Raw genomic sequence first — 49,778 nt, forward strand, 5'->3', positions numbered from 1 at the left:
CGAACAGGACCGTGAAACGACTTCGCGCCGATGATAGTGCGGACTACCCGTGTGAAAGTAGGTCATCGCCAGGCTCTCCTTTGAAAACGCCCCAGATCCTCAAGGTCTGGGGCGTTTTGCTTTGCGGCGGGCTGGTATGGAGCGATATCGGCAGCACTTTCCCGCTCCCCGCAAGTGCCTCACAATGCCGGTTTCGCGACCGCGCGCTTCATTCCCTCCGAAAGTGACCACGCCATCCGACCATAGCTGGTACCTGTACCTGCTCGAATGCGCCGATGGCAGCCTCTATACCGGCATCACCACCGATGTCGGCCGCCGTTTCGCCCAGCACCAGGCTGGCACGGGTGCCCGCTATACGCGCTCGCGCAAGCCGATCGCGATCGCCGCGCAGTTGCGATGCGCCGACCGGGCGGAAGCCTCCCGGCTGGAAGCGCTGGTCAAGCGTCTGCACGTGACGCGAAAACGCGCGTTTTGCGCGATGCTGGAGCTGGACCACGCCGAGATGCCCGATTTGCTGGCGTGGCTTCGCGACGGCGGCCGTCCGTCCCTGCCCGCGGCATCGCCCGGAAAACTGTGATTTGGCGACGACCGGTCGTCGCTTTCCTTCCTTTCTTTCCTTAAGGCTCGTTTAAGTCTCGGCCCCTAGCATGTCCTCGTCGCGCCTCCCTGGGCGCCGAACCAACGAGGAGAACCAGATGATTCGCCGAACTGTTGCTCGTACCGCCATCGCCATTGCCGCCGTGGGCGTGCTGGCAGGCGGGTACAACTATCTCCAGAAGGAAGCGGTGTCATCGAGCTATGCCGCGCCGACTCCGGTGGTCGCGCAGGTCAGTGCCGCGCCGGGCCGCGCGATGGCAACGCCGACCGATTTCTCCGGCATCGTTGACCGTTACGGTCCGGCCGTCGTCAATATCAGCGTGACGGCACGCGCGCAGCGCACTGCGGCGCAGATGCCGCCGGGCATGGATCCGGACGATCCGATGTTCCAGTTCTTCAAGCGCTTCGGCATCCCGTTCCCTTACGGGCCGCAGCCGGACCAGCCGCAATTGGCGCGGGGCCTGGGCTCGGGCTTTATCGTCAGCCCGGACGGCATGATCCTGACCAATGCGCACGTCGTCGATGGGGCGCAGGAGGTCGTCGTCAAGCTGACCGATCGTCGCGAGTTCAAGGCCAAGGTGCTGGGCGTCGACAAGCAGACCGATATCGCGGTGATCAAGATCGACGCGAAGGACCTGCCGACGGTGCAGCTGGGCGACCCGTCGCAGGTTCGCGTTGGCGAGCCGGTCGTCGCCATCGGTTCGCCGTACGGCTTCGAGAACACCGTGACCGCCGGCATCGTCAGCGCGAAGTCGCGCGCGCTGCCCGACGACACCTATGTTCCGTTCATCCAGACGGACGTCGCGGTGAACCCCGGCAATTCCGGCGGCCCGCTGTTCAATCAGCGCGGCGAAGTGATCGGCATCAACTCGCAGATCTACAGCCGCACCGGCGGTTATCAGGGCCTGTCGTTCGCGATCCCGATCGACGTCGCCACCAAGGTTCAGCAGCAGCTGGTTGCGCATGGCAAGGTCACGCGCGGCCGCCTCGGTATCGGCGTGCAGGAGGTCAACCAGGCGTTGGCACAGTCGTTCGGCTTGCCGAAGCCGGCCGGCGCGCTGGTCAATACGGTCGAGCCGGACGGCCCGGCGGCGAAGGCGGGCCTGAAGCCGGGCGACGTCATCGTGCAGATCGGCGACGACACCGTCGATCGTTCGACCGACCTGCCGGAACACGTCGCGGATCTGAAGCCGGGCACCGAAACGACGCTGAAGGTTGTTCGAGAAGGCAAGCCCGTTACGCTGACCGTCAAGGTGGGCGCGGCCAACGAGCAGAGCGTCGCGCAAAAGAGCGAGGGCGCCGAGTCCGGCGGCAAGCTTGGCCTCGCGGTGCGGCCGCTGTCGCCGGCGGAACAGCGCGAGAGCGGCATCGCCGGCGGCCTGGTAGTCGAGGGCGCGTCGGGTCCCGCGGCTCGCGTCGGCATTCAACCCGGCGACGTGATCCTGGCCTTCAACGGCACGCCGATCAAGTCGGTCGAGCAATTGCGCACGATGGTGTCGAAGGCCGGCAAGGAGGTGGCGCTGCTGGTGCAGCGTGACGACACGCAGCTGTTCGTGCCGATCGAACTGGGCTGATCGAACTGCGCGGATAGCGGCCATGCAAGGGCGTCGCGAACGGGCATCGACAAGCCCGGGCGCGACGCCTTTTTTGTTCGCGGACTCTCGCCCCTTGGCGGTGCGCGGCGAGATGACTGCGAGGCAGGCGAGCAGAGATACGCGGCAGGTATACGCCCACGTATACGACCCCGTATACCTGCCGTATACGCGCCCATGTATACGGCAGGTATACGTATACGTACCCACCCCGAAATCCTTGCCCAGAGCGGTTTTCCGGGCTGCATAGCCACACAGGAACGCAATCACGGCGTATCATCTCGACTGCGATGCATGACGAGGCATCGGTGCCATCGTCTTGTGGACTCGATCGAAAAGGAAGTCTATGCAGTTGGATCTCACGCGTGCATCTACGGTGACGGCGACCGACCGGGCGCGGCGCATGCCGCGCGCGACGCCGTCGCCCCGTCGTCGCAAGAAGGTAGAGGTCACCTATTGGGAGCGCGGTTATCGCTCCCACTACTACCGCAACGAGCGCGGCGACAAGCTGGGCGAAGTACATCTGTCCGAGCGTGGCGAAGTGCCCGTGGTCTATCGCTGGGCGGCCGGCAACTATTCGGGTGCCGAAGGTTCGCTGGCGCATGCGCGCATGCGCGTCGAAGAGACCGTCGGGTTCGGTATGCGCCAGCTGCCGCTGTTCTGACGACGGCAACGCAGCCGGGCAACACCCTCACACCGACCGCAGCCTCTGCCGCGGTCCCGCGCGGCGCGCTCAATCGAGCCGACGCTGCCACAGCATCGCTGCCGCCGCACACAGCGCGAGCAGCGCGATCCAGCGATACAGATCCTCGCAGGCGATCAGCCTGGCCTGTTGGTCGACCAGCCGCGCCAGCCATGTCAGCGCGAACTGATGCGCATGGGCGGCATCGAGCCCCCGCGCAGCCAGCGTGGCCTCCATCGCGCGCATCCATTGCGCTGTCTGATCGGGCCGATTACCGAGCGAATCGACGATGCCATGGTGAACCGCAAACTGCCGGTTCTGCAGCAGGATCGCGCCGAGCGCCGAGGCGAACGAGCTGGCAATCTGCCGCATCAGATTCTTGCTGCGATAGCCGTGCGCGAAGTCCTCGTGCGATAACGGGCGAAACGTCAGCCCCGCGATCGGGATGATCACCATCACACCGAACAGGCCCTTGCCGACCAGGCCCCAGGCGAGCGCGCCGATGTCGGCGTCGGGCGGCAACCGCGAGAACCACCACGCCGCGCCGGCCATCACGAGCAGGCCCGCGGTCATCAGCGGCTTCTTGCGTGACAAGCGCGGCGCGGCCTTCAGGTAGATCGCAATACCGGCGAGGCTGACCGCGGCCGAGAACGTGTTGAGCCAGCCGGTCGTCTGCAGCGGCAGTCCCAGTGCCTGCTCGGCATAGATCGGAAACAGGTAGCCGCTCAGGTTGTTGATCAGGTAGTAGACGAAATACATCGCCAGGCCGGTCAGGTAAACCGGATGGCGCAGATTGCGCAGCGCCAGCAGGGGCTTGCCGTGATGCCACTGGTGCCACAGGAACAGCCCCAGCAGCGCGGCACCGCTGGCGGCCAGCGCCGCGAGCCGCAAGGGGTGCGACAGCACATCGAAGCGCGCTTCGCTCAATGCGGCCTGGAGCGCGACGATGGCGACGCCGAACAGCAGCAGCGGCCCGATGGCCGGTGCTTCCGCGGCGGCCGAGCGCTCGGCATCGGGCAACAGCCGCCACGCCGCGAACGCGGCCAGCGCGGCAAAGGGCACCACGCCGTAGAACACATCCTGCCAGACGCCATGCTCGATCAGCGCGGCCGCAAAGGCCGGGGCCAGCGCCGACGCGCCGAAGATCCCCAGCATGAAGATCCGCAAGGCCCGCGGCCGGTCTGCCGGCGAGAACATCAGGTTGACCAGGATGCGGCAGCTGGTAAACAGCGCGCCGCCGCCGAGCCCCTGCAGCAAGCGCGCCGCGGCAAGTTGCGTGACCGAATGGCTGGCCGCGGCGGCCAGCGCCCCGGCAATGAACAGCAGCAGCGCGCCGGTCAGATAGCGGCGATAGCCGAAGCGCTGTGCCAGCCAGGGCTGCTTCAGGATCGTCAGCATGCTGCCGAGCGCGTAGGCGGCCTGTACCAGCGCGAAGCTGCGCGGATCGCCATCGATGCCGCCGACAATATGGCTGGCGGCGAAGACGAACATGATGTTCTCGAGGAACTCGACGGAGGTGGACAGCGCCAGCAGCAGCATCAGCAGGGTCTGGCGTTGCCGATGGCCGAGCGGCCGCAGACGGCGCAGGCTGCGATGCAGCGTGGAGCTGTGCGGCGCAGCCTGCGGTTTCATGATTGCAGCGTGTCCAGATGCTGGTGCAGCTTCGCGAGCGCGCGAGTCGCACCCGCCAGCCCCGTTTCCCCCAACGGACCCCAGGCTTCGCCGTACGCTGCGTGCACGACTGGTGCGGCGCGCTCGACCATGCTGCGCCCCGCCGCGGTCAGCCGCAGTTCGAGGCTGCGCCTGTCCTGGGTCGAGGCGCGCCGGCGCAGCAGGCCGCGCGCTTCGAGCCCGTCGAGCAGCCGCGTCATCTGCGTGCGCGTCGCATCGAGCGTGTTGCCCAGTTCCGATGGCATGCTGGGCTGGCCTTCGTCGGCGGCCAGCATGCTCAGGCACAGGTATTGCGACATGTCGAGCTCGAACGGCGCGAGCGCCCGGTCGATATGCGCGCGCAGCAGCCGGGCGGTGCGCATCAGCAGCCGGGACGCGAGAATCAGGTCGCGCGGCGCTTCGGGATGGGCAGCGCAGAAGCGGTCGATACGGTCTTCAAAGGACATGGCGATGTTACCCAAATAATTACAAATGTAATTATATCGAATGGTATCAATCGCTGCTCGGTACGGGGGCGCGTCTCGCCAACGTCGTCGCGGCGTGCTGCTTGCGCACGCCGCGCCCGCTTCTGGCATCATCCCGAAATTGACGCGCGAAACCGCCCCCTTCGCGCCTGGCTGAACCCGCGGCAAAGCCCATCGCCTCGCCGCCTTGCCCGTCCCGCTGTCGCCATGACGACCCCTGCCGCTCCCCAGAAGCCCGATGCAAACGGCGATGCCGCCGCGCCGCCGGCCACCTCGTCCTTCGATGCACAAGAACTCGAGGCGCTCGCCGCGGCGTTTCACCGCGATGGATTCGTGGTGCTGCGCGGCCTGGCGGAGCCCGCATTGTGCGATGCGATGGAGCGCGTGGCACGAGCCCAGCTCGCCGAGGCGGTCGCGCCGGTCGAATACGAGGCCGAACTGGGCTATCCCGGCGCGCCGTCCAGCCGCGAGGCGGCCGGCGGGGCGACCGTACGGCGGCTGCGTCAGGCCTACGATCGCGATCCGGTATTCCAGCAATGGGCGACCGACCCGCGCGTGGCCACGCTGGTCACCGCGCTGCTGGGCGAACCGGCGCAGCTGACGCTGGCCCACCATAACTGCGTGATGACCAAGCATCCGACCTACGGCAGCCAGACCGGCTGGCATCGGGACACGCGCTATTGGTCGTTCGCCAGTCCGGAACTGGTGACGGTCTGGCTGGCGCTGGGCAACGAGGACGAGCGCAATGGCGCGTTGCGCGTGATACCCGGCTCGCACCGAGCCGCGCTCGAGGCGGGACAGCTCGATGCCGCGGAGTTTCTGGTGGACAGCCATCCGGCCAGCGCGGCGCTGCTGGCGGGAGCGACGCCGTTGTCATTGCAGCGCGGCGACGTGCTGTTCTTCGACAGCCGGCTGTTCCATAGCGCGGGGCAGAACCTGTCCGACGCGGTCAAGCTGTCGGTGGCCTTTGCCTATCTGGGGCTGAGCAACCGGCCGCTGCCCGGCACGCGCTCGGCGCAGCACGGCATGGTGCAACTGCCGGCGCCAATGGCGAGCTGAGCGAACACACGGCAACGACGTCGGACGCGCCCTTCAGGTGCGCAGGCTGACCAGGTTGGTGATCTTCTCGGACGCCTCCAGCAGCGGCGGCAGGAAACGGCGCACCATCTCCTCGGCGCTGGTGCGATTGGCCTGGCCGCTGATGTTCATCGCGGCGATGACCTGGCCGGCGCGGTTGCGGATCGGCGCCGACAGCGACACCAGCCCTTCCTCGAGTTCCTGATCGTTCTGCGCCCATCCCTGGGCGCGGATGCGCGCGATGATCGCCTTCAGTTCGTCGATATCGGTGACCGTCCGCTGCGTGCGCTTGCGCAGGTCGCTGGCGTGCAGCACGCGGTCGAGCTCCTGGTCGGACAGTCCGGCCAGCAGCACGCGGCCCATCGACGAGCAATAGGCGGGCAGCCGGCTGCCGATCGACAGATTGATCGTCATGATCTTGCGCGCGGGGACGCGCAGCACGTAGACGATTTCCGTCCCGTCCAGCACCGACACCGAGCAGCTTTCGTGCACCTGCTGCGACAGCGCCTCCATGATCGGCTCGGCCAGGTTCCAGAACGGCATCGAGGTCAGATAGGCGAAGCCGAGGTCGAGAATCTTCGGCGTCAGCCGGAACAGCCGGCCGTCGGCCTCGACATAGCCCAGGCCCACCAGCGTCAGCAGGATGCGGCGCGCGCCGGCCCGGGTCAGTCCGCTGGCCTGCGCGATTTCCGTCAGCGTCTGCGCCGGACGCTGGGCGTTGAAGGCACGGATCACCGACAGCCCGCGTGCGAAGGACTGGACGTAGCTGTCGCTGGGCTTCTCGGCTGCGGTGCCGGCGTTGGCGGCGCTGCCCGGGGTTTCGGCGGCGGACGGCGGGGAATCCTTGGAATCGTTCGGGGCGTGGCTGGCCATCGAGGTATACGGCTGGATGCCGAATGCGCACGGAAAGGCCGAAAGAGTAGTGGAAAAGGCCGCAAACCGCCAGAGGGGCATGCCGCAATGCCCCGTTGTGTCGCGTACCGCGGTGGGCAGCGCCCAGCAGTGCCCGAGACCCCTCTCGCCGCGGTGCGGCGCCTCAGCGGAAACTCTTTTGCACCAGCACGAAGACCGCGATCAGTACGCAGACCAGCGCGAAGCCGTGCAGCAGATCCATGCCGGCCAGCAGCGTGGCCTGGCGGTCCACCTCCTGAGACAGCCGCGCCAGATCGAAGCCAGAGAGCCCGCCGCCCTGCTGCAGCGCGGGCTCGAAGCGCGTCACGTGCTCGATCAGATGGGTGCGGTGCGTGGCCGCGCCTTCCTGCATCCACATGCTGGCCAGCCCGGTGCCCGTGGCCGAGGCGATCTGCTTGCAGACGTTCTTGAACTGGTAGGCGTGGGCGAAGTCCTCGACCGGCAGATCGAGGTAGGTCATCGAGGCGACCTGGATCATCAGCAGCACCGGCGTCAGTCCCTCGAGCAGCACCACCGGCACCAGCGCATAGTCGGGCGCGCCCGGCATCAGCCGCTGCGACAGCAGCATCGCGGCGCAGGCATAGACCACCAGGCCCGCCGCGATCACCCGCCGCTTGCGAAACACCATCGCCATGCACAGCGTCAGCACCACCGCGCCGATCGCCGACACGGTGCCGCTGACCGACAGCAGCATGCTGGTGGTGCGGAAGGTCAGGCCAAGGCCGCTCTGTGTCAGCGTCGGCAGCAGATAGGCCCAGATCGCCGACAGCAGGTAGTACAGCGTGTAGAAGCCGAGCCCGTACAGATAGCGCCGGCCGAGCAGCCGCGACGGATCGATCCACGGATCCTGGTGGCGATGCAGCCGCCAGGCGCAGAACAGCAACAGCGCCAAGCCGGCGGCGGCCATCAGCGGCATGTGCGGCGTGCTGAAGAAGCGCGTGTAGCGCATCTCCTGCAGCGTGTGCAGCAGCACCAGCGCGCCCGCGGCGGCGCTGAGCGCCGCGGGCCAGTCCAGCGTCGATACCGGCGGATGCGGGTCGCGCGGACCGCGGCGCGGGTAGGTCAGCGCCACCAGCGCCAGCACCGGCAGCGCGATCACGGCCTGGAACAGGAACACCGCGCGCCAGCCGATCTCGTCGAGGAAGATGCCGGTCAGCCATGGCGTCACCGCCAGCAGCCCGAACGATCCCAGGCCGAAGCGCAGCAGCAGCGCGGCGCGCTCGGCGGGCGCCGTCAGCAACTGCACCAGGATGCGCGAGGCCGCGAACAGGCCGCCGGCGCCCAGGCCCTCGACGGTCTTGCCGACGATCAGGCCGGTGGGCGAGCCCGCCTCCGCGCACAGGACCGCGCCGAGCACGAACACCGCCAGCGACGCCATCGTGAAGCGCTTGTAGGTGATGCGCCGCGCGATCTGGTCGAGCAGCATGTTCATCAGCACGGCGGCGGCGGCATAGGCGCTGACCGCGTACAGGTAGTCGCTCGGCGTCGCATTGACGCCGCCCTGGATGTGCTGGCTTGCCACCGCCATCATCAGCGTCGAGGAGAAGTCGAGCCCGGTGACGAGCCCCAGCGTCAGCCCGAACGCCGACAGCTGCAGCGGTCCCATCTCGGGGTGCGAGGCGAGGCGCAGCGAAGGGGGCGGGGAGGGATTTGGCGCGGGCAGGCCGGCCGGCACAGGTTGGTGGGGCATGGGCGCCAGCTTAGCGGCGCGCGCGTGCGCGAAAAACCGGCTGTGCTGGAAACTTCGTCCGGCTGCCGGAACAATCGGCGCCGGGCGCACCCATGAAAAAACCGGCCCGCAGGCCGGTCTTCATTGGCACGCCGCAGCGCGCGAGGACGTCAGGCGCCCTGGCCGAAGCGGTCGCGGTTGTCCGACACGTGGTCGGCGCGGGCGCCGTCCGTGTAGGCATCGACGCTGCGGGCGCCGTCGGTGTAGGCGTCCACCGTGCGCGCGCCGTCGGTGTACGGGTCGGCCTTGCCGACGTGCATCGACGCGCCTTCGAGACGCAGCACGTCGCGATCGAGCGTGGTGGCGTGCAGCGCGGTGGCGGACAGGGACAGGCCGGCGGCGCAGAGCAGCGCGAAGGCCAGGCGACGGGGTTGTGCAAGAGTCTTCATGGTTTTTTTCCTTTGATCAAAGCGGTGTGGCCGGCATCAGCCGACCACACCGCCCAAATCTACGCCCGTCGATGGCGTGGAAAAAGAGGCTCTGCAGCAACACACTGTTCAGGCATGCGGACAATGGCGGCCAACCCTCGTCCGGACAAGACCGCGCCGGCAGCAGCGGGACAGCGGGGCCTCAGAGCAGATGCCGCAGGCCGAACAGATTGACGCTCAGTCCCGCGATCACCATCAGCAGCACCTGGGCGAGGATGAACAGCACCAGCGGCGAGATATCGAAGCCGCCCAGGCGCGGGACCACGCGGCGGATCGGATCGAGCAGCGGATCGGTCAGTTGCTGGATCACCGGCGTGATCGGCGAATGCGGATTGACCCAGGACAGGATCGCCATCAGCAGCGTGACCCACATCACCAGGCTGATGCCCCACTTGAGCACATTGAGCACCGCGATGCCGAGCACGGCGGGCAGCAGGCCGAGGGGGTTGCCGGCAGTCAGTCCGATGACGGCCAGCAGGAACACCACGGCGGTCAGCCAGGCCGCGACGACGGTGGCCCAGTCGATGCCGCCGACGCCCGGAATGATCCGCCGCAGCGGCCGCACCAGCCAGTCGGTGACCTGGAACACCGCATGCGAGATCGGGTTGCGCGCGGGCAAGCGCGTCAGTTGCATCCACAGCCGCAGCAGCAGCGCCATGCCGAAGAGCGTGAAAACGGTGTCGAGCAGAAAGATGGCGATTTGCGAGAGCATCGGATTTCCGTGGTCGTGACGCAGGTGTCTGCGGACGCACAGATTCTGCCATAGCCCGCATGCCCCGCGTAGCGCAACGGTGGCCCGGGCCGCAGAGGCATGCCGGGGCGCCGCATCGTGCCTGACTGCCTTGCCGCGCACCTATAATGACGGCCGACTCCAGATTGCGGCCGCGCTGCCACGCCGGCCGCGCCAATCGCACGCCATGACCCAGCCCCGTTCCCCGAGCGCCGCCGAGCTTGCCAAGCAGGACTTCGAGGCGTTGTCCGACTTCCGCTACCAGCTGCGGCGCTTCATGCGTTTCTCCGAAGACGCCGTGCGCGAGGAGGGCCTGACCGTGCAGCAGTATCTGTTGCTGCTGCATATCCGCGGCTTTCCCGGGCGCGACTGGGCCTCGATCGGCGAGCTGGCGGAGCGGCTGCAGGCCAAGCAGCACGGTGTGGTCGCGCTGGTCAATCGCTGCGAGGCGGCCGGGCTGGTCAAGCGCAAGACCAACGCGGCCGACCGCCGCGTGGTCCAGGTCCATCTGCAGCCCAAGGGGGAGCGTTGCCTGAATCGGCTGGCGCTGCTGCATCGGACCGAACTCGAATCGCTGCGCCACACCTTCCGCATCTCGCGGCTGACCGCCTTCAACGACGACGGCGTGGCGCGCGGCTAAGGCCGGCGCTCAGGCCGGCTGGGCCAGCGCTTGCGCGAGGAAGGTCAGCGCGCGGCCGTGGGCCAGCACCGCCGACGGCTGGTGATAGGAGCCGCGGGCCCAGCAGTTGAAGCCGTGGTCGGCACCGGGGTAGACGTGGACCTCGGCGCGCGGATTGCCAGCCATCGCGGCGCGCACCTGTTCGACTGCCTCGGGCGGAATATTGGCATCGTGCTCCCCATAGTGAAACTGGATCGGCACGCGTACCGCCCCCGCCTGGTCCAGCCGGCGCTGGATCCCGCCGCCGTAGTAGGGCACCGCCGCGTCGACCAGGCCACGTGCCGCGCTCAGATACGCCAGCAGACCGCCGAAGCAGTAGCCCACCGCGGCGATCCTGCCGTCCGCTCCGATCTGCGCGCGCAGCGCCTGCGCCGTCAGCGCGATGTCGTCGACGATCGCATCGGGGTCGGTGGCCTTGTACAGCGCCATCGCGCGCTCCTTGTCGGCGCCCGTATAGCCGAGCTCGATGCGCGGCGCCTCGCGCCAGAAGATGTCCGGCGCCATCACGACGTAGCCGTCCAGCGCGTACTGGTCGGCCACCGCGCGGATATGTTGGTTGACGCCGAAGATCTCCTGGATCAGCACGATGCCCGGCGTGCCCGGGCGCGTGCCGCCGGGCGGCAGGCTCAGGTAGGCATCGAATGCATGCGAGTCGGTGCCGACGCGGATCCAGCGGCGCCGCGCATCGTTTGCGGACAGGGTTGCGGTCATCGTTTTCCTCCATCGATAGGGCGGACAGGGTAAGACAAGCGGCGCGCGCTTGCCAAGCGCGCGCGGGCGGTCCCAGCCCCATCGAGGACGCTGCCCACATCGCGTGTAGGCGGATTCCGACAAGCGCCGGGGCCGGCGGCGGACGGCGGTTCGGTGCAGGGGTTGCCATACTGCTGGCGGAGGTCCGCCGGACATCCTGGTCCCGCCGCGCCTCCTTTCGTTTCCGCAGGGATGTCGATGACCGCTGAAGACGCGCCTGAAGACCGGCATGGTGCAGCCGGCGTCGCGCGGACGGAGCGCCGCGATGGCGCGCCGCCCGCCGCCGGGCAACGTGCGCCGGCCGCCGCGGCCGAGCCGCTGCTGCAGCCCGGCCGCAATTGCTGGCGCATCGAACGCGCGTCGCGCTTCGCCATGCTGGTCGATGGCGAAGCGTACTTCCGCGCGCTGCGCTCGGCGCTGATCCAGGCGGAACACACGGTCTTCATCCTCGGCTGGGACATCGACAGCCGCTTCGAACTGGTGCCCGGCGGCGCCGACGACGGTTTTCCGCGCGGGCTGCGCGATTTCCTCGACGCGCTGGTGCGCCGCCGCCGCCGGCTGCGCATCTACGTGCTCAGCTGGGACTTCGCGATGGTCTACGCGATGGAGCGCGAATGGCTGCCGGCGGTCAAGCTGGACTGGCAGACCCATCGCCGGCTGTCGTTCCGCCTCGACGCCCGGCATCCGGTGGGCGCCTCGCATCATCAGAAGGTGGTCGTGATCGACCACAGCCTGGCCTTCGTCGGCGGGCTGGACCTGACGCGCTGCCGCTGGGATACGCCCTCGCATGCGCTGCAGGACCCGCGCCGCGTCGATCCGGACGGCAAGCCCTATGGCCCGTTCCACGACGTGCAGGCGGTCGTCGAGGGCGACGTGGCGCGTGCGCTCGGCGAGATGGCCGCGGAGCGATGGCGCCGCGGCACCCGGCGCGAGCCGCGCGCACCCGACCCCGCCGATGCGCGCGGCCGGCGCTTGTGGCCCGACGGCGTCGCCCCGCTGCTGACCGATGTGCCGGTGGCGATCGCACGCACCGCGCCGGCGTTCGCCGGCGATCCAGGCGTCGGCGAGATCCGCGCGCTGCATCTGGACGCGATCGCCGCCGCGCGCCGGACCCTGTATCTGGAGAACCAGTATTTCAGCTCCGGCGTGCTGGCCGACGCGCTGGCCGCGCGGCTGGCCGAGCCCGACGGACCCGAGGTGGTGCTGGTCTCGCGCCGCAGCGAAAGCGGCTGGCTGGAGGAGCACAGCATGGGCGTGCTGCGCGCCCGCGCGCATCGCAAGCTGCGCAGCGTCGATGGCGGCCATCGCTATCGGCTGTACTACCCGCATCTGCCCGGCGAGGGGGAACCCGGTCCCGACGGCGCCCCGCTGCCCGGCATCAACGTGCACAGCAAGGTCATGGTGGTCGACGACACCTTGCTGACGATCGGCTCGGCCAATCTGAACAATCGCTCGATGGGGCTCGACACCGAATGCAATCTGGTGATCGAGGCGCGCGGGGATGCCCGCGTCGCGGCCGCGATCCGGGCAATGCGCGCGCGGCTGGTGGCCGAGCATCTGGCCTGCGATGCCGACGAACTGGCTGCCGCCCATGCACGCGGCGAGCCGCTGCACGACACCATCGCCCGATGTTATCGGGCCGGCCAGCGGACCCTGCAGGCGTTCGATCCGCCGCTGGTTCCAGAGGTCGACGCGGTGGTGCCCGACGAGCGGCTGCTGGACCCGATCGAGCCGATCGATCCGGACGGGCTGGTCGACGAATTCCTGACGCACGAGGCCCGTCCGCGGGTCATCGGACGGCTGGGCATGGCGATCCTGCTGCTGGTCGTGCTGGCGGGCCTGGCATTTGCATGGCGCTATACGCCGCTGCGCGAATGGGCGGATTTCCGCCGCGTGCTCGATGTGGTCGAGCGGATCCGCGACATGCCGCTGGCGCCGCTGGCGATGCTCGGCGCCTATGTTGCCGCGGGCCTGGTGATGGTGCCGGTGACGCTGCTGATCGTGGTCACGGTGATCGTGTTCGGCCCGCTCAAGGGCGCGCTGTGCGCGCTCGGCGGCGTGGTGCTCAGCGCCGCCACCGGCTACGGCATCGGCCGTTTCGTCGGCCGCGATGCGGTACGGCGCTATGCCGGCAAGCGCCTGAACGCGTTGAGCCAGCAGCTCGGCCAGCACGGCCTGCTGGCGATGGTGGTGCTCCGGCTGGTGCCGGTGGCGCCGTTCACGCTGGTCAATCTGGTGGTGGGGGCCTCGCGCATCCGTTTTCGCGACTGCCTGCTCGGCACGCTGATCGGCATGACGCCGGGCATCGTGATCTCGGCCTCGCTGGTGGACCGCATTGCCGCGGTGGCGCGCAACCCGAATCCGCTGACGGTGGCGCTGCTGCTGCTGGTGCTGCTGATCCCGCTGAGCGTGTTGTGGCTGCTGCGCCGGCGCCGGCGTGCGGATGCCGCCCAGGCGGCGCAGGCGGCCGAGGCCGCGCAGGCCGCCAGGGAGGCCCAGGTCGCGCAGGCGATGCAGCCGGCGCAGACCGCCCAGGCGGTGCACCGCGCTGCCATCGGCGAACCCCGCCATGGAGGGCATGCATGAGTCGGATCTATCCATTCCGTGCCGGCGACGTCGCGGAACCGATGCCGCAGACACCGAGGGAGGCAGCCGCCGCCGCGGCGCCGGCGCAGTTCCTGGTGGCCAGCTACAACATCCACGGCGGCATCGGCGTCGACGGGCGTTTCCTGCCGAAGCGGATCGCCGGCGTGCTGTCGGAACTGCAGGCGGACATCGTCGCGCTGCAGGAGGTCGAATCGCGCAGCACCGGCTTCGACATGCTGGCCTATCTGCGCGACGAAACGGGCTATCACGCGATTCCCGGACCGACGCTGACCCGGCACGACGGCGAATATGGCAACGCGCTGCTGACGCGCTTTCCGCCGAGCCGGGTCCGGCAGATCGATCTGAGCGTGGGCCGGCACGAACCGCGCGGCGCGATCGACGCGACGCTCAGCTGTCCCGACGGCGTCCATGCCGCGCCGCTGCGCGTGATCGCCACCCATCTGGGGCTATGGCCGGGCGAGCGCCGCATGCAGGTGCGCCGGCTGCTGACGTCGCTCGCGGAGCAGCCGGGCGTGCCCACCGTGCTGCTGGGCGACGTCAACGAATGGTTCCTGTGGGGCCGGCCGCTGCGCTGGCTGCACGCGTACTTCGACGGTGCGCCGCATGTGGCCACGTTCCCGTCCCGGATGCCGGTGCTGGCGCTGGACCGGCTCTGGTGCTGTCCGCGCTCGGTGCTGGCCTCGGTGTCGAGCCACCGCAGTCCGCTGGCGCGGATCGCATCGGATCATCTGCCGCTGCTGGCGCGGCTGCACGCGCGGCCGGCCGTGACGGCGGCCCCGACTTCCGCCGCGGTGGCGGACGAGGAAGAGGACCTGGCCAGGCAGGCCGATCAGCCGTCGCGATAGGCGTCCAGGCGGTTGTACAGCGTCTTCAGGCTGATGCCGAGCGCCTGCGCCGCGCGGCGCTTGTCGCCGTCGAAGCGGGCCAGCGTGGCGAGAATCAGGCCGCGCTGCGCATCGGCCAGCGTGGTGCCGATGCGCACGTTCAGCACGCCGTCGGCCGCGGTGGGCAGCGGCGGCTGGGACGCGATGTTCGGGTTCGGCAGTTCGATCACGCGGTCGGCCAGGATGAAGGCGCGATAGACCGTGTTGCGCAGTTCGCGCACGTTGCCGGGCCAGCCGTACTGGCACAGCCGCTCCAGCGCGCTGGCCGAGAACACCTTGTCGGTGCCTTCGGCGGCGTTGAGCTCGGCCAGGAAGTGCCTGGCCAGCGGAACGATGTCCTCGCGCCGTTCGCGCAGCGGCGGGATATGCAGCGGCACCACGGCGAGCCGGTACAGCAGGTCTTCGCGCAGCACGCCGCTGCGCACGGCTTCGAGCGGATCGCGGTTGGTCGCCGAGACGATGCGCACGTCGCAGACCACCTGGGCGTCGCCGCCGACGCGATGGAAGGTGCGCGTCTCCAGCACCCGCAGCAGCTTGATCTGCATGTCGGGGGCCATCTCGGTGACCTCGTCCAGGAACAGCGTGCCGCCGTGCGCCTGTTCGAAATAGCCGGCCTTCTGCTGCATCGCGCCGGTGAAACCGCCCTTTTCGTGGCCGAACAGTTCCGATTCGATCAGCGTCGGCGCGATCGCGCCGCAATTGACGGCAACGAAGGGCTTGCCGCGCCGGTTGCTGCGCTCATGTATCGCGCGGGCCACCAGTTCCTTGCCGGTGCCGCTTTCGCCGACGGCCAGCATCGGCACATCGGTGGCGGCGACGCGCGGGATCTGCTCGAGCAGCCGGCGCATCGCCGGCGAGGTGCTGCGCCATAGCAGCGCAAAATCGTCGCGCGCGGGCCCGTGGCCGCCATCCTCGCGTGGGTGGTCCCGCGCGGATTCCCGATGACGGGAGCGCGTCGTGTCCGGCAGATCGTTCGAGGTGCTGGTCGACATGTAGCGAAAGGCGGAGCGGAAATAGAAACGACAGTAGAGCCGGGCGGCCGGCGTGCGGTGGACGGGGTGGTGGCAGGCGTCCACGCCTCGCGAGCGCCGCATCGTGGCTCGCGTAACGCCATGCTAGCCTGCGATCGGGCCCGCCACCATTGCCGTTTGTCCGACAAGCCGGTCCGGCGCGCGCGGCGGCCGATGTCAGACTAACACCGGTATGGCGGCGCTTGCCGCTTGCATAGAATGGGGTCTATTCAGGGCAGCAACGCCCGCCGCGGCGGCAACGGCTGCGGCGCCTGTCTCATTTCCACCATTCCGGTCAAGGGTTTCAGCGGCCGGCATCAGTCAAGCCTATGCCTCACATCCTGATCGTCGACGACGACGAGAACACCTGTGCAGCGCTGGCCGAGATCGCCGCGGCGGAGGGCTTCACCGCGGCCACCGCGGGGGACCTGCGCGAAGCGTGCCTGCAGATCGGCTGGCAGATGCCCGATGCGGTGCTGGCCGACCTGAAGCTGCCCGACGGCGACGGCAAGGATCTGTTCAACGAAGTCGGCTCGGCCGGCGTCGACATCATCCTGATGACCGGCTACGCCAGCGTCGAAAGCGCCGTCGAGGCGCTGCGTCTGGGCGCGACCGACTATCTGGTCAAGCCGATCAACGTGGCCCGCCTGCAGACGGTGCTCAAGCGCATCGCCACCACGGGCGACCTGAAGGCGGAAGTGCGCTCGCTGCGCGGCGAACTGCGCCGCTACGGCCGCTTCGGCCGGCTGCTGGGCAGTTCGGAGGCAATGCAGGCGGTCTATGACCAGATCAGCAAGGTCGCGCCGACCGAGGCCACGGTGCTGCTGGTCGGCGAGAGCGGTACCGGCAAGGAGCTGGCCGCGCAGACCGTGCACGAGCTGTCGCCGCGCCGGCGCCAGCCTTTCCTTGCCGTCAACTGCGGCGCGATTTCGCCGAACCTGATCGAGTCCGAGATGTTCGGCCACGAGCGCGGCAGCTTCACCGGCGCCGAGCGCCAGCACAAGGGCTATTTCGAGCGCGCGGCCGGGGGCACGCTGTTCCTGGACGAAATCACCGAGATGCCGATCGAGCTGCAGGTCAAGCTGCTGCGCGTGCTCGAGGCCGGCACCTTCATGCGTGTGGGGACCAATCGCGAGTTGCGCGCCGACGTGCGCGTGGTTGCGGCGACCAACCGCAACCCGGAGGAGGCGGTCGCCGAGGGCAAGCTGCGCGCGGACCTGTACCACCGGCTCAACGTGTTCCCGATCGAACTGCCGCCGCTGCGCACGCGCGGCGACGATGTGGCGCAGCTGGCCGGGGCCTTCCTCGATCAGCTCAACGCGGAACACGGCACGCAGCGGCGCTTCGGGCCCGACGTGCTGGCCAATCTGCGGCTCCATTCGTGGCCGGGCAATGTGCGCGAGCTGCGCAACTTCGTGCAGCGCGCCTTCATCATGGCCGAGGACGACGTCATCGCCGAATCGCCGGTGCCGCTGCAGGCCGCCGCGTCGCAGGTGCCCGCTACGGCGATCGTCACGGTGCCGGTCGGCATGTCGCTGGCCGACGCGGACCGCGAGTTGATCTTCGCCACGCTCGAGCAATGCGCCGGCGTCAAGAAGCACGCGGCGGAAATCCTGGGCATCAGCCTGAAGACGCTGTACAACCGGCTCGAAGAATATGCGGCCGGCGGCAAGCTGCCGGAGTCGTTCAAGAGCTCCGGCAATGGCGCCAGCAATGGGGCCGGCAGCGGCCCTAACAACGGCCCCAGCAACGGCCCCAGCAACGGCGCGCACGAGCGCCCGCCCGCCACCAGCTGACCACACACGAGACTGTCCTGCCCGCCCACCACGACAGAAGCCTCGGGCTGGCCCGAGGTATGCTTCGGCTCGGAAATCCGGCCCGCCGCAATGGCGCGGGGACCCTGAGATGACCCAAACCTTCATGTCCAAGCGACCTCTCCCCTCCAGCCGCGCCGATGCGGAAAACGGTGGCCAGTCCGGCGGGGCGGGCACCGAGCACTGGGTGCCGGCGACTGTCGATGCGACCTCCGAAGTCACGACGCTGATCGACCAGGTGTCGCACGATCTGCGCTCGGCGCTGAACGGCGTCCAGAGCTGGGCCTACGTGCTGGACCATTCGCTGGACGCGCCCAGCGCGCCGGTGCAACGGGCGCTGGCGGGCTTGCGTACCGCGATGCAGCAGCAGGTCACGCTGATCCAGCATATGGAAGAGGCCGTGCGGCTGCTGGCTGACGAAACCGAGCCGCAATGGCAGGCGGTCGATCTCGCGGCCGCGATGGCGCAGGCGATGGAGTCGGTCAAGCCGGCCGCAGAATCGCGCCGCGTCACGCTGGCCGATGTGCTGGTGCACGAAGCCCGCGGCGGCCGCGGCGATGTCCTCGTGCAGGCCGACCCGCGCCGGCTCGAGCCGATGCTGCGCCATCTGGTGCTGCATTGCCTGAAGCAGGCGCGCAACGGCGACACCATCGACGCGCACCTGGAACCGATGGATGACCATGTGAAGCTGCGTCTGACCGAGAGCCGCGCGACTTCCGATCGCGTCAGGGAGCGCCTGTCGGTACTGTCCGAGTTCTTCCGGCGCGATGTGGGCAATGCGGGCGCCGCGCCGGCGCGCCAGAGTTCGGCGCTGCTGCTGGCGCGCCGCATGGCGGAGCTGCATGGCGCCACGCTGGGAGCCGAACCATCGACGCAATGCGAGCAGGACGGCGACAGCGCCTGCATCGCGGTGACCTTTCCGCGCCTGCCGCCGGCGGCGGCCGCGGCCGGTCATGACGCGCCGATCGGACCCGCTGCGGGGCCTGCCTGAGGCAGGCTGCAGGCCTGACGCGCGCGGGTTCCCGCGCCGTCCTCGGCTGCCGGATCTGCCCGTTATTTCGTCCCTTCCATTCCTCCCTTCGTCCTCGTCTTCCCCGTCCTTTTCCCCCTTTTCACACGCGCGCGGCGGGCGATTGCGACGCTAGTACTTTTTACGTGCGATGCACTTTGTGCAACGCCGAGTGCTGTCGCATACGCCGCTTGCGCGCCGGTCCCGGCATCTTCGCTTCTGGCCCGTCGCTTGCATCTGTTCCGCTATTCCAAACGAGCAGGAGCCGATGATGCAGAAGGCCAAGACCGGGTCCGCATCCGCCCATGGATCCGCCGCGAAGTCTGCTTCCGCCAGCGCGGCAAAGCCGGGCAAGAAGGTCGACCGGCAGGACGACGTGAAGCAGAGCGACGCGTGTACGTATCAGCAGGCGGTCGACGAATCGGTGGAGATGACTTTCCCGGCGAGCGATCCGATTTCTCCGAGCGCCGCCATGCATGCGGAGAAGGAAACCAGCACCGACGTGGATGACACCGACTGGGAAATCGAACCGGGCAGCGCCCATCAGCCCGAAGGCGCGCGTCCCGCCGCCGAGCGCAAGGGCGCCGCCGACAAGGGGACTACCCGATCCGCAACGAAATCCCCGTCGAAGGCCAGGTCCTGATGCCAGCCTGGCTGGCGTCGCGACCGCGGAACGCCATGCCGAATCCGATTGCCGATCCATCGCTCGCCAGGCGGGTGTCTGCCAACCGATTCGAAGGAGCCAGCATGTCCCTGATCATCGCCGGACGCTTTGATACGTTCGCCCAGGCCGAGGCGGCGGCGGGCCAGTTGTTTGCCCGCGGGTTCGCCGAGGATGATGTGACCCTGTTCTTCGTCAATCCCCCGGGGCAGCATGGACGCTTCCCGATCGGCGGCGACGTCGCCGTCGATGCGGGTACGCGCAAGGCCGGCGCGGGCGCGGGCCGCGGCATCGTGTTCGGCGCCATTGCCGGGGCCGTGATCGGTGCGGTGGCGCTGGCCTTGATGCAGGCGTCCGTGCTGGTGCTGGCGCTGGCCACTGGCCTGGGCGCCTATCTGGGTTCGCTGGTCGGCGCGCTGTCGATGACGCGCGATCCCGACCGCGTATCGAATGCGCCCGATCCCAGTCGCCAGGTCAAGACCGAGCGCGATGCCGGCGTGCTGCTGGCGGTGCATGTCAATCCCGATACGCGCGAGACCGCCGCCGAGGTATTGCGGCAGGCCGGCGCCAAGGACGTCGAACGGGCCTATGGGCGCTGGAGCGAAGGCCGCTGGGTCGATTTCGACCCGCTCGCGCCGCCGGTGCCCGCCAGCCGTCCGTGAGGGGTGCCGTTCCAATGCGTGCCGCGGCGGCAGCGGCGATCAGGGGCGCGCGAGCGCCATTGTGTCAACCGACAACCGAAGCAGGAGTCGCCAATGAACCCACTGGACAGAGACCCGCGCGATCCGCGAGACATCAGAGACCCACGCGATCCCCGCGACCCGCGTGACCTGCGCGATCCCGCGGCGGCACGCGCGCCTGCCGGCGCCACCATCGTCGGCGATGTCGATGCCAATGCCAGCGGGCCCGGCCCCTTCGTGATGGCCGCCGATACGCTGGAAGGCAACAGCGTGATCGGGCCGGCCGGCGAAGACCTCGGCACCATCGACCACATCATGCTGGACGTGCAGGGCGGCCGCGTCGCCTATGCGGTGCTGTCGTTCGGCGGCTTCCTCGGCATCGGCGAGAAGCTGTTCGCGGTGCCGTGGTCGGCGCTGACGCTGGACACGCGGCGCAAGTGTTTCGTGCTGGGCGTCGACAAGGACAAGCTGAAGGCCGCGCCGGGCTTCGACAAGGACCACTGGCCGGCGATGGCGGACCCGCAATGGGCCACCAGCATTCACCAGTACTACGGGACCTCGCCGTATTGGAAGGAGGACTCGTACGATCCGTGGGCCTGATGTCGGCTGAGCCCGCCGAGGCGCCCTGGATGCCCGTCCTGGATGCCTTGACCCGTTGATGATGCTGGTGACGCCCCTGACGGCCTTCCGAAGGCCGCCAGGCGGCGTCGAACGACGAGCGCTGAACCGGCAGCGTTGAAGGAGGCGCGTCGCGCTACGCCCGCTTGCGCTGCGGGCTGCGCGACCCGCTGTCGGCCGCGGCACGCTTGGCGGCGGTCTTCTTCGTTGAAGCCGACGCCTTGCCCGACTTGGCCGCGCTGTTGCGGCTGCTTGCCGGCTTGGCTTCCTTGCCGTCCTTGGCTCCGGCACGAGAGGTCGATTTGCGCGCCGTCTTGCGAGCGCCCGTGCTGCGCTTGCGCGGGGGCTCGCGCGGAGCCTCGTCTTCTTCCTGCTCGTCCGCTTCTCCGTCCCGGGCGTCCTCGCCAGCCTCCGCCCGCGCACCGCCGCGGCCGCCACGGCGTTTGATGCTCTCCTTCAGCAGCGCCATCATGTCGATCACCTCGGCGGACTTGCGCGGTTCCTCGCCGCCCGGCTCGGCCGGGGTCAGCAGGTGCGTCTTGCCTTCGGCGATCTTGCCCTCGATGCGCTCCATCAGGTCGTCGCGATAGGTATCGCGATAGGCCTCGGGGTTCCACTCCTCCTGCATGTCCTCGACCAGCCGCGTCGCCATCTCGATCTCGCGCGCGCTGACGCCCTGCTGCTTGCCGCTGCTCTTGGGCAGCTTCAGCTCGTCCATCGGCAGCACTTCCTCGGCCCAGCGCATGGTGTTGAGCACCAGCGCATCGCCCAGTACCAGCACCGCCGCCAGATGCTGGCGGTTGTGGATCACCACCAGCGCCAGCGCGGCGCGCCCGGTGCGGCGCAGGGTCTCGCGCAGCAGCGCATAGCCCTTCTCGCCGCGCCGGTCCGGCTCGAGGTAGTAGGGCGTCTCGAAGTAGTACGGCGGGATCTGGTCGGCCTGCACGAAGCTGACGATATCGACGGTCTGCGTCGCCTCGACGTTGGCCTGGCGGAAGTCCTCCGGCGACAGCAGCACGTATTCGCCCTTTTCGTACTGGTAGCCCTTGACGATATGGTCCTTGTCGACCGGCTTGCCGGTCTTCTTGTTGATCCGCTGGTAGCCGACCGGCGCCATGTCGCGCTCGTCGAGCCAGTCGAAGTCGAGCGCGTTGTCGCGCGCGGCCGCCTTCAGCACGACCGGGATGTTGACCAGCCCAAACGAGATGGCGCCTTTCCAGATGATGCGCGGCACAGGGCGGCTCCGGTCAGGCGCGCTGCGGCGGAGGCGGCGGCACGTCGCCCGGCGGCGGGTCGATGACCGGCTCGTGCGGATCGATTGGCGGCACCTCCGGTTCGGGCGTCCTGGGCGGCTGGTCCGGGGTTTGATCCGGTTCTGGCGTGGTATGCATGCGTTTCTCCGTGGAAGCGTTCGGACTGGTGGCCGCGTCGGGTCCCGCCGGATGCGCCAATGGCGAATGCAGCGGCGGTGGAGCACCGGCGCCCGCCGTGGCATCCGCGCCGCCATCGCTGCGGCCATCGCCACGGCATTCGTCGAGCAGGCGCGACAGCACCTCCAGGTCGACCGGCTTGGTCAGGTGGTCGTCGAAACCGGCCGCCTGCGTGCGCAGCTTGTCGCCGGGCTGGCCGTAGCCGGTCAGCGCGACCACCTTCATCGCCTGCAGCTCCGGTATCGCCCGCAGCCGCTGCGCGATCTCGAAGCCGTCCATGCCCGGCATGCCCAGATCGAGCAGGACCAGTTCGGGCTTGTACTTGACGGCGCGCACGATCGCGGCGGCGCCGTCGAGCGCGGTGATCACGGTATGGCCCAGCGCTTCGAGCGTCATCGCCATCGCCTCCAGCGCGTCGACGTTGTCGTCGACCACCATCACCGTGCGCGGCTTGCCGGCCGGTGCCTGCCGTCCGCCCAGCGTCGGCTGCCAGCTGCGCCACGGCTGCATCGGCAGCTGCACGATGAAGCTGCTGCCGTGACCGGGTCCGTTGCTTTGCACCGACAGCTGGCCGCCATGCATGCTGACCAGCCGATGGACCAGCGACAGGCCGATGCCCGGGCCGTTGCCGCCGGCCACGGCGATATTGCCGTTGGCGCCGTCGCGCTCGAAGGTCTCGCGCAGGCCCTGCAGCCGTTCGGGCGACATCCCGGCACCGTTGTCGGTGATCTTGATGGTGACCATGCCTTGATCGGCCTGGGCCTCGATCGACAGCAGCCCATCGGGCGGCGTGTACTTGGCCGCATTGTTCAGCAGGTTGCCGAAGATCTGGGTCAGGCGCACCAGGTCGCCGCGCACCGGCATCGGCCCCTCGGGCACCGACAGGCGCAGCTGATGGTTGCGCGACTCGATCAGCGGGCGGACCGTCTCGACCGCGGTGTTCAGCGCGGAACGCAGCTCGACCAGGTCGTCGCGCAGCGTGATGGTGCCGCGCGTGAAGCGCGAGATGTCGAGCAGATCGTCGACCAGCCGGGTCAGGTGATAGAGCTGGCGGGCGATGATGTCGCGCGCCTTGAAGCTGTCCTCGCGCGAGGGCGCGCAGTGCATCAGCAGATCGGCGGCGCTGCGCATCGGCGCCAGCGGGTTGCGCAGCTCGTGCACCAGCATTGCCAGGAAATCGTCCTTGCGGCGTTCTTCCTCGCGCAGCATCTTCTCGGCGCGCTTCTGCTGCGTGATGTCTTCGCACACGCCGACCACGCGATAAAACTCGCCGCTGGCGTTGTTGACCGGGAAGGCGCGCGCGCGGACGTCGCGCGTCTGGCCATCGGCGTGGATCAACGCGAATTCGAGGTCCATATGGCCGTCGCGCAGCATCGCCTCGCAGGCCGTGCGCACGCGCTCGCGATCGGACTCGGCGATCCAGCCGAAACAGGCGCTGCCATGCTGATGCAGGTCTTCCACCGGGCGGCCGGTCAGCGTGACGAAGGCCGGTCCGACGAACAGGAACCTGCGCTCCTGCGGATCGAAGATCCACAGCACGTCGGACAGGTTGTCGGCCAGCTGGCGGAACAGGAACTCGTTGTCGCGCAGCGCCTGCGAGGTACGGTGGTAAGCCTCCTCCGCACGCCGCAGCCGCAGCAGCGCCTTGACGCTGGACACCAGTTCCTCCGGCTCGACCGGCTCGACCAGATAGCTGTCGGCGCCGTGGTCCAGGGCCTCGACCCGGTAGCGCGGGTCGCTGGTCGAGCCCGACGTATGCAGGATCAGCGTGCGGCAGCTTTGGGGGTCGTCCTTGATGATGCGGCAGACGTCGAGTCCGTCGATGTCCGGCAGCTTCAGGTCCAGCAGTACCAGGTCCGGCGCATAGCGGCGCACCAGCGACAGCGCCGACTCGCCGGTCGACGCCTCCAGCACCGCATAGTCGGCGCGGCGCAGGATGCGGCTCTTGATGTAGCGGGAGCCCTCGTTGTCGTCGACCACCAGCACCAGCGGCCGGTTGTCGCGCGAATCGGACGACGTTCTGGTTTCGATCGGACTCATGCTGTCCTCGCCATCGGCAGGCGTGCGGCGTGGTAACGGGGTGGCAGGTCGGTTTTTGCGTTCGGCGCGATGCTGCCGCCCTCGCGCTTTGTAATAATTACCAATCTAGCTCTCCAACACTTGTAGTTGATGCAAAGCCACTTTTGACGAGAAATTCGCCCTGATATGTGGCTTCAGCGGCGCTGCACTTGCCCCGAGTGGGCTTCCGCGCTGGGGGCGGTGCCGCCGTGCGGACCGCTGGGCCGCACCTCGGCCGCTTTCTGCGAGACCTCGCCCGGCGGCGTGGTGCCGGACGGCTGCGCGCCCTTGCCGAAGCGGGCGGCGATCTGGTCCTGCACGCGCGCAAGCGCGTCGGCCTGCTGTTTGGCGACTTCGGCCTCCTTGGCCTTGCGTTCGTCCGCGGCGCGCTGCTGTTCGGCGGTAGGGGCGGGCAGGCGGGCCTGCGCGGGCGCCCAGGCGAGTGCCGTCATCAGCGCCAGGGCGGCATAGTGGGCAATGCGGATCGTGGTCCGAGGGGTTGTCATGGTGGCTCCCGGTTCGTGCTTGCGTCGTCGTTCCGTCACGCGTCCGTCGCTGCAATGCGCGGACGCATGAGTCCGAAGTGGCAAGAACCATGCCCTCGTTTGTCCGACACGGAACCGCCGCATGATGCACGGCGGAGGCGAAAGGGGAGGGCGGGGCGCCGGTCGGGGGGCTTCAGCCGTTGCCGAGGCGCCGGATGGCGGCGGTCAGCGTCTGGCGCGTGCTGCCGTAGTCCGCCCAGGGATCGGCATGCTCGGTCTCTTCGATGCGCGCCAGCGCGTTGGCGATCGTCCATTGCGCGCCCGAGCGCAGCGCTGGCAGCTCGTCCCAGCTGCAGGGGATCGACACGCCCAGGCCCGGCCGGGCGCGCGCCGAGAACGCGGCCACCGTGGTGGCGCCGCGCCCGTTGCGCAGGTAGTCGATGAAAATCTTGCCGACGCGGTTGCGCGGCCCGCTCTTGGAGACGAAGCGCTGCGGGATGGTCTTCGCCATATGGACGACCAGCGCCTGGGCAAAGTCCTTGACCTCGTCCCAGCCGAGCCGGCGCGCGATCGGCACCACCACGTGCAGGCCCTTGCCGCCGCTGGTCTTCAGGAACGCCGTCAGCTCGAGCTCGTCGAGCATGCCCTTGGTCAGCGCGGCCGCCTCGACCACATGCTTCCAGGGCACGCCCGCGCCGGGGTCCAGGTCGAAGATCACGCGATCGGGCTTTTCGATCTGGCGCTTGTCGGCGTTCCACGTATGGAACTCGATCACGTTGAGCTGCGCCGCGGCGACGATGCCGGTCTCGCTGGCGACCTCGATCATCGGCGGGTGGCCCGGCCACAGCGACGGATCGAGCCGATTGACGCCGGCGATGTTGAAGGTCTCGGCATGCTTCTGGAAGAACAGCTCGCCGCCGACGCCGGACGGGCCACGCAGCACCGCCAGCGGGCGGCCGCGCAATTCCGGCAGCATGCGGGGCGCGACCGCTTCGTAGTAGCGCACCAGGTCGCCCTTGGTCGCGCCGGTCGACGGATCGATGACGCGATCGGCATGGCTGACGCGAACGTTGCCGATCTGCTGGCGGCCGGAGGAGGACTTCGTCGCTGCAGCGGGTTTGTCCGACGGCGGCGTATCGGCGCTCTCAGCCCGGTCGGCGTGGGCCGCCTTCCTGGCGGACTCCGCCGGTTTGTCGCCGGCCTTGTCCTTCTTCCCCTTGCGCGCTGTCGCCGCGGCTTTCGCCTCGCCCACGCTCTTGCCGGGGGCCGGCATCGCCTTTTCCTTGCCGATCGCGCTGGCGCTCTTGTCCGACCGCAAGCCATGGAACACCGCATGGCGGATCAGCCCGTCGCGCGTCCACGAGCCGAACGACACCTCGGCGACCGCCTTCGGCCGAACCCAGATGCCCTTCACGCCTTTGGCGATTGCCGGCATCTTGTCGAACGGGGAGGCATCGGTGCGCAGGGCATCGAGCTTGGCGCGGATCGTATCGAGCGTCTTCGTGTCGAAGCCGGTGCCGACCTTGCCGGCATAGATCAACCGGCCCGATTCGTCGTGGATGCCCAGCAGCAGCGCGCCCAGGCCGTTGCGCGTGCCCTTGGGCTCGGTGAAGCCGCCGATCACGAACTCCTGCCGTTCGCTGCATTTGAGCTTGATCCAGTTCGGCGAGCGCGCGGACACGTACGGCGCATCGACACGCTTGCCGATCAGCCCCTCGAGCCGCAGCCGGCAGGCCGCGCTGAGAATCTCCTCGGGGCCGGCTTCGAAGCTCTCGCTGAAACGCAGGTGCGCCGACACGTTGTGTTCTTCGAAGAGTCGTCGCAGCAGGTCGCGGCGCTCGACCAGCGCGACCTGGCGCAGATCGTGGCCGGCATAGAAAGGGATGTCGAACACGAAGAACTGGATCGCATCGGTGCGCTCGCTGTCGAAGGCGTTCTGCAACGCCTGGAAATCGGTGCTGCCGTCCTTGTCGACGATGACGATCTCGCCGTCCAGCCACGCCGATGGCAGGTTCAGCGTGCCGAGCTCGCGCGCCAGCGTCTTCAGCTTCGATGTCCAGTCGTGCCCGTTGCGCGTGAACAGCTTGACGTCGCTGCCCTCGATGCGGGCCAGCACGCGATAGCCGTCGAACTTGAGCTCGTAGATCCAGTTCTGCGCATCGACGGGCGGGCCTTGCACCAGCGTCGCCAGTTGCGGCGCCAGCGTCAGCGGCAGCGCCGCGCGCCTCGCGGCGCTCGGCAGTTGGATTGCGCCGGCGGCGGACCGGCCTTTGCCGGCCGTCTTGCCGGCGCTCTTCCCAGCTGCCGCCCCCTTGCCCGAAGCCGATCCTGTCGCGGCTTTCGCCGCCGTCCGCGGCGCCTTCCTGGCCGCGGTGCTGGTCGCGCTCTTCGCCGATGCCTTGCGCGCGCCCTCGTCGTCGGCGCTCGGCGTGCCACCCCCGAGCACGCTGTCCGGCATCGCCTCGGTGATGTCGAACTCCGCCGCCGGCCGCGCCGCATCGTCGCGCTCCTTGATCAGCAGCCACGGTTCCTGCCGTTCGTCCCGGCCCCGCATCCGTACCAGCGTCCAGGCGCCATGCAGCTTCTCGCCCTGCAGCTCGAACTTCAGCTTGCCGTCGCGATAGCCCTGATGCGGATCGCCGATCGGTACCCAGGTGCCGCGGTCCCAGACGATCACGGTGCCGGCGCCGTACTGCCTTTCAGGGATCACGCCTTCGAAGTTCGCATATTCGAGCGGGTGGTCCTCGACGTGGACGCTCATCCGTTTGTCGGCCGGGTCCAGGCTTGGACCCTTCGGAATGGCCCAGCTCTTGAGCGTGCCGTCGAGTTCGAGGCGGAAGTCGTAGTGCAGGCGGCGCGCCGCGTGTTTCTGCACGACGAACGACAGCGCTTCGGCGGTTTTCGCCGCGGCACGCTGGGCGACCGCGCGGCCGGCCGGTTCCGCCGTCGTGCCAAAGTCGCGCATCGTGCGATAGCGCTGCAGCGGGTCGGGATTCGCGCCTCGCGCCGCGCGCGGTGCCGCCGGACGCGCGGCGGCGCGCGACGTCGACCGTGTGGCCGCGCCTTTGGCCGCGGCTGCAGGGGTCTGCTTGCCGGTTCGCTTCGCTGCGGCCTTGGCCGGCTGCTTTGCTGCTCGCTTTGTCGCCATTGCGGCCGCTCCTCGATCGGAACACGCGGAATTGCGTGGCCCTGGTCCTTCGCGTCAAGCGCGGCATTTGAATTGCCGTGATTTCGCTTGAGATTTCGCTTGTTATTTCGCTTATAGGCAATCGGAATGCGGCGATCCATCGGCCACCGTCCTACATCGGCAATGACCGGAACGATCGCCACCATGGCGGGATAGCGGGGGCGAGCGGATCCGCATGACGAACAGCGGGCATGTTGCCGCGCTATGGGCGCTGCCGCACAGACGCCGCCGTGCACATCCTGCATGGCCGAGTAAAAAGTACGAGCGAGACGCATCGCGAGGCGGGGTTTCGGGCCGCGGCAGCGTGTCGCCGTGGCGCGGCGTCAGGCACTTGCCGCGAGCCCTTGCGTCACCGTGGCGCGCGGCCGAATGTGTCGGCCTCGCGTGGAACGCCTCGCGTTTCTGGCATGTGTTTCGCGTCATCGAGATCGTAGGCCGGGTCCTGCGCGGGGCATCGCCGTGCCGGCAGGACCTGTTCGCGAACCCGCCTGGCGCGGTCGCCGGCGCGCCGCCAATGCGGGCGTTACGTGGCATGCGCGGGCCAGTCTCAGGAGTGAACAACATGACGAAACACCACCTCGTACGCAGCGCCGTCGCGGCGCTGGCATTGACCGGTTCCTGCGTGGCACTGGCGCAGGTGCCGGGTGACCGCGGCGCTGCCACCGGCACCGCGCCGGGTACCGCACCGGCGGGCCAATACGATCCCGCCAATCCGGCCGCGGCAGGCACGCGCGATCCGTACAGCAGCGGCGCCCGCGTGGGCGACAACTTCGATCCGTACACGCAGGGCACCAACCAGCCGACGCAGCAGTATCTGGCGCCGGCGGGCACGCAGCCGATGCCGATGAGCGGCAGCTACGACGCGCGCATGGAGAATCACGACACGCACTATCACGACCTGTCGACGCTGGGCTCGCGCGTCGGCAAGCGCAGCCAGTTCCTCGACGGAGGTTGATCGGCCGGCTGCATCGATTCGAGTACCGGAGACAGCAAGGAGCGCGGCGGGCATCGGCCCGCCGCGCTCCTGTCGTTTCAACGAGGCCGCCACTAAATGCCGTCGATTCGGTGTCCCTCTATCGCAGCGGCGGAAACACGTACCACGAACCGTCGCGATGACGGAAGAACACGATCGACAGCCGTTTCCCCGCGCGTTCGAAGCCGATGCACGCATAGGGCACGCGGCGGCTGCCGGTATGTCCGAAACCGGTGACCCGGCATGGGTGGCTGGCCGACAGCGGCAGCCATTTCTGCGCGGCCTCGCGCAGCGACGTCGTCTTGCCTTGCATCGCACGCTCCCCTTGATGTTGGTCACGCGATGCCGCGCTCGCGAATGCAGCGCGGCGGCGCGATCTTGCGTTCCTGCTTACCAGCGTAGAAGCGACGGCGCGCGCGACACGTCGGCTTGACCCGCAGCGCGGCCTCGGCGATCGGCGGATTGCGTTGTCAGCGAATGACCACAGCGATGCCGTGCGGAATTTTCACGCGTCGTAAGAAGGGGAGGGAAGGGGAAGAAAAAAGGGACGCATCCGCGTCCCTTTGCTGCCGACAGAAGGCAGTGCCGATCATCGGCAATTACCGCTCGCGGTTCTGGCCCGACTGCCCGCCCGAGGACTGCTGGCCGGGCTGGCCGCTGGTGCCGGACTGCTGCTGTTGCTGGCCGCCGCTCTGGCCGCCCATGCCGCTTTGCTGACCGCTCTGCCTGCCGCCTTGCTGCTGCTGGCCGCCTTGGCCACCCATGCCGCCCTGCTGGCCGGCCTGGCCGCCGCCTTGCTGCGACTGGCCGCCCATGCCACCCATGCCGCCTTCGCTCTGGCCCATGCCGCCCTGCTGACCGCCCTGGCGACCGCCTTGCTGTTGCTGACCGCCCTGGCCGCTTTGGTTGCCCATTCCGCCCTGTTGGCCGGTCTGGCTGCCGCTCTGCTGATGCTGCTGAGACGATTGGCCACCCTGGCCCATGCCACCCTTTTCGGTGCCGCCTTGCTGCGCCTGCGGTTGCTGTTGCTGTTTCATTGCTGGTCTCCATCAGCGGCGAAATGCCGCGCCTTGGTGTCGTGCAATGGGCGTGCCATCGCGTTGCAACATCAATGAACGCCGGCCGATCGGGCGCGACACGGCGCAGGTATGGCGTTTGCGTGTCATCGATGGTCAACATTCGGTCAGGGAGGGCATATGACCAAGCAACCGACGCATCCGGAACGCGAACCTCGGCAGGGCCAGTCCGGCGGACGGCCACAGGGCGAGACGACCGGAGTCAGGACGGCACAGGGAACCAGCGAGGGGCCGGGACCGCTGGCAGAGCAGTCGCGGCCGGACCCCGGCACGCTGCCGCAGAAGGGTGGCGGCGAACCGATGCCGCGCCTGCCGCACGAGCGCGACGAATCGCATCAGAGCCAGCACACCGGCAGCCGGCCGGTGGGTCGTCAGGCCGCGCGCGATATCGAGCGCGGACTCGAGGAAACCGATCTGTACGGCTCGCGCGGGCGCCGCGGCGGCGCGGCCGCGGAGGACAACGATTGAGCCTAGTACGGCAATGACAGCCGATGCCGGCTCTGCCAATTGTCGACGTAGCGCTTGACCAGACGTGCATCGCCGCGAATCAGGATGCCGTTCTCGGTGTTGCGCTCCTCGGCCGATTTGGTGAAGTTGAACGAGCCGGTGAAGACCGCCTCGCCGTCGAAGATCATCACCTTGTTGTGCGCGATCGCGGGGCGCGAGTCGATCATCACCTCGATGCCCTGGTGCTTCAGAAACGTGGCACTGGTATAGCGCTCCGACACCTGGCTCTTGTCGAGGATCACGCGCACATCGACGCCGCGCTTGCGCGCCTGCATCAACGCCTCGGCAATCGGCTTGCTGGTGAACGAATACGCCTGCACCAGCACGCTGCGCCGCGCATGGCGGATCGCGTCGACCAGCATGGCCTGGCAGCTTTCGCCATCGGGCGTGAAGCACAGCGCGTAACTGGCGCCATCGGCGAAGTTGCGCGCGCCGTCAGGGAGGGCCATCGGTGCTTCGCCGCTGCGGGGCAGGATGCGTGCGGACGCGGCGGGCGCCAGCACTGTAGAACAAAGCAGAACGGACAACAGGGCGCCGGCGACGATGGCGGGCGCGCGAAACACAAAGGACATGAGACCGCGTGAAGGCATTGCCGCGGAGCGCGCCGCTCGCGACAACGGTAGCCAATTGAATAACGAATCGAAATGGAAACGTTGCGAGGCGGGGAAGTTAGCAGCGTGAGCACGCAAAGGCAAGGCGGTTGGAACGGCCCGGCACGGCTGCCTATGATGAAACGCGTGTCGGCACATGCCGACGCCGCTCGGTTATCCCAAACCTGGCGCCAGTAGCGCGGCGCCCAATCCTGGAGACAAGCGATGTCGAATCACACCTACAAGCTCGTCGAAATCGTCGGCACGTCGCCCGACGGCACCGATGCCGCGATCCGCAGCGCGCTGGCCAAGGCGTCGGAGACCATCAAGAACATGGATTGGTTCGAGGTGGTCGAGATGCGTGGCCATATCGTCAATGGCCAGATTGCGCATTACCAGGTCACGTTGAAAGTCGGCTTCCGCGTCGAATGAGCGTGCCGCACGGTCGGCGCCGCGCATGCCGCGGTGGCCGCCGCCGTGTTCGGTTCTTTCCTTCCGTTCTTCCCTCCGTGTTCTTCGCTGCCGCGCGGCTGTCTTGCGGAAGCGGCGAGCGGCATCCGGTTTCCAGGCCTTTCTTGCGGGCGCCGGGCCACTGCCTTGACCCCGCCACCGCACGGGTGTAACCTTTGCGCTCGGTGTTCATTCTGCGAATTGAAGTTCGTATAGCGAACACCAGCAAGAACAAGAGTCCGCAAGACGGACCACCGTTTGACTGCTAGGGCCTTTATGGGCGCCGCCACGGCGCGCCCGGAACCACGCCAGGCAGAACCCTCCGGAGACGACGCTTCCAGCGACCGCCCAATCCTCGGGCGGCGGGCTCCGGCCGGTCCGGCCAGGCCATCTCGACTGGAACGCAATTGATCAACAAGCTCTTCGACTCGGTGGAATCGGCGGTGGCCGACATCCATGACGGCGCGACCATCATGATCGGCGGCTTCGGCCTGGCCGGCATGCCGGCGCAACTCATCGATGCGCTGATCGCCCAGGGCGCGCGCGACCTGACCATCGTCAACAACAACGCCGGCAACGGCGAAACGGGCCTGGCCGCGCTGCTCAAGGCCAAGCGCGTGCGCAAGATCATTTGCTCGTTCCCGCGCCAGGTCGATTCCTACGTGTTCGATTCGCTGTACCACGCCGGCCAGATCGAGCTGGAACTGGTGCCGCAAGGCAACCTGGCCGAGCGCATCCGCGCCGCCGGCGCCGGCATCGGCGGTTTCTTCACCCGCACCGCCTACGGCACGCCGCTGGCCGAGGGCAAGGAAACCCGCATCATCGACGGCCAGGGCTATGTGTTCGAGTCGCCGATCCACGCCGACTTCGCGCTGATCAAGGCCGACACCGCCGACCGCTGGGGCAACCTGACCTACCGCAAGACCGCGCGCAACTTCGGCCCGATCATGGCGATGGCCGCCAAATGCGCGATCGTGCAGGTCAGCCGCGTGGTCGAACTGGGCGAACTGGATCCGGAGCACATCGTGACGCCGAGCCTGTTCGTCAAGCGCGTCGTCAAGGTCGACGCCGCTGCCGCCAACGCCGCCTGACGCGCGGACGCGCCCAACCCGCATCGAAGAGAGAAGCGATATGCAACGCCTGACCCGCGATCAGATGGCCGCCCGCGTGGCCCGAGACATTCCGGACGGTGCCGTGGTCAACCTCGGCATCGGCCTGCCCACCCTGGTCGGCAACCATCTGCCGGCCGACCGCGAAATCCTGCTGCACAGCGAGAACGGCCTGCTGGGCATGGGCCCCGCGCCCGCGCCCGGCGAGGAAGACGGCGACCTGATCAACGCCGGCAAGCAGCCGGTCACGATCAAGCCGGGCGCCTCGTATTTCCATCACGCCGATTCGTTCGCGATGATGCGCGGCGGCCATCTTGACTACTGCGTGCTGGGCGCGTTCCAGGTGTCCGCGACCGGCGACCTGGCCAACTGGCACACCGGCGCGCCGGGCGCGATTCCGGCCGTCGGCGGCGCGATGGATCTGGCGATCGGCGCCAAGCAGGTGTTCGTCATGATGGAACACCTGACCAAGCAGGGCGAGAGCAAGATCGTGCCCGAATGCACGTATCCTCTGACCGGCATCGGCTGCGTGACCCGCATCTACACCGATCTGGCCACCATCGACGTGACACCCGACGGCCTGGTCGCCCGCGACCTGGTCGAAGGCCTGTCGTTCGAAGAGCTGCAGCGCCTGACCGGCGTGCCGCTGAAGCAGGCGCAGCCCGCTTGATCCTTCACCCGATGCCCGACCCGATGGCGGCGGATCGCACTGGCCGATACCGCTGCCGCCACCACTGAAACCAAGGACGAGACAACCATGACCGAAGCCTTTATCTGCGACGCGATCCGCACCCCCATCGGCCGCTACGGCGGCAGCCTGTCCGCGGTGCGCGCGGACGACCTGGGCGCGGTACCGCTGAAGGCGCTGATGGCGCGCAATCCGAACCTGGACTGGAGCGCCATCGACGACGTGATCTACGGCAACGCCAATCAGGCAGGCGAAGACAACCGCAACGTCGCCCGCATGTCGCTGCTGCTGGCAGGACTGCCGCAGAGCGTGCCCGGCGCGACCATCAACCGCCTGTGCGGCTCGGGCATGGACGCGACCGGCACCGCCGCGCGTGCGATCCGCGCCGGCGAAGCCGGGCTGATGATCGCCGGCGGCGTCGAGAGCATGAGCCGCGCCCCGTTCGTGATGGGCAAGGCCACCAGCGCGTTCTCGCGCGATGCGCAGATCTTCGACACCACCATCGGCTGGCGCTTCATCAACCCGGCGATGCGCGCGGCCTACGGCGTGGACTCGATGCCCGAGACCGCCGAGAACGTCGCCACCGACTACAAGATCAGCCGCGAAGACCAGGACCTGATGGCGCTGCGCAGCCAGGAAAAGGCATCGCGCGCGCAAGCCGACGGCACGCTGGCGCAGGAAATCACCGCGGTCACGATCCCGCAGAAGAAGGGCGATCCGATCGTCGTCGAGCGCGACGAGCACCCGCGCGCCACCAGCATGGAAGCGCTGGCCCGGCTCAAGGGCGTGGTACGTCCGGACGGCACCGTGACCGCCGGCAACGCCTCGGGCGTCAATGACGGCGCCTGCGCGCTGCTGCTCGCCAGCGAGGCCGCCGCTCGCCAGCACGGCCTGACGCCGAAGGCCCGCATCGTCGGCATGGCAACCGCCGGCGTGGCGCCGCGTGTGATGGGCATCGGCCCGGCGCCGGCCACGCAGAAGCTGCTCAAGCAGCTGGGCATGACGATGGACCAGATCGACGTGATCGAGCTGAACGAAGCGTTCGCCGCGCAGGGCCTCGCGGTGCTGCGAGAGCTCGGCGTCGCCGATGACGATGCGCGCGTCAATCCGAACGGCGGCGCGATCGCGCTGGGCCATCCGCTCGGCATGAGCGGCGCGCGCCTGGTGACCACCGCGATGTACCAGCTGCACCGCACCGGCGGCCGCTTCGCGCTGTGCACGATGTGCATCGGCGTGGGCCAGGGTATCGCGATGGTGATCGAGCGCGTCTGAGCGGCGCCCGCATTCGCAGCGCCGAGAGGACGCTCGAGCTGCGCAAGCCGCTCGATCCGCTCAAGTTTCGCGGCGCGCCTGCCGTTGACCGAGGCAGGCGCCGACGCTCAGCGCTGCGACAGATTTCCCAACGCAGTTGGTGCGGCCGGGCCGACTGGCTCGCCGGTCCGCCGCACGCTTTCTTTGCGCCCGAATTCGCGCGGCAGTTCCGCGGCGGCATTCGATCGGTTTCCCGCCGCATGCGCTGCTGAACTTTCGCTCAATTCCTGCTGAACCTTCGCAGTACCGGTTCCGTACCGGCATGGAGTAATCGGATGTCTCTTCCCGTTGCCACGCTCGTCACCGGCGCCAGTTCCGGCATTGGCCGCGCCATCAGCGAAATGCTGCTGGCCGATGGCGTGACCCGCGTCGTCAATGTCGACTATGCCGCCCCGGACTGGTCGCATCCCAACATGACCTTTGTCCAGGCGGACCTGACCGATGCCGCGGCCACGCGCGCGGCAGCCGCCGAGGTGACGTCGCGTTTCGCCATCACGCGCCTGGTCAACAATGCCGGCGCAACCCGTCCCGGCACCGCCGATACCGCGACCGTCGAGGATCTGGATTACGTAGTGGGCCTGCACCTGCAGGCCAGCCTGCTGCTGACGCAGGCCTGCCTGCCCGCGATGCGCGCCGCGGGCTTCGGCCGCATCGTCAACATGGCCTCGCGCGCGGCGCTGGGCAAACCCGAGCGCGTGGTCTACTCCGCCACCAAGGCGGGCATGGTGGGCATGACGCGCACGCTGGCAATGGAACTCGGCGGCGACGGCATCACCGTCAACGCGGTCGCGCCCGGCCCGATCGCCACCGAACTGTTCCGCCGCAGCAACCCCGAGGGCAGCGAGCAGACCAGGCGCATCCTGGCCAGCATCGCGGTCAAACGCATGGGCACGCCCGAGGACGTGGCGCGCGCCACGCTGTTCTTTCTCTCTCCCGAAAACGGTTTCGTCACCGGACAGGTGCTGTACGTCTGTGGCGGTACCACGCTGGGCGTCGCACCGGTCTAGGCGCGGCCCCTATTACAAGTCGTGGCCCGCATGGACGGCCACCGAGGAAACTCCCTGGAGCATACGATGAAGTTCAAGTCGCAACCGTCGCAGGCGCGCCGCCGCCTGCTGGCCGCTGGCGTCGCGCTGGCTACCACGTTCGCCGGCGTCTCCGGCGCTGCGTTCGCGGACACCTATCCGACCAAGCCGATCACGATGATCGTGCCGTTCTCGGCCGGTGGCACCACCGACATCCTGGCCCGCATCGTCGGCCTGCAGCTGGGCAAGGCGCTCGGCCAGCCGGTGGTCATCGAGAACCGTCCGGGCGCGGGCGGCAACATCGGCGCCTCGCTCGCCGCCAAGGCACCCGCCGACGGCTACACGCTGTTCATGGGCACCATCGGTACCCACGCGATCAACCAGTCGCTGTACTCGAAGCTGCCGTACGACCCGGTCAAGGACTTCGCGCCGATCACCCGGGTCGCGATGGTGCCGAACCTGGTGGTGGTCAACCCGAACGTGCCGGCCAAGAGCGTCAAGGAGCTGATCGCCTACGTGAAGGCGAATCCGAACAAGATCAGCTACGGCTCGTCGGGCAACGGCTCGTCGATGCACCTGTCGGGCGAACTGTTCAACTCGATGACCGGCCTGAACATCCAGCACGTGCCGTACAAGGGCAGCGCCCCGGCGGTCAACGATCTGCTGGGTAACCAGATCGGTCTGATGTTCGACAACCTGCCGTCGTCGTACCAGCACGTGAAGGCCGGCAAGCTGCGTCCGCTGGCCGTGACCTCGGCCAAGCGCTCGCCGGCGCTGCCGGACGTGCCGACCGTCGCCGAAGCCGGCGTGCCGGGCTATGAAGCGACCTCGTGGTTCGCGCTGTACGCCACCGGCGGCACGCCCAAGCCCATCATCGATCGCCTGAACGCCGAAGTGGTCAAGATCCTGGCCATGCCGGACGTCCAGAAGCAGATGGCGGGTCAGGGCGCCGAGCCCAACCCCGAGAAGCCCGAACAACTGGCTGCGTTCATGAAGAGCGAAGCGGCCAAGTGGGCGAAGGTGGTCAAGGCCTCTGGCGCGACCGTGGACTGATCGTCGCGGGGCTTCGCGCGCCAGGCGCGCGGCGCCACGACAGAAAGCCGGCCTTCGGGCCGGCTTTTTTCATGGGCGGCACGGCATTCGGATCGATGCCGGCGGGACACTTCCGGGAATGCGGCACGGAATGCGGTGTTGACTGCCGGCGCTCGCTACCGGCGGACCGCGCCGGCAAAAAAAAGCTCGCGACTGGCAGCGAGCTCGAGTTCCGGCCCACCCGGGCAGGAGGAGACATCGTTGGCGCGCGGGCAGCAGCTGCCGCGGCCTGGGCGTCGGGCGGGTTTGGGTTGGGTCTGGGCTCAGTTCAGGCTGACCTTGACCACCTGTTCCTCGACGCCGACAAAGCGAACCAGCTGGCGCAGCCCGCTGGGATACTCCTTGATGTGATGGCCTATCGGGGTATCCGGCAGGCGGTAATAAATGGCGCTGGACGGGGCGGCGATTCGGCCTTCCACTGCGGAGGGACCGTCGCCTTCCCAGGGAATATCCCGCTCCTCGGCGAGATCATGCGATCCGGGCATGGCGGCTGTTCCTGGTCAAATGCGGCTTTGTCTCCAATGTATTGCAGCACCAGCCGATTTGCTATTTCACCTTTTTTAATTCTGGCCTAGCCATCGGCTCGATTTGTCATATTGCGAGCAATAGGGTGCAGGGCCCAGCCGATGGCTTGCGCGCCGCCTCCATGCGCTAACATTGGCGCTTTGCGCGCACTCCGGCGCGCATTCCGCTCCCATCGCCCGCATGTCGATCCAGCACGCCCTTCTGACCTCGTTGATGGAGAAGCCCTCGTCAGGCTACGAACTGGCGCGGCGCTTCGACAAGTCGATCGGCTATTTCTGGCATGCCACTCACCAGCAGATCTATCGCGAACTTGGCCGCATGGCCGAACGCGGCTGGATTGCCGCGCAAGACGACGAAGGGGACGTGCGCAGCCGCAAGAAGGTCTATCGCGTGCTGCCGGCGGGCCGGGAGGAGCTGGTGCGCTGGGTGCTGTCGCCGACGGCCGGGCTGGATCAGCGCGACGAGATCCTGGTCAAGCTGCGCGCCGACGCGGTGGCCGGCCCGCTCGGACTGGGCGACGAGATGCGGCGGATGATCGCGCTGCACGAGGAAAGGCTGGCAACCTATCGCGCGATCGAGCAGCGCGACTTCGCCGCTCCGCACCCGGACCGCGCCCAGCAGCTGCGGCATGCGCTGCTGCGGCGCGGGATCCGTTACGAAGAGGACTGGGTGGCGTGGGGCACGGCGGTGTTGCCGTTGCTGGAGCCGGAGGGCGGGCGGTAGCCCGCGCGGCAATGGTGTTGTTGCCCGCCATCGCCGCACCAGGATGTCGATATGGAATGGGACTTCGCTAACCGATACCGCAGATCGCTGCCACCCGCAGCCGAATCTCTTTGAGTTCCTGTTCGGTCGCGCATTGCCCATCATAGCGGGCACTTCGGGCGATCCAATCCAACGTGGTGATTTGATCCGGCAAGGCCGCGCATTCGCGCGGCATGCCCGATATACGCACTTGCATGCGGGCACGAGCGGTGCCGGCGGGCGCGAGAGAGGTCGTCAGCGGAACCCCGATAAAGCGCTTTGTCGGGCCGTTGATTCCTGCCGGCGACAACACCAGTATGGGCCGGAAGCCCGCTTGTTCATGTCCCTTCGTTGGATCGAGGCTCATCCACCAGATTTCACCCGTTTGGGGAACTCGATGCTGAACGTCGGCCGTTGCGAACGCGCCGATTGCCGTGCCGCTCGTCGTGGTTGATCGCATAGACAATCATCAGTCGTTATCAGGATTGCCCGCGGCACCAAATTCATTGCCTACCGGAGCTCCCCAATCAACGGTAGCCTCGACCTCATGCCCGGCTTGCAGTTCGAGGATGAACTCCTCCAGCGAGAAGGAAGGCTCGGCCTTCTTCTCCAGGACCAATTTCCCCTCAAGTACCGTCGCCTCTATCACCGCGTTCTCAGTGATATTTGCTTCTTCAGCCAAGTACGACGGAATGCGAAGAGCAAGACTGTTGCCCCAACGCTTCACTGTCAATGCGGTCATTAGCTGTTCCTCCACTTTCAAACTTCGCGCGTGAGGAGAGCCCCCCGTGATCTGGTCGTCATGTTCGGGGAGCGGGACCGCAGGCTATATCGCGGACAGCTCCATTCTTTAGCTCCACCGTCAACCAATTCATAACTTTGGTAACGGGACGGCTGCGGTGCGGCGTCCTCACGTATCTACAGTGTAGATACGTGAATAGGGGGTGTCAATCTGGCTCACTGCAATGGAGACGGGGGCCAGGACGGTCCCCCGTCCGGTTTCGTTTACACCAGATCCCTCACCCCAACGCCCGCGCCGACGTCAGCCAGCCCCAGCCGGCGGCGGGCCAGCGCGTATTCCTCGGCGAAGCGGTCGACCAGGTCGGCGGCGGGTACCACGCGCTTGATGGCGCCGACGCCCTGGCCGGCGCCCCAGATGTCCTTCCAAGGTTTGACCCGGTTCGAGCCGAAGTTCATCGCGGTCGGGTCGGAGGCGGGCAGCGCTTCCGGATCGAGGCCGGCGTTGACGATGCTCTGGCGCAGGTAGTTGCCGTGCACGCCGGTGAACAGATTCGAATAGACGATATCGCCGGCGGTGCTGTCCACGATCATCTGCTTGTAGGCCGGCTGCGCATTGGCTTCCTCGGTGGCGATGAAGGCCGAGCCGATATACGCGAGGTCGGCGCCCGCGGCCTGCGCCGCCAGGATGCCGTTGCCGCTGGCGATGGCGCCCGACAGCAGCAGCGGACCATCGAACCACTCGCGGATCTCATGCAGCAGCGCGAACGGCGACTGCGTGCCGGCATGGCCGCCGGCACCCGCGGCCACCGCGATCAGGCCATCGGCGCCCTTGTCGATCGCCTTGTGGGCAAACGTGTTGTTGATGATGTCGTGCAGCACGATGCCGCCGTACGAGTGCACCGCCTGGTTGACTTCGACGCGCGCGCCCAGCGAGGTGATCACGATCGGCACCTTGTAGCGCACGCACAGCTCCAGGTCGTGCTCCAGCCGGTCGTTGGACTTGTGCACGATCTGGTTGACCGCGAACGGCGCAGAGGGCCGGTCCGGATGCTTGGCGTCGTGCTCGGCCAGCTCCGTGGTAATGCGGTCCAGCCACTCCTCCAACAGCGAGGCCGGCCGTGCGTTGAGCGCGGGGAAGGAGCCGACCACGCCGGCCTTGCATTGCGCAATCACCAGATCGGGGTTCGAGATGATGAACAGCGGCGAGCACACCACCGGCAGGCGCAGGCGTTGCAGGAGCGGAGGAAGGGACATGGCGGCCTCGGTTCGAAAAGAAGGGTTGTGGTCGTTGGATGGCTGCGGTCGATGGCTGCATCGATATGCAACCAGTTGCATAGTGAGTCGAAAGTTAGCACGGCCTTCGCCGGCTTTCAATAGCGGCGACCACGGCCATGGCGCGCTGTGACGCCTGCGCCGGGCGATTACCGTACGGTGCCGCGCATCCGCTGCGTGGGGACGCGGTGGCGCCTTGTCTACAATGTGCCCAATGAATCAGCAGGAGTGCAGGTGAGCGACGATCCTCGACCGGCAACCGGAACCCGCCGCGATCTGTTCGAAGGCAATCTGGCGGACTGGCATGCCGATCCCGAGCGGGCCTTCGATGGCTGGCTGGCGATCCATGGCTTCGGCCATGGCACCGCGGTCGTCTATCGCGCGATGTGGGGCAAGCTGCTGCGCTGGTCGCGCGAGCATGGCGTCGCGCCGCTGTCGTGGTCTGCCGCCCAGATCGGCGCCTTCCTGGATGCCGAGGGGCTGCACAAGCGCCATCGCTATCGCTATACGCGGCTGATCGAGCGCGTCTTTCATTACCTGTCGCTGCAGCAGGCCGGCCTGCATAACCCGGGCAGCCAGGCGGCAAGAGCCCATCTGGCGGATGGCGACAACGATCCGACGCCCTTTCTGTTGCCGGCCGAGCGCGACGCCGTGGTGGCGCGTGTGCTGGAACCGGTCACGATGCCGGACGCCAATGCGACCCCGAGCCCGACCGCCTGGAAACGCGCGCGGGATGTCGCGGTGGTCGCCGCGATGCTGGGCGCCGGCCTCAAGGTGGGCGAGGTGCGGGCGCTGCGGCTCGACAGCATTGCGGCGGACGCCAGCGAGCTGCGGCTGACCCGTACCGACAACGGCCGCACCTATCGCGCGCCCGTGTTCGACTTTGCCCGCCGGCCGTTGCTGGCCTGGCTGGCGGTGCGAGAGGCGGGCGGCACGCTCGGCACGCTGGTGTTTCCGGCACAGCCCGCGGGGCGGCCGCTGCACGCCGCCTCGCTGTACCGGCGGGTCGAGCAGTTGCTGGACGAGGCCGGCGTGCTGGACGGACGCACCGAGCGCGCCTCGCCGCAGACGCTGCGCAACAGCTATGGCGCGCTGCATTTCGAGGCCGGCGCCGAGCCGGCCACCGTCGCGCAGTATCTGGGCATGCGCGATCTGGAGTCGGGCTGGCGGCTGCACGCGGCGTATACCGCCTGGCAGGCGCGCAGCGGCCAGCTTGCCGCGGCCGGGGCGGCATCGCCGCCCGGGTTACCATAACGCCCCTGACGGCGGCGGCTCGGCCCCGCCGTCCGCATGTTCAATCGATAAAGTTCACGATGCCAGACACTCTGCTGCTGACCGGTGCCACCGGCTATATCGCTTCGCATACCTGGGTTGCACTGCTCGCGGCCGGCTACGATGTGGTCGGGCTGGACAATCTGTCCAACAGCAACCGTGCGGTGGTCGACCGGATCGCCACCATTTCGGGCCAGACGCCGCGGTTCGTCGAGGGCGACGTGCGCGACCGCGCCCTGCTGGACCGGGTGTTCGCCGAGCACAGGATCGCCGGCGCGATCCATTTCGCCGCGCTGAAGGCCGTCGGCGAATCGATGGCGCAGCCGCTGGCCTACTACGACAACAACCTGAACGGCCTGCTGACGCTGTGTGCGGCGATGCAGGCGGCCGGCGTCAAGACGCTGGTTTTCAGTTCCTCGGCCACCGTCTATGGCAATCCGCATGCGGTGCCGATCCGCGAGGAGTTTCCGCTGTCGGCCACCAATCCGTACGGCCAGACCAAGCTGATGGGCGAGCAGATCCTGCGCGATCTCGAACGCGCCGATCCGCACTGGCGTATCGCCTATCTGCGCTATTTCAATCCGGTTGGCGCGCACGAAAGCGGGCTGATCGGCGAGGATCCGGGCGGTGTGCCGAACAATCTGATGCCGTATGTGGCGCAGGTGGCGGCCGGCCGGCGCGAGCGCCTGATGGTGTTTGGCGGCGACTATCCGACCGCGGACGGCACCGGCGTGCGCGACTACATCCACGTCTGCGATCTGGCCGACGGCCATCTGGCGGCGCTGCGCTATCTGAACGAGCGCGGCGAGGGGATGACGGTCAATCTGGGAACCGGCCGCGGTTACAGCGTGCTCGAGGTGGTGGAGGCGTATCGGCGCGCCAGCGGCAAGCCGATCCCGTATGAGATCGTCGCGCGCCGCCCCGGCGATATTGCCTCGTGCTATGCGGACCCGGCATTGGCACAGCGCCTGCTGGGCTGGCAGGCGCGTCACGATCTGGACCGGATGTGCGCGGACTCCTGGCGCTGGCAGTCGATGAATCCGCTGGGGTTTGCGTCCTGATCTGGGATTGCGGCAACAATGGAAAACCGGGCCTGGTTTGGCCCGGTTTTTTTATTGCTCCGCGGCGGCCCCGAATGCCCGGGGGCCGCGGGTCGCCGGTGTAGTGACGCCGCAAGGCGTCCCGGCCGATGCTGCGTTTATCGCACCAGGAAGTCGTCGATCGATTTTCCGGAGGCCAGCGCCTGGGTCAGCCAGCCGGGGCGCTTGCCGCGGCCCGTCCAGGTATTGCCAGCGCTGTCACGATAGCGCACGGGCACTTTGCGCGCGGTTTTCTTGCCGGGTACCGCCTTGCTGCCAAAACCGAGATCTTCGGCGGTCAAGCCATATTCTTCGATTTTCTTGCGGATATCGTCGATTACCGCCGCCTGCTCTCGAGCCTTGATCTCTTCGGCTTGCTTCTGCAATTCGTTGATTTTCTGAACGATTTCCTGATAGGTTGCCATTTTGAGACCTCTGATTACGGTGGGCGAGATGAACGGCATGAATTATAACGGCCTGCGATAGCGATGCAAATGCTGGCGCAGGTTGAAACCGATTTTTGACAAAATCGGTCACGAAACCTTTCATGATGAACTTTTCACACGCCGATCTGTCGCCTGCGTCATCTCTGGCGCCATTCCGGGCGATGGCAGCCTCGCCGGCGCGGTTTTGCGACGCCATCGGCCTGGCTCTTTCGTTTGTCGCATTCGTTTTGAGCAATATGGCGCGGTAAAACGGATGCGATGTTGCCCTCGTCGCGTTTCCATTGCCCGTCGGCGTCGCCGATCACCGCCACGGAGCTGCGCGCCGCCATTCCCCGATTCAAGTAATCCGCCCCGGCGGTCGATATCCCCACAGCATGGGCTGTCGCCCGGCAGGTTGGCGGACTGTCCGCCGCTATTGATCGATCCGAGTCGTCCCATGTCCTTGCGTCGCCCTGTTCCGTCTTCGTCATCGAATGTCCGCGCGCGGCCTGCCGCCGGCGCGAACGAAGCCGGGGAACGTGCGACGGCGGAGGGGCGCCTTCGTTGCAATAAGGTGACGCCGCGTGCACTACGCGCGGTGGCTATGCTAACGTCCCGGGCGGTGCGTGGCCGGCTGCCAACCGCAGTCGGCGCATGCGCTGTGCGCCGGGGCCCCGCACCACGATTCGCCGCGTTCGACGCGGTTCGGCAATACCCAGGGCGTCCCGTCGCCGGCCTTCGGGCCGGATCCTGACGGCGCGCCATCTACACGCATTCCGCAGCGCCCCCTTCGATATGAGTTTTAGCGTTCTGCTGCTCGCCATCCTGCTCGGCATCGCCGTCGGCCTTCGCGCTGCCGGCCGCGGCCGCGATGGGACGGGATGGTCCGGCCGCATGATGGCCCTGACCGCGGGGCTGGTGTCGCAGGCGTCGATCGGCCTGCCGGTCTGGGTCGTGTTGCTGTCCGGCTCGGTGCCGCGTTCGGCCGAGTGGTCGCAGGCGCTGGCCGCGCTCGTTGGCGGCATCGCCACGACGGTGCTGGCGCAATGGCTGCACCGGGCGCTGGCGTACTGGCGCGGTGCCGCGATGCTCGCGACGCTGGCCGGCGCGGGCGTGATCGCCGCGGCCGGGATCGGGCTTGGCCACCAGTGCGGCGGCGCCAGCTCGCGCACCGCCTGCATCGATGCGGTGAACCTGCTGCATCCGGCCTGGTTCGGCCTGGGCCTGGCCGTGCTGGGCACGGCGGCGTTCGCGCTGTTGTCGTTGCTGGACCGCCGCCATGCGCCGCAGCGCGAGCGCGACGTGCTGCTCAGCGATGCCGGCGAGCCCGAGGGCGAGCGCAGTGGCAGTGCGCCGCCGGGTTTGCCGACGCGCATCGTGCGTCGGCTCAACGGCCGCATCCCCGGCCGGCTGACGGTCCGCCCGGTGGGCCGCGGCCAGGCGACGGTCGGCGAATACAGCGTGGCCACCGACGTGCCGGACCGCGCCGCGTTCGCCCGCTGGCTCGACCAGTCGATCGCCCATGCACGGCTGGCCGAGACCAGCTGTGCGGTGCTGCTGATCCATATCGCCGACTTCCGCGAGGTCGATGAAGTCTTCGAGGTGCGCGCCGACGACATCCTCGCGCAGGACGCCAGCGTGCTGGCCCAGGCCGCGCTCGAGCCGCACGACTTCCTGGCCCGCCTGGCGCGCGACGAGTTCGCCGTGGGCGTCCCGGCGCTGCTGAACTCCAATCGCGCGCACGAGCTCGGTTCGCGCGTGCTGGCATCGATCTCGGAGTTCGTCACCGCGCGCGGCCTGCAGATGCAGATCGGCGTCAATATCGGCATCGCGGTCTACCCACGCGATGCGCAGAGCTCGGAAGGCCTGATGCAGGCGGCGCGGGTCAGCCTGTCCGAGGCGCGCGAATCTGGCTCGAACCAGGTGCGCACCTTCAACTCCGCCGCCGGCGAGCGCGCCCGCCGCATGCGGGTGATCCGCCGCGATCTGTGGCTGGCGATCCAGGATGACGGCCTGTCGCTCGAGTACCAGCCGAAGTTCGACGTCGACGCGCGCACCGTGGTGGGTGCCGAGGCGCTGTGCCGCTGGCGCCATCCGACGCTCGGCGCGGTCAATCCGGCCGAATTCATCATGGTGGCCGAGCAGTCCGGTCAGATCGACAAGCTCGACGACTGGGTCATCGCCAGCGTCTGCCGCCAGGTGCGCGAGTGGCAGGACGCCGGCCTGCCGGTGGTCCCGGTTGCCATCAACGTGTCGGGGCTGCGTTTTGCCAGCCGCGACTTCCCGCAGTACCTGCTCGAGCAGATCCACCAGCACGACATTCCGCCGTCGGCGATCACGCTCGAGATCACCGAGACGGCGGCGATGAAGGACATCGCGCAGTCGCTGGAGACGCTGACCGAACTGCAGGCGCTCGGCATCCACGTCGCGCTGGACGACTTCGGCAGCGGCTATTCCAGCCTCGGCTATCTGAAGCGGCTGCGGGTCGGCACGCTGAAGATCGACCGCACGCTGATCGGGGGCCTGGAGTCGGATCCGCAAGGCCGCGCCATCGTCGGCTCGATGGTCGCGCTGGCGCACGAGCTGCGCATGCGCGTGGTGGCCGAAGGCGTCGAATCGCAGGCCCAGCTCGACATCCTGGCGCGCATGGGTTGCGACGAGGTGCAGGGCTATCTGCTGGCCCGCCCGATGGAAGCGCCCGGCTTCGCGGACCTGCTGTCCAGCCCGCGCCGCTGAACGCCGCGCGCGGCCACACCGTGCGCTAAAGGAAGCGCGCCGGGCCGCCGATAAGCCTGATTGGCGCACAGCGCCGCGGTATGGGACCGAGCCCGGTCCGATATGGCGGCCCGCGCCGCAGCGATGCGCCGGCAGGGGCCGGCGCCGACCAGCATAGAACACGGATCGCCCCGCGCCGTCTGCCGGCCGATCCGCCGCCGTTTCGAGGTAGCCGCCATGCCAGCTCAACGCATTCTTGTCGTCGACGATTCGCCCTCCCTGCGCCGCATGATCGCCGCCTGCCTGCGCGCCGGCGGCTACGACGTCGCCGAGGCAGCGGACGGCGACGAGGCGCACGCGGTGGCCGAGGCCGCACCGCCAGCGCAGCCGTTCGACATGCTCGTCACCGACCAGGTGATGCCGGGCATGGACGGCCTGACGCTGATCCGCCGGCTGCGCGCCGCGCCGCGCTACGCGGCGATGCCGATCCTGATGCTGACCACCGAGGCCGACGGTCAGATCCGCGCCCAGGCCCGCGAGGCCGGCGCCAGCGGCTTCCTGCCCAAGCCCTTCGATCCCGACCAACTGATGCAGTCGGTCGCCGCGCTGCTATCCCCCTCCGAAGAGGGGTAAAAGCGGCCGCTTCCGACCCTTCAGTCGCGCATCGGATCTGCCGATAACCAGCAAGGGGCGAGGCGCGCGGTCAGTGCGCGCCCTTGGAGCCGCGCCATCGCGGCGCCATCGCCATGCAATTGCCAGGGCAGTGGCCACGCAGTGGTCGATAAAGGCGGTCGGGCCGGCTGGGGTGCACTCCGCCAGCGCGCAACGACGGCCACAACCGGGGAGCGGGAGCGCAAGATGAACGTCAGCAGCAAGACCGAAGGAAGCGGCGAGGAGTTTCTCGCCTTCACGCTGGGCCGCGAGGAATACGGCGTCGACATCCTCAAGGTCCAGGAAATCCGCGGCTACGAGGCGGTCACGCAGATTGCCAACGCGCCGGCCTATCTGAAGGGCGTGATCAACCTGCGCGGCACCATCGTGCCGATCGTCGATCTGCGCATCAAGTTCCAGCAGCAGACGGTCAGCTACGACCAGTACACGGTCGTCATCATCGTCGATCTGAACCACCGCACCACCGGCATCGTGGTCGACGGCGTCTCGGACGTACTGACGCTGACTCCCGCCCAGATCAAGCCCACGCCGCAGTTCTCCGGCAATCTCGACACCGAATACATCCGCGGCCTCGGCTCGGTCGAAGACCGCATGCTGATCCTGGTCGATATCGAGAAGCTGCTGGCGACCGAGGAACTGGCCGCCATCGAAGCCGCCGCCGCGGCCTGAGGCGCGCCCCGAACGAATCGAGCAGCACAACGTCATGAGAAACAACCAGCCTGTCACCGCGCGCGAATACAAGCTCGCGCCCAACGATTACCTGATCTCGCGCACCGACCTGAAGGGCCGCATCACCTTCGCCAACCGCGCGTTCATCGAGGTCAGCGGCTTCACCGCCGAGGAACTGCTCGGCGCGCCGCACAACCTGGTGCGCCATCCCGACATGCCGCCAGAGGCGTTCGAGGATCTGTGGCGCACGCTGCAGGCGGGCCGCTCGTGGGTCGGGCTGGTCAAGAACCGCCGCAAGAACGGCGACTACTACTGGGTCAGCGCGACGGTGACGCCGACCCGCGTCGACGGACAGACCGTCGGCTACACGTCGGTTCGCTCGATGGCGAGCGCCGAGCAGATCGAGGCGGCGCAGGCCGCGTACGCGCGCATTCGCTCGGGCAACGCCGCCGGCATCCGCATCCGCGAAGGCGTGGTGGTCCGCCGCGGGCCGCTCGGCTGGGTCGACGGCTTGCGCCGGCTGGGCCTGCGCGGCCGCATCATGCTGTCGCAGGGCGTGGGCCTCGCATGGTTCCTGGCCGCGCTGGCCGCGTTCGAGCTGCTGGCCGAGCCGCAGACGCGCGCGGCACTGCGGCCGTGGCTGTGGGGCGGCTTCGTACTGGCCGGCCTGTCGGCGATGGCCACCGGCGCGGCGCTGCTGGCGATGGTGCATCGCCCGATGCGCGAGATGCTGGACTTCGCGCTGCGCCTGGGCGCGGGGGATCTGGCCACGCGCTACGAGTTCTCCAGCAACGACGAGATCGGCGCGCTCGCCAAGGCGATGCAGACGATGCAGCGCAGCCTGCTGTCGGTCGTCCATGAAATCCAGGAAGGCATGAGCGCGATCGCCACGGCGACGCGCCAGGTCGCCGCGGGCAACAACGACCTGTCGCAGCGCACCGAGCAGCAGGCGGCCTCGCTGGAAGAGACCGCGTCGAGCATGGAAGAGCTGACCGGCACGGTGCGGCAGAACGCCGACAACGCGCGCCAGGCCAGCGGCCTGGCGGCCAACGCGTCGGAGACCGCGGTCAAGGGCGGCGAGGTGGTGGGCCGCGTGGTGCAGACGATGGACGAGATCAACGGTGCGTCGAAGAAGATCGTCGACATCATCGGCGTGATCGAGGGCATCGCGTTCCAGACCAACATCCTGGCGCTGAACGCGGCGGTGGAAGCGGCGCGCGCGGGCGAGCAGGGCCGCGGCTTCGCGGTGGTGGCCGGCGAGGTGCGCAGCCTGGCGCAGCGCAGCGCGAACGCGGCCAAGGAGATCAAGGGGCTGATCGGCGATACGGTGGCGCGGGTGGACAACGGCTCGGCGCTGGTGGGCCAGGCCGGCCAGACCATGGGCGAGATCGTGCAGGCGGTCAAGCGGGTGACGGACATCATGGGCGAGATCAGCGCGGCGTCGGCCGAGCAGAGCTCGGGCATCGAGCAGGTGAACCAGGCGGTGGCGCAGATGGACGAGGTCACGCAGCAGAACGCGGCGCTGGTCGAACAGGCCGCCGCCGCGGCCGGCTCGCTCGAGGACCAGGCCGCGCGGCTGCGCGACGCGGTGGCGGTGTTCCGCGTCAGCCTGAACGCCGAGCCGCGCCCGCTGCGTCCGCGCGCGGGTGCGGCGGACGCGGCGCAGAAAGCAGCGGCGCCGCGACTGGCACGCGCATGAAGATCGGCATTTGACGGGCGATCGGGCACGGACGCCGGCAGGCGCCGGGCACCGATCCCAGCACGGACAGCAGTATCAACCGGCGCGACAACGAAGCCGGAAAGCAAGCCGGCAAGCGCACCGATCGCTGGCGATCGGCGCCGCATCCGGCCGGACGGTCATCCAGAAGAAGAGGTAGTTCTCATGCAATGGTTCAAGCAACTGCGAGTCGCGACGAAGCTGGTCGTCGGCTTTCTGATCGTTTCCGTCATCGGCATGGCGATGGGCCTGCTGGGGGTGGTCAATATGGGCCGGATGACCGAGTGGACCAGCCGGATATACAACACCGACCTGCAGGCGCTGAAGGCCGTGCAGGACGCCAACATCAATCTGCTGTACGCCAGCCGCGCGCAGATCGCGCTGCTGTCGGCCTCGACGATGGGTGAACGGACGACCGAGAAGACGCTGATCGAAAAATCGTTCGGCGTGGTCGACGAGCGCATCAAGCAGGCCCGCAATTCCTTCCAGACCGAACAAGGTCAGGCGCTGATCAAGCAATTCGACGCGATGCTGCCGGCCTATCGCGACCGCATGGCCAAGTACGTCGAGCTGGTCTCGCGTCAGCCGCTCGATACCTCGCAGTTCGAGAGCCAGGTGTTCGAGGAAAGCACGGCGCTGCTCAAGGATGGCCATGCGATCGAAGAACTGATGTTCAACATGGTCAAGCGCCGCGATGCCGGTGCCCGCGCCAACATGGAAGAGGCGCAGGGTGTCTACGAGAGCTCGCGCCTGTGGATGCTGGCGTTGGTGCTCGGCGGACTGGCGGTGTCGTTGCTGCTGGGCGTGTTGCTGGCCCGCGCGCTGTCGCGGCAGCTGGGCGGCGAACCGGCCTACGCGGCCTCGATCGCCTCGCGCATCGCGGATGGCGACTTCTCGACCGAGATCAAGCTGCGCGCCGGCGACCGCGGCAGCATGCTGTACGCGATGAAGCAGATGCAGCTGCAGCTGTCGGGCATGGTGCAGGAGTTCAAGGCCGCGGCCGAGTCGATCGCATCGGCCTCGCGGGAAATCGCCGCGGGCAACAACGACCTGTCGCAGCGCACGGAGCAGCAGGCGGCCTCGCTGGAAGAGACGGCCTCGAGCATGGAAGAGCTGACCGGCACGGTGCGGCAGAACGCCGACAACGCGCGCCAGGCCAGCGGCCTGGCGGCCAACGCGTCGGAGACCGCGGTCAAGGGCGGCGAGGTGGTGGGCCGGGTGGTGCAGACGATGGACGAGATCAACGGCGCGTCGAAGAAGATCGTCGACATCATCGGCGTGATCGAGGGCATCGCGTTCCAGACCAACATCCTGGCGCTGAACGCGGCGGTGGAAGCGGCGCGCGCGGGCGAGCAGGGCCGCGGCTTCGCGGTGG

49 protein-coding genes are annotated in these 49,778 nt (G+C 68.2%); 29 read left to right on the top strand and 20 right to left on the bottom strand.

All coding sequences use genetic code 11. From position 1 onward, the window contains the following. Positions 1-223: 223 nt before the first annotated feature. The 3 genes from F7Q96_RS23290 (at position 224) to F7Q96_RS23300 (ending at position 2,853) form a co-directional block, all read left to right on the top strand. Positions 224-577 (top strand): GIY-YIG nuclease family protein, encoded by a 354-nt coding sequence (locus F7Q96_RS23290; protein ID WP_226994989.1) that lies wholly within the window; start codon positions 224-226, stop codon positions 575-577. 118 nt (positions 578-695) lie between these two features. Next, positions 696-2,171 carry a DegQ family serine endoprotease gene (locus F7Q96_RS23295; RefSeq protein ID WP_053824440.1) on the top strand — a complete coding sequence of 492 codons (1,476 nt, stop codon included), beginning with the start codon at positions 696-698 and terminating at the stop codon, positions 2,169-2,171. Positions 2,172-2,535: 364 nt separating this feature from the next. After that, entirely contained in the window at positions 2,536-2,853 is a 318-nt protein-coding gene (locus F7Q96_RS23300) for a hypothetical protein (RefSeq protein ID WP_006577865.1), read from the top strand. Positions 2,854-2,922: 69 nt separating this feature from the next. Here F7Q96_RS23300 and F7Q96_RS23305 read toward each other — a convergent pair whose 3' ends face one another. Together F7Q96_RS23305 and F7Q96_RS23310 are read right to left on the bottom strand one after the other, a co-directional pair. After that, complete coding sequence (locus F7Q96_RS23305; protein ID WP_053824439.1) at positions 2,923-4,503, bottom strand: MFS transporter; 1,581 nt, start codon at positions 4,501-4,503, stop codon at positions 2,923-2,925. After that, complete coding sequence (locus tag F7Q96_RS23310; RefSeq protein ID WP_053824438.1) at positions 4,500-4,988, bottom strand: MarR family winged helix-turn-helix transcriptional regulator; 489 nt, start codon at positions 4,986-4,988, stop codon at positions 4,500-4,502. Before F7Q96_RS23310 ends, F7Q96_RS23305 begins: the two co-directional genes overlap by 4 nt. A gap of 225 nt (positions 4,989-5,213) precedes the next feature. On the opposite strand from F7Q96_RS23310, the gene F7Q96_RS23315 reads away from it, so the two are divergent. Beyond that, on the top strand, positions 5,214-6,065 hold the full coding sequence (locus F7Q96_RS23315; RefSeq protein WP_053824437.1) for a phytanoyl-CoA dioxygenase family protein: 852 nt from the start codon (positions 5,214-5,216) through the stop codon (positions 6,063-6,065). Positions 6,066-6,098: 33 nt separating this feature from the next. Here the strand turns inward: F7Q96_RS23315 and F7Q96_RS23320 are convergent, their stop codons facing one another. The 4 genes from F7Q96_RS23320 to F7Q96_RS23335 all read right to left on the bottom strand — a co-directional run bounded on the left by F7Q96_RS23320 (position 6,099) and on the right by F7Q96_RS23335 (position 9,864). Beyond that, positions 6,099-6,956 (bottom strand): IclR family transcriptional regulator, encoded by an 858-nt coding sequence (locus tag F7Q96_RS23320; RefSeq protein WP_053824436.1) that lies wholly within the window; start codon positions 6,954-6,956, stop codon positions 6,099-6,101. Between the two features lie 163 nt (positions 6,957-7,119). Next, positions 7,120-8,685, bottom strand: coding sequence for an MFS transporter (locus tag F7Q96_RS23325; RefSeq protein WP_053824435.1), 1,566 nt, complete (start codon positions 8,683-8,685; stop codon positions 7,120-7,122). A gap of 149 nt (positions 8,686-8,834) precedes the next feature. Next, positions 8,835-9,113 (bottom strand): hypothetical protein, encoded by a 279-nt coding sequence (locus F7Q96_RS23330; protein WP_053824434.1) that lies wholly within the window; start codon positions 9,111-9,113, stop codon positions 8,835-8,837. A 181-nt stretch (positions 9,114-9,294) separates the two neighbouring features. Further along, a complete protein-coding gene (locus tag F7Q96_RS23335; RefSeq protein WP_151023378.1) occupies positions 9,295-9,864 on the bottom strand; it encodes a YggT family protein in 570 nt (189 codons plus the stop codon). Positions 9,865-10,069: 205 nt separating this feature from the next. Here F7Q96_RS23335 and F7Q96_RS23340 point away from each other — a divergent pair, with 205 nt between their 5' ends. Further along, entirely contained in the window at positions 10,070-10,522 is a 453-nt protein-coding gene (locus F7Q96_RS23340; protein ID WP_053824721.1) for a MarR family winged helix-turn-helix transcriptional regulator, read from the top strand. Positions 10,523-10,531: 9 nt separating this feature from the next. On the opposite strand, the gene F7Q96_RS23345 is transcribed toward F7Q96_RS23340, so the two are convergent. Then, positions 10,532-11,272, bottom strand: coding sequence for a dienelactone hydrolase family protein (locus F7Q96_RS23345; RefSeq protein WP_053824433.1), 741 nt, complete (start codon positions 11,270-11,272; stop codon positions 10,532-10,534). Positions 11,273-11,509: 237 nt separating this feature from the next. Between F7Q96_RS23345 and F7Q96_RS23350 the strand changes: the two genes are divergently transcribed. Then, complete coding sequence (locus tag F7Q96_RS23350) at positions 11,510-13,897, top strand: VTT domain-containing protein (protein ID WP_151023380.1); 2,388 nt, start codon at positions 11,510-11,512, stop codon at positions 13,895-13,897. After that, positions 13,894-14,763, top strand: a complete 870-nt coding sequence (locus F7Q96_RS23355; protein ID WP_082371828.1) for an endonuclease/exonuclease/phosphatase family protein — start codon at positions 13,894-13,896, stop codon at positions 14,761-14,763. The genes F7Q96_RS23350 and F7Q96_RS23355 overlap by 4 nt, the downstream gene beginning before the upstream one ends. Here the strand turns inward: F7Q96_RS23355 and F7Q96_RS23360 are convergent. Then, positions 14,748-15,896, bottom strand: a complete 1,149-nt coding sequence (locus tag F7Q96_RS23360; RefSeq protein ID WP_249041711.1) for a sigma-54 interaction domain-containing protein — start codon at positions 15,894-15,896, stop codon at positions 14,748-14,750. The two genes, F7Q96_RS23355 and F7Q96_RS23360, sit on opposite strands and share 16 nt — an antisense overlap. Before the next feature lie 245 nt (positions 15,897-16,141). On the opposite strand from F7Q96_RS23360, the gene F7Q96_RS23365 reads away from it, so the two are divergent. The 5 genes from F7Q96_RS23365 (at position 16,142) to F7Q96_RS23385 (ending at position 20,576) form a co-directional block, all read left to right on the top strand. Beyond that, entirely contained in the window at positions 16,142-17,608 is a 1,467-nt protein-coding gene (locus F7Q96_RS23365) for a sigma-54-dependent transcriptional regulator (protein ID WP_053824432.1), read from the top strand. Between the two features lie 109 nt (positions 17,609-17,717). Then, positions 17,718-18,617 (top strand): sensor histidine kinase, encoded by a 900-nt coding sequence (locus F7Q96_RS23370; RefSeq protein WP_212762955.1) that lies wholly within the window; start codon positions 17,718-17,720, stop codon positions 18,615-18,617. 286 nt (positions 18,618-18,903) lie between these two features. After that, positions 18,904-19,278, top strand: a complete 375-nt coding sequence (locus tag F7Q96_RS23375) for a hypothetical protein (RefSeq protein WP_053824431.1) — start codon at positions 18,904-18,906, stop codon at positions 19,276-19,278. A 104-nt stretch (positions 19,279-19,382) separates the two neighbouring features. Then, complete coding sequence (locus tag F7Q96_RS23380) at positions 19,383-19,958, top strand: hypothetical protein (RefSeq protein WP_053824719.1); 576 nt, start codon at positions 19,383-19,385, stop codon at positions 19,956-19,958. A 93-nt stretch (positions 19,959-20,051) separates the two neighbouring features. Next, complete coding sequence (locus tag F7Q96_RS23385) at positions 20,052-20,576, top strand: PRC-barrel domain-containing protein (RefSeq protein ID WP_226994987.1); 525 nt, start codon at positions 20,052-20,054, stop codon at positions 20,574-20,576. A 154-nt stretch (positions 20,577-20,730) separates the two neighbouring features. On the opposite strand, the gene ku is transcribed toward F7Q96_RS23385, so the two are convergent. The 4 genes from ku to ligD all read right to left on the bottom strand — a co-directional run bounded on the left by ku (position 20,731) and on the right by ligD (position 27,715). After that, positions 20,731-21,828: a non-homologous end joining protein Ku gene (gene ku, locus F7Q96_RS23390; protein ID WP_053824430.1), complete on the bottom strand. Its 1,098-nt coding sequence runs from the start codon at positions 21,826-21,828 to the stop codon at positions 20,731-20,733. Positions 21,829-21,841: 13 nt separating this feature from the next. Continuing rightward, positions 21,842-24,064 (bottom strand): hybrid sensor histidine kinase/response regulator, encoded by a 2,223-nt coding sequence (locus F7Q96_RS23395; RefSeq protein WP_082371826.1) that lies wholly within the window; start codon positions 24,062-24,064, stop codon positions 21,842-21,844. 173 nt (positions 24,065-24,237) lie between these two features. Continuing rightward, entirely contained in the window at positions 24,238-24,588 is a 351-nt protein-coding gene (locus F7Q96_RS23400) for a hypothetical protein (protein WP_151023382.1), read from the bottom strand. Between the two features lie 172 nt (positions 24,589-24,760). Further along, a complete protein-coding gene (gene ligD, locus F7Q96_RS23405) occupies positions 24,761-27,715 on the bottom strand; it encodes a DNA ligase D (RefSeq protein WP_053824429.1) in 2,955 nt (984 codons plus the stop codon). 601 nt (positions 27,716-28,316) lie between these two features. Here ligD and F7Q96_RS23410 point away from each other — a divergent pair. Beyond that, positions 28,317-28,709, top strand: a complete 393-nt coding sequence (locus F7Q96_RS23410) for a hypothetical protein (RefSeq protein ID WP_082371888.1) — start codon at positions 28,317-28,319, stop codon at positions 28,707-28,709. Between the two features lie 118 nt (positions 28,710-28,827). Here the strand turns inward: F7Q96_RS23410 and F7Q96_RS23415 are convergent, their stop codons facing one another. After that, complete coding sequence (locus F7Q96_RS23415; RefSeq protein ID WP_053824427.1) at positions 28,828-29,040, bottom strand: hypothetical protein; 213 nt, start codon at positions 29,038-29,040, stop codon at positions 28,828-28,830. Positions 29,041-29,290: 250 nt separating this feature from the next. On the opposite strand from F7Q96_RS23415, the gene F7Q96_RS23420 reads away from it, so the two are divergent. Both F7Q96_RS23420 and F7Q96_RS23425 read left to right on the top strand, forming a co-directional pair. Then, positions 29,291-29,842, top strand: a complete 552-nt coding sequence (locus tag F7Q96_RS23420) for a hypothetical protein (protein WP_144425997.1) — start codon at positions 29,291-29,293, stop codon at positions 29,840-29,842. Positions 29,843-29,923: 81 nt separating this feature from the next. Then, the gene (locus tag F7Q96_RS23425; RefSeq protein WP_151023384.1) at positions 29,924-30,271 is read left to right on the top strand and encodes a hypothetical protein; all 348 of its coding nucleotides are present in this window, start codon (positions 29,924-29,926) and stop codon (positions 30,269-30,271) included. 2 nt (positions 30,272-30,273) lie between these two features. Here the strand turns inward: F7Q96_RS23425 and F7Q96_RS23430 are convergent, their stop codons facing one another. Beyond that, positions 30,274-30,759, bottom strand: coding sequence for a phospholipase D family nuclease (locus tag F7Q96_RS23430; RefSeq protein WP_249041712.1), 486 nt, complete (start codon positions 30,757-30,759; stop codon positions 30,274-30,276). Between the two features lie 366 nt (positions 30,760-31,125). Here F7Q96_RS23430 and F7Q96_RS23435 point away from each other — a divergent pair, with 366 nt between their 5' ends. The 6 genes from F7Q96_RS23435 to F7Q96_RS23460 all read left to right on the top strand — a co-directional run bounded on the left by F7Q96_RS23435 (position 31,126) and on the right by F7Q96_RS23460 (position 36,536). Continuing rightward, complete coding sequence (locus F7Q96_RS23435) at positions 31,126-31,332, top strand: dodecin (RefSeq protein ID WP_053824425.1); 207 nt, start codon at positions 31,126-31,128, stop codon at positions 31,330-31,332. A gap of 425 nt (positions 31,333-31,757) precedes the next feature. Further along, complete coding sequence (locus tag F7Q96_RS23440; RefSeq protein WP_053824424.1) at positions 31,758-32,441, top strand: 3-oxoacid CoA-transferase subunit A; 684 nt, start codon at positions 31,758-31,760, stop codon at positions 32,439-32,441. A 40-nt stretch (positions 32,442-32,481) separates the two neighbouring features. Beyond that, on the top strand, positions 32,482-33,129 hold the full coding sequence (locus tag F7Q96_RS23445; protein WP_053824423.1) for a CoA transferase subunit B: 648 nt from the start codon (positions 32,482-32,484) through the stop codon (positions 33,127-33,129). 87 nt (positions 33,130-33,216) lie between these two features. Further along, positions 33,217-34,419, top strand: coding sequence for a 3-oxoadipyl-CoA thiolase (pcaF, locus tag F7Q96_RS23450; RefSeq protein WP_053824422.1), 1,203 nt, complete (start codon positions 33,217-33,219; stop codon positions 34,417-34,419). A gap of 314 nt (positions 34,420-34,733) precedes the next feature. Continuing rightward, complete coding sequence (locus F7Q96_RS23455; RefSeq protein WP_053824421.1) at positions 34,734-35,465, top strand: SDR family NAD(P)-dependent oxidoreductase; 732 nt, start codon at positions 34,734-34,736, stop codon at positions 35,463-35,465. 66 nt (positions 35,466-35,531) lie between these two features. Continuing rightward, positions 35,532-36,536, top strand: a complete 1,005-nt coding sequence (locus F7Q96_RS23460; protein WP_053824420.1) for a Bug family tripartite tricarboxylate transporter substrate binding protein — start codon at positions 35,532-35,534, stop codon at positions 36,534-36,536. 302 nt (positions 36,537-36,838) lie between these two features. Here F7Q96_RS23460 and F7Q96_RS23465 read toward each other — a convergent pair whose 3' ends face one another. Then, positions 36,839-37,060 carry a hypothetical protein gene (locus F7Q96_RS23465; RefSeq protein WP_053824419.1) on the bottom strand — a complete coding sequence of 74 codons (222 nt, stop codon included), beginning with the start codon at positions 37,058-37,060 and terminating at the stop codon, positions 36,839-36,841. Positions 37,061-37,280: 220 nt separating this feature from the next. Here F7Q96_RS23465 and F7Q96_RS23470 point away from each other — a divergent pair, with 220 nt between their 5' ends. Continuing rightward, entirely contained in the window at positions 37,281-37,823 is a 543-nt protein-coding gene (locus F7Q96_RS23470; RefSeq protein WP_053824418.1) for a PadR family transcriptional regulator, read from the top strand. Between the two features lie 67 nt (positions 37,824-37,890). Here F7Q96_RS23470 and F7Q96_RS23475 read toward each other — a convergent pair whose 3' ends face one another. The 3 genes from F7Q96_RS23475 to F7Q96_RS23485 all read right to left on the bottom strand — a co-directional run bounded on the left by F7Q96_RS23475 (position 37,891) and on the right by F7Q96_RS23485 (position 39,836). After that, positions 37,891-38,301, bottom strand: a complete 411-nt coding sequence (locus F7Q96_RS23475) for a type II toxin-antitoxin system PemK/MazF family toxin (protein ID WP_082371824.1) — start codon at positions 38,299-38,301, stop codon at positions 37,891-37,893. Positions 38,302-38,310: 9 nt separating this feature from the next. Then, positions 38,311-38,583 (bottom strand): AbrB/MazE/SpoVT family DNA-binding domain-containing protein, encoded by a 273-nt coding sequence (locus F7Q96_RS23480; RefSeq protein ID WP_053824417.1) that lies wholly within the window; start codon positions 38,581-38,583, stop codon positions 38,311-38,313. A gap of 263 nt (positions 38,584-38,846) precedes the next feature. Then, positions 38,847-39,836, bottom strand: coding sequence for an NAD(P)H-dependent flavin oxidoreductase (locus F7Q96_RS23485; protein WP_053824416.1), 990 nt, complete (start codon positions 39,834-39,836; stop codon positions 38,847-38,849). Positions 39,837-40,088: 252 nt separating this feature from the next. On the opposite strand from F7Q96_RS23485, the gene F7Q96_RS23490 reads away from it, so the two are divergent. Then, positions 40,089-41,108 (top strand): tyrosine-type recombinase/integrase, encoded by a 1,020-nt coding sequence (locus F7Q96_RS23490; RefSeq protein ID WP_053824716.1) that lies wholly within the window; start codon positions 40,089-40,091, stop codon positions 41,106-41,108. Positions 41,109-41,167: 59 nt separating this feature from the next. Next, entirely contained in the window at positions 41,168-42,187 is a 1,020-nt protein-coding gene (gene galE, locus F7Q96_RS23495) for a UDP-glucose 4-epimerase GalE (protein ID WP_053824415.1), read from the top strand. Between the two features lie 137 nt (positions 42,188-42,324). Here the strand turns inward: galE and F7Q96_RS23500 are convergent, their stop codons facing one another. Beyond that, the gene (locus F7Q96_RS23500; protein ID WP_006577758.1) at positions 42,325-42,630 is read right to left on the bottom strand and encodes an H-NS histone family protein; all 306 of its coding nucleotides are present in this window, start codon (positions 42,628-42,630) and stop codon (positions 42,325-42,327) included. Between the two features lie 158 nt (positions 42,631-42,788). Further along, positions 42,789-43,121 carry a hypothetical protein gene (locus F7Q96_RS23505; RefSeq protein WP_144425996.1) on the bottom strand — a complete coding sequence of 111 codons (333 nt, stop codon included), beginning with the start codon at positions 43,119-43,121 and terminating at the stop codon, positions 42,789-42,791. Positions 43,122-43,425: 304 nt separating this feature from the next. Between F7Q96_RS23505 and F7Q96_RS23510 the strand changes: the two genes are divergently transcribed. The 5 genes from F7Q96_RS23510 to F7Q96_RS23530 form a co-directional block, all read left to right on the top strand. Then, positions 43,426-45,366, top strand: coding sequence for a putative bifunctional diguanylate cyclase/phosphodiesterase (locus tag F7Q96_RS23510; RefSeq protein ID WP_151023386.1), 1,941 nt, complete (start codon positions 43,426-43,428; stop codon positions 45,364-45,366). Between the two features lie 216 nt (positions 45,367-45,582). Beyond that, positions 45,583-45,978, top strand: coding sequence for a response regulator (locus tag F7Q96_RS23515; protein ID WP_082371822.1), 396 nt, complete (start codon positions 45,583-45,585; stop codon positions 45,976-45,978). A gap of 225 nt (positions 45,979-46,203) precedes the next feature. Further along, the gene (locus tag F7Q96_RS23520) at positions 46,204-46,686 is read left to right on the top strand and encodes a chemotaxis protein CheW (protein ID WP_053824413.1); all 483 of its coding nucleotides are present in this window, start codon (positions 46,204-46,206) and stop codon (positions 46,684-46,686) included. A 34-nt stretch (positions 46,687-46,720) separates the two neighbouring features. Continuing rightward, the gene (locus tag F7Q96_RS23525) at positions 46,721-48,385 is read left to right on the top strand and encodes a methyl-accepting chemotaxis protein (RefSeq protein WP_053824412.1); all 1,665 of its coding nucleotides are present in this window, start codon (positions 46,721-46,723) and stop codon (positions 48,383-48,385) included. Between the two features lie 183 nt (positions 48,386-48,568). Further along, on the top strand, positions 48,569-49,778 hold a 1,210-nt coding region (locus F7Q96_RS23530; RefSeq protein WP_151023387.1), incomplete at its 3' end, for a methyl-accepting chemotaxis protein.

Source organism: Cupriavidus gilardii, from assembly GCF_008801915.1.
GTDB classification, from domain to species: Bacteria; Pseudomonadota; Gammaproteobacteria; order Burkholderiales; family Burkholderiaceae; genus Cupriavidus; species Cupriavidus gilardii.

Coding starts and splice junctions, on each gene's coding strand:
- F7Q96_RS23295 (WP_053824440.1), top strand. CDS start 696: ATGATTCGCCGAACTGTTGCTCGTACCGCCATCGCCATTGCCGCCGTG.
- F7Q96_RS23300 (WP_006577865.1), top strand. CDS start 2,536: ATGCAGTTGGATCTCACGCGTGCATCTACGGTGACGGCGACCGACCGG.
- F7Q96_RS23305 (WP_053824439.1), bottom strand. CDS start 4,503: ATGAAACCGCAGGCTGCGCCGCACAGCTCCACGCTGCATCGCAGCCTG.
- F7Q96_RS23310 (WP_053824438.1), bottom strand. CDS start 4,988: ATGTCCTTTGAAGACCGTATCGACCGCTTCTGCGCTGCCCATCCCGAA.
- F7Q96_RS23315 (WP_053824437.1), top strand. CDS start 5,214: ATGACGACCCCTGCCGCTCCCCAGAAGCCCGATGCAAACGGCGATGCC.
- F7Q96_RS23320 (WP_053824436.1), bottom strand. CDS start 6,956: ATGGCCAGCCACGCCCCGAACGATTCCAAGGATTCCCCGCCGTCCGCC.
- F7Q96_RS23325 (WP_053824435.1), bottom strand. CDS start 8,685: ATGCCCCACCAACCTGTGCCGGCCGGCCTGCCCGCGCCAAATCCCTCC.
- F7Q96_RS23330 (WP_053824434.1), bottom strand. CDS start 9,113: ATGAAGACTCTTGCACAACCCCGTCGCCTGGCCTTCGCGCTGCTCTGC.
- F7Q96_RS23335 (WP_151023378.1), bottom strand. CDS start 9,864: ATGCTCTCGCAAATCGCCATCTTTCTGCTCGACACCGTTTTCACGCTC.
- F7Q96_RS23340 (WP_053824721.1), top strand. CDS start 10,070: ATGACCCAGCCCCGTTCCCCGAGCGCCGCCGAGCTTGCCAAGCAGGAC.
- F7Q96_RS23345 (WP_053824433.1), bottom strand. CDS start 11,272: ATGACCGCAACCCTGTCCGCAAACGATGCGCGGCGCCGCTGGATCCGC.
- F7Q96_RS23350 (WP_151023380.1), top strand. CDS start 11,510: ATGACCGCTGAAGACGCGCCTGAAGACCGGCATGGTGCAGCCGGCGTC.
- F7Q96_RS23355 (WP_082371828.1), top strand. CDS start 13,894: ATGAGTCGGATCTATCCATTCCGTGCCGGCGACGTCGCGGAACCGATG.
- F7Q96_RS23360 (WP_249041711.1), bottom strand. CDS start 15,896: ATGCGGCGCTCGCGAGGCGTGGACGCCTGCCACCACCCCGTCCACCGC.
- F7Q96_RS23365 (WP_053824432.1), top strand. CDS start 16,142: ATGCCTCACATCCTGATCGTCGACGACGACGAGAACACCTGTGCAGCG.
- F7Q96_RS23370 (WP_212762955.1), top strand. CDS start 17,718: ATGACCCAAACCTTCATGTCCAAGCGACCTCTCCCCTCCAGCCGCGCC.
- F7Q96_RS23375 (WP_053824431.1), top strand. CDS start 18,904: ATGATGCAGAAGGCCAAGACCGGGTCCGCATCCGCCCATGGATCCGCC.
- F7Q96_RS23380 (WP_053824719.1), top strand. CDS start 19,383: ATGTCCCTGATCATCGCCGGACGCTTTGATACGTTCGCCCAGGCCGAG.
- F7Q96_RS23385 (WP_226994987.1), top strand. CDS start 20,052: ATGAACCCACTGGACAGAGACCCGCGCGATCCGCGAGACATCAGAGAC.
- F7Q96_RS23395 (WP_082371826.1), bottom strand. CDS start 24,064: ATGAGTCCGATCGAAACCAGAACGTCGTCCGATTCGCGCGACAACCGG.
- F7Q96_RS23400 (WP_151023382.1), bottom strand. CDS start 24,588: ATGACAACCCCTCGGACCACGATCCGCATTGCCCACTATGCCGCCCTG.
- ligD (WP_053824429.1), bottom strand. CDS start 27,715: ATGGCGACAAAGCGAGCAGCAAAGCAGCCGGCCAAGGCCGCAGCGAAG.
- F7Q96_RS23410 (WP_082371888.1), top strand. CDS start 28,317: ATGACGAAACACCACCTCGTACGCAGCGCCGTCGCGGCGCTGGCATTG.
- F7Q96_RS23415 (WP_053824427.1), bottom strand. CDS start 29,040: ATGCAAGGCAAGACGACGTCGCTGCGCGAGGCCGCGCAGAAATGGCTG.
- F7Q96_RS23425 (WP_151023384.1), top strand. CDS start 29,924: ATGACCAAGCAACCGACGCATCCGGAACGCGAACCTCGGCAGGGCCAG.
- F7Q96_RS23430 (WP_249041712.1), bottom strand. CDS start 30,759: ATGGCCCTCCCTGACGGCGCGCGCAACTTCGCCGATGGCGCCAGTTAC.
- F7Q96_RS23435 (WP_053824425.1), top strand. CDS start 31,126: ATGTCGAATCACACCTACAAGCTCGTCGAAATCGTCGGCACGTCGCCC.
- F7Q96_RS23445 (WP_053824423.1), top strand. CDS start 32,482: ATGCAACGCCTGACCCGCGATCAGATGGCCGCCCGCGTGGCCCGAGAC.
- pcaF (WP_053824422.1), top strand. CDS start 33,217: ATGACCGAAGCCTTTATCTGCGACGCGATCCGCACCCCCATCGGCCGC.
- F7Q96_RS23455 (WP_053824421.1), top strand. CDS start 34,734: ATGTCTCTTCCCGTTGCCACGCTCGTCACCGGCGCCAGTTCCGGCATT.
- F7Q96_RS23460 (WP_053824420.1), top strand. CDS start 35,532: ATGAAGTTCAAGTCGCAACCGTCGCAGGCGCGCCGCCGCCTGCTGGCC.
- F7Q96_RS23465 (WP_053824419.1), bottom strand. CDS start 37,060: ATGCCCGGATCGCATGATCTCGCCGAGGAGCGGGATATTCCCTGGGAA.
- F7Q96_RS23470 (WP_053824418.1), top strand. CDS start 37,281: ATGTCGATCCAGCACGCCCTTCTGACCTCGTTGATGGAGAAGCCCTCG.
- F7Q96_RS23475 (WP_082371824.1), bottom strand. CDS start 38,301: ATGCGATCAACCACGACGAGCGGCACGGCAATCGGCGCGTTCGCAACG.
- F7Q96_RS23480 (WP_053824417.1), bottom strand. CDS start 38,583: ATGACCGCATTGACAGTGAAGCGTTGGGGCAACAGTCTTGCTCTTCGC.
- F7Q96_RS23485 (WP_053824416.1), bottom strand. CDS start 39,836: ATGTCCCTTCCTCCGCTCCTGCAACGCCTGCGCCTGCCGGTGGTGTGC.
- galE (WP_053824415.1), top strand. CDS start 41,168: ATGCCAGACACTCTGCTGCTGACCGGTGCCACCGGCTATATCGCTTCG.
- F7Q96_RS23500 (WP_006577758.1), bottom strand. CDS start 42,630: ATGGCAACCTATCAGGAAATCGTTCAGAAAATCAACGAATTGCAGAAG.
- F7Q96_RS23505 (WP_144425996.1), bottom strand. CDS start 43,121: ATGACGAAGACGGAACAGGGCGACGCAAGGACATGGGACGACTCGGAT.
- F7Q96_RS23510 (WP_151023386.1), top strand. CDS start 43,426: ATGAGTTTTAGCGTTCTGCTGCTCGCCATCCTGCTCGGCATCGCCGTC.
- F7Q96_RS23515 (WP_082371822.1), top strand. CDS start 45,583: ATGCCAGCTCAACGCATTCTTGTCGTCGACGATTCGCCCTCCCTGCGC.
- F7Q96_RS23520 (WP_053824413.1), top strand. CDS start 46,204: ATGAACGTCAGCAGCAAGACCGAAGGAAGCGGCGAGGAGTTTCTCGCC.
- F7Q96_RS23525 (WP_053824412.1), top strand. CDS start 46,721: ATGAGAAACAACCAGCCTGTCACCGCGCGCGAATACAAGCTCGCGCCC.